Annotated in this window: 62 protein-coding genes, 1 other RNA gene and 1 riboswitch (2 of these 64 running past the window's edge); of the genes, 52 read left to right on the top strand and 11 right to left on the bottom strand. The window is 54.8% G+C overall.

The window, feature by feature from the left end:
• The 3 genes in view from CK911_RS15235 to CK911_RS15225 are tightly spaced (each overlapping or abutting the next) and all read left to right on the top strand, a layout consistent with a single transcriptional unit that may run on beyond the window.
• Positions 1 to 1,318, top strand: partial view of a type I restriction endonuclease subunit R gene (locus tag CK911_RS15235; RefSeq protein ID WP_098970975.1) — the 3' portion only. The gene continues 1,856 nt to the left of window position 1, outside the view; 1,318 of the gene's 3,174 nt are visible here — the last part of the coding sequence; its start codon lies beyond the left edge, outside the window; its stop codon occupies positions 1,316 to 1,318.
• Positions 1,315 to 1,599 carry an MGMT family protein gene (locus CK911_RS15230; RefSeq protein ID WP_098970973.1) on the top strand — a complete coding sequence of 95 codons (285 nt, stop codon included), beginning with the start codon at positions 1,315 to 1,317 and terminating at the stop codon, positions 1,597 to 1,599. The genes CK911_RS15235 and CK911_RS15230 overlap by 4 nt, the downstream gene beginning before the upstream one ends.
• A complete protein-coding gene (locus CK911_RS15225) occupies positions 1,596 to 1,820 on the top strand; it encodes a hypothetical protein (protein ID WP_157774561.1) in 225 nt (74 codons plus the stop codon). The genes CK911_RS15230 and CK911_RS15225 overlap by 4 nt, the downstream gene beginning before the upstream one ends.
• 1,415 nt (positions 1,821 to 3,235) lie before the next feature.
• On the opposite strand, the gene degS is transcribed toward CK911_RS15225, so the two are convergent.
• From degS to CK911_RS15205, 3 genes are all read right to left on the bottom strand, one after another.
• Complete coding sequence (degS, locus tag CK911_RS15215; RefSeq protein ID WP_098970967.1) at positions 3,236 to 4,378, bottom strand: outer membrane-stress sensor serine endopeptidase DegS; 1,143 nt, start codon at positions 4,376 to 4,378, stop codon at positions 3,236 to 3,238.
• A gap of 109 nt (positions 4,379 to 4,487) precedes the next feature.
• On the bottom strand, positions 4,488 to 5,849 hold the full coding sequence (locus CK911_RS15210) for a Do family serine endopeptidase (RefSeq protein ID WP_042019616.1): 1,362 nt from the start codon (positions 5,847 to 5,849) through the stop codon (positions 4,488 to 4,490).
• Between the two features lie 81 nt (positions 5,850 to 5,930).
• A complete protein-coding gene (locus CK911_RS15205; RefSeq protein WP_098970964.1) occupies positions 5,931 to 6,311 on the bottom strand; it encodes a YhcB family protein in 381 nt (126 codons plus the stop codon).
• A 140-nt stretch (positions 6,312 to 6,451) separates the two neighbouring features.
• On the opposite strand from CK911_RS15205, the gene zapE reads away from it, so the two are divergent.
• The 8 genes from zapE (at position 6,452) to CK911_RS15165 (ending at position 12,625) form a co-directional block, all read left to right on the top strand.
• Positions 6,452 to 7,546 carry a cell division protein ZapE gene (gene zapE, locus CK911_RS15200; protein WP_098970962.1) on the top strand — a complete coding sequence of 365 codons (1,095 nt, stop codon included), beginning with the start codon at positions 6,452 to 6,454 and terminating at the stop codon, positions 7,544 to 7,546.
• 266 nt (positions 7,547 to 7,812) lie between these two features.
• Positions 7,813 to 8,241, top strand: a complete 429-nt coding sequence (rplM, locus tag CK911_RS15195) for a 50S ribosomal protein L13 (protein WP_042019612.1) — start codon at positions 7,813 to 7,815, stop codon at positions 8,239 to 8,241.
• Between the two features lie 15 nt (positions 8,242 to 8,256).
• A complete protein-coding gene (gene rpsI, locus CK911_RS15190; RefSeq protein WP_042019610.1) occupies positions 8,257 to 8,649 on the top strand; it encodes a 30S ribosomal protein S9 in 393 nt (130 codons plus the stop codon).
• Between the two features lie 295 nt (positions 8,650 to 8,944).
• Positions 8,945 to 9,535 carry a ubiquinol-cytochrome c reductase iron-sulfur subunit gene (gene petA, locus CK911_RS15185; RefSeq protein ID WP_042019608.1) on the top strand — a complete coding sequence of 197 codons (591 nt, stop codon included), beginning with the start codon at positions 8,945 to 8,947 and terminating at the stop codon, positions 9,533 to 9,535.
• A 2-nt stretch (positions 9,536 to 9,537) separates the two neighbouring features.
• Positions 9,538 to 10,755, top strand: coding sequence for a cytochrome bc complex cytochrome b subunit (locus CK911_RS15180; protein WP_068978372.1), 1,218 nt, complete (start codon positions 9,538 to 9,540; stop codon positions 10,753 to 10,755).
• On the top strand, positions 10,752 to 11,486 hold the full coding sequence (locus CK911_RS15175; protein WP_098970960.1) for a cytochrome c1: 735 nt from the start codon (positions 10,752 to 10,754) through the stop codon (positions 11,484 to 11,486). Before CK911_RS15180 ends, CK911_RS15175 begins: the two co-directional genes overlap by 4 nt.
• An 87-nt stretch (positions 11,487 to 11,573) precedes the next feature.
• Positions 11,574 to 12,203 (top strand): stringent starvation protein SspA, encoded by a 630-nt coding sequence (sspA, locus tag CK911_RS15170; protein ID WP_068978373.1) that lies wholly within the window; start codon positions 11,574 to 11,576, stop codon positions 12,201 to 12,203.
• Positions 12,200 to 12,625 (top strand): ClpXP protease specificity-enhancing factor, encoded by a 426-nt coding sequence (locus CK911_RS15165; protein ID WP_042019602.1) that lies wholly within the window; start codon positions 12,200 to 12,202, stop codon positions 12,623 to 12,625. Before sspA ends, CK911_RS15165 begins: the two co-directional genes overlap by 4 nt.
• Before the next feature lie 42 nt (positions 12,626 to 12,667).
• Here CK911_RS15165 and dolP read toward each other — a convergent pair whose 3' ends face one another.
• The 4 genes from dolP to CK911_RS15145 are packed head-to-tail and all read right to left on the bottom strand — an operon-like array spanning position 12,668 to position 15,951.
• On the bottom strand, positions 12,668 to 13,246 hold the full coding sequence (gene dolP / locus CK911_RS15160; protein WP_042019599.1) for a division/outer membrane stress-associated lipid-binding lipoprotein: 579 nt from the start codon (positions 13,244 to 13,246) through the stop codon (positions 12,668 to 12,670).
• A gap of 4 nt (positions 13,247 to 13,250) precedes the next feature.
• Positions 13,251 to 13,841 (bottom strand): SIS domain-containing protein, encoded by a 591-nt coding sequence (locus CK911_RS15155; protein ID WP_042019598.1) that lies wholly within the window; start codon positions 13,839 to 13,841, stop codon positions 13,251 to 13,253.
• A 9-nt stretch (positions 13,842 to 13,850) separates the two neighbouring features.
• Positions 13,851 to 14,222 (bottom strand): YraN family protein, encoded by a 372-nt coding sequence (locus tag CK911_RS15150; RefSeq protein ID WP_042019596.1) that lies wholly within the window; start codon positions 14,220 to 14,222, stop codon positions 13,851 to 13,853.
• Positions 14,164 to 15,951 carry a penicillin-binding protein activator gene (locus tag CK911_RS15145; protein ID WP_253860333.1) on the bottom strand — a complete coding sequence of 596 codons (1,788 nt, stop codon included), beginning with the start codon at positions 15,949 to 15,951 and terminating at the stop codon, positions 14,164 to 14,166. Before CK911_RS15145 ends, CK911_RS15150 begins: the two co-directional genes overlap by 59 nt.
• A 199-nt stretch (positions 15,952 to 16,150) precedes the next feature.
• Between CK911_RS15145 and rsmI the strand changes: the two genes are divergently transcribed.
• The 16 genes from rsmI to lfiJ all read left to right on the top strand — a co-directional run bounded on the left by rsmI (position 16,151) and on the right by lfiJ (position 31,374).
• Complete coding sequence (rsmI, locus tag CK911_RS15140) at positions 16,151 to 16,984, top strand: 16S rRNA (cytidine(1402)-2'-O)-methyltransferase (RefSeq protein WP_098970952.1); 834 nt, start codon at positions 16,151 to 16,153, stop codon at positions 16,982 to 16,984.
• 167 nt (positions 16,985 to 17,151) lie between these two features.
• Positions 17,152 to 17,538, top strand: an RNA gene (rnpB, locus tag CK911_RS15135) — RNase P RNA component class A.
• A gap of 227 nt (positions 17,539 to 17,765) precedes the next feature.
• The gene (gene lfiM, locus CK911_RS15130) at positions 17,766 to 18,638 is read left to right on the top strand and encodes a lateral flagellar motor switch protein LfiM (protein ID WP_172954029.1); all 873 of its coding nucleotides are present in this window, start codon (positions 17,766 to 17,768) and stop codon (positions 18,636 to 18,638) included.
• An 8-nt stretch (positions 18,639 to 18,646) separates the two neighbouring features.
• Positions 18,647 to 19,024, top strand: coding sequence for a lateral flagellar motor switch protein LfiN (gene lfiN, locus CK911_RS15125; protein ID WP_068978376.1), 378 nt, complete (start codon positions 18,647 to 18,649; stop codon positions 19,022 to 19,024).
• Complete coding sequence (gene fliP / locus CK911_RS15120; RefSeq protein ID WP_005336248.1) at positions 19,024 to 19,758, top strand: flagellar type III secretion system pore protein FliP; 735 nt, start codon at positions 19,024 to 19,026, stop codon at positions 19,756 to 19,758. Before lfiN ends, fliP begins: the two co-directional genes overlap by 1 nt.
• 1 nt (position 19,759) lies before the next feature.
• On the top strand, positions 19,760 to 20,029 hold the full coding sequence (gene fliQ / locus CK911_RS15115) for a flagellar biosynthesis protein FliQ (protein WP_033138173.1): 270 nt from the start codon (positions 19,760 to 19,762) through the stop codon (positions 20,027 to 20,029).
• Entirely contained in the window at positions 20,026 to 20,808 is a 783-nt protein-coding gene (gene lfiR, locus CK911_RS15110) for a lateral flagellar biosynthetic protein LfiR (protein ID WP_042061500.1), read from the top strand. The genes fliQ and lfiR overlap by 4 nt, the downstream gene beginning before the upstream one ends.
• Positions 20,805 to 21,941: a flagellar biosynthesis protein FlhB gene (gene flhB, locus CK911_RS15105; RefSeq protein WP_098970950.1), complete on the top strand. Its 1,137-nt coding sequence runs from the start codon at positions 20,805 to 20,807 to the stop codon at positions 21,939 to 21,941. The genes lfiR and flhB overlap by 4 nt, the downstream gene beginning before the upstream one ends.
• Positions 21,942 to 21,944: 3 nt before the next feature.
• Positions 21,945 to 24,020 (top strand): lateral flagellar biosynthesis protein LfhA, encoded by a 2,076-nt coding sequence (lfhA, locus tag CK911_RS15100; protein WP_098970948.1) that lies wholly within the window; start codon positions 21,945 to 21,947, stop codon positions 24,018 to 24,020.
• A 190-nt stretch (positions 24,021 to 24,210) separates the two neighbouring features.
• A riboswitch (cyclic di-GMP riboswitch) is annotated at positions 24,211 to 24,298 on the top strand.
• 138 nt (positions 24,299 to 24,436) lie between these two features.
• Positions 24,437 to 25,819, top strand: coding sequence for a lateral flagellar response regulator transcription factor LafK (gene lafK / locus CK911_RS15095; protein ID WP_098970945.1), 1,383 nt, complete (start codon positions 24,437 to 24,439; stop codon positions 25,817 to 25,819).
• A 4-nt stretch (positions 25,820 to 25,823) separates the two neighbouring features.
• Complete coding sequence (gene lfiE, locus CK911_RS15090) at positions 25,824 to 26,153, top strand: lateral flagellar hook-basal body complex protein LfiE (protein ID WP_083221033.1); 330 nt, start codon at positions 25,824 to 25,826, stop codon at positions 26,151 to 26,153.
• A gap of 8 nt (positions 26,154 to 26,161) precedes the next feature.
• The gene (fliFL, locus tag CK911_RS15085; protein WP_172954028.1) at positions 26,162 to 27,907 is read left to right on the top strand and encodes a lateral flagellar M-ring protein FliFL; all 1,746 of its coding nucleotides are present in this window, start codon (positions 26,162 to 26,164) and stop codon (positions 27,905 to 27,907) included.
• A complete protein-coding gene (gene fliGL / locus CK911_RS15080; protein ID WP_098970943.1) occupies positions 27,894 to 28,922 on the top strand; it encodes a lateral flagellar motor switch protein FliGL in 1,029 nt (342 codons plus the stop codon). Before fliFL ends, fliGL begins: the two co-directional genes overlap by 14 nt.
• 12 nt (positions 28,923 to 28,934) lie before the next feature.
• A complete protein-coding gene (lfiH, locus tag CK911_RS15075; protein ID WP_098970941.1) occupies positions 28,935 to 29,627 on the top strand; it encodes a lateral flagellar assembly protein FliH in 693 nt (230 codons plus the stop codon).
• Positions 29,620 to 30,951 carry a lateral flagellar FliI-like assembly ATPase LfiI gene (lfiI, locus tag CK911_RS15070; protein WP_098970939.1) on the top strand — a complete coding sequence of 444 codons (1,332 nt, stop codon included), beginning with the start codon at positions 29,620 to 29,622 and terminating at the stop codon, positions 30,949 to 30,951. The genes lfiH and lfiI overlap by 8 nt, the downstream gene beginning before the upstream one ends.
• 9 nt (positions 30,952 to 30,960) lie before the next feature.
• Positions 30,961 to 31,374, top strand: coding sequence for a lateral flagellar protein LfiJ (gene lfiJ, locus CK911_RS15065; RefSeq protein WP_098970937.1), 414 nt, complete (start codon positions 30,961 to 30,963; stop codon positions 31,372 to 31,374).
• Positions 31,375 to 31,383: 9 nt separating this feature from the next.
• On the opposite strand, the gene CK911_RS15060 is transcribed toward lfiJ, so the two are convergent.
• The 3 genes from CK911_RS15060 to flgA all read right to left on the bottom strand — a co-directional run bounded on the left by CK911_RS15060 (position 31,384) and on the right by flgA (position 32,967).
• Complete coding sequence (locus CK911_RS15060) at positions 31,384 to 31,827, bottom strand: flagellar protein FlgN (protein WP_098970935.1); 444 nt, start codon at positions 31,825 to 31,827, stop codon at positions 31,384 to 31,386.
• Entirely contained in the window at positions 31,824 to 32,099 is a 276-nt protein-coding gene (gene flgM / locus CK911_RS15055; RefSeq protein ID WP_098970933.1) for a flagellar biosynthesis anti-sigma factor FlgM, read from the bottom strand. The genes CK911_RS15060 and flgM overlap by 4 nt, the downstream gene beginning before the upstream one ends.
• A 76-nt stretch (positions 32,100 to 32,175) precedes the next feature.
• Positions 32,176 to 32,967, bottom strand: coding sequence for a flagellar basal body P-ring formation chaperone FlgA (gene flgA / locus CK911_RS15050; RefSeq protein WP_098972708.1), 792 nt, complete (start codon positions 32,965 to 32,967; stop codon positions 32,176 to 32,178).
• A gap of 59 nt (positions 32,968 to 33,026) precedes the next feature.
• On the opposite strand from flgA, the gene lfgB reads away from it, so the two are divergent.
• From lfgB to lafU, 22 genes are all read left to right on the top strand, one after another.
• Positions 33,027 to 33,416, top strand: coding sequence for a lateral flagellar basal body rod protein LfgB (gene lfgB / locus CK911_RS15045; RefSeq protein WP_098970931.1), 390 nt, complete (start codon positions 33,027 to 33,029; stop codon positions 33,414 to 33,416).
• 2 nt (positions 33,417 to 33,418) lie between these two features.
• Positions 33,419 to 33,844: a lateral flagellar basal body rod protein FlgCL gene (gene flgCL / locus CK911_RS15040; protein ID WP_068978389.1), complete on the top strand. Its 426-nt coding sequence runs from the start codon at positions 33,419 to 33,421 to the stop codon at positions 33,842 to 33,844.
• A 3-nt stretch (positions 33,845 to 33,847) separates the two neighbouring features.
• Complete coding sequence (locus CK911_RS15035; protein ID WP_068978390.1) at positions 33,848 to 34,552, top strand: flagellar hook assembly protein FlgD; 705 nt, start codon at positions 33,848 to 33,850, stop codon at positions 34,550 to 34,552.
• Between the two features lie 17 nt (positions 34,553 to 34,569).
• A complete protein-coding gene (gene flgEL / locus CK911_RS15030) occupies positions 34,570 to 35,772 on the top strand; it encodes a lateral flagellar hook protein FlgEL (protein ID WP_098970929.1) in 1,203 nt (400 codons plus the stop codon).
• A 9-nt stretch (positions 35,773 to 35,781) separates the two neighbouring features.
• On the top strand, positions 35,782 to 36,516 hold the full coding sequence (gene lfgF, locus CK911_RS15025) for a lateral flagellar basal-body rod protein LfgF (protein WP_068978392.1): 735 nt from the start codon (positions 35,782 to 35,784) through the stop codon (positions 36,514 to 36,516).
• Between the two features lie 80 nt (positions 36,517 to 36,596).
• Positions 36,597 to 37,382: a lateral flagellar basal-body rod protein LfgG gene (gene lfgG / locus CK911_RS15020; protein ID WP_098970927.1), complete on the top strand. Its 786-nt coding sequence runs from the start codon at positions 36,597 to 36,599 to the stop codon at positions 37,380 to 37,382.
• Positions 37,382 to 38,053, top strand: a complete 672-nt coding sequence (gene flgH, locus CK911_RS15015; RefSeq protein WP_068978394.1) for a flagellar basal body L-ring protein FlgH — start codon at positions 37,382 to 37,384, stop codon at positions 38,051 to 38,053. Before lfgG ends, flgH begins: the two co-directional genes overlap by 1 nt.
• Before the next feature lie 8 nt (positions 38,054 to 38,061).
• Positions 38,062 to 39,168 carry a lateral flagellar basal body P-ring FlgIL gene (fgIL, locus tag CK911_RS15010; protein WP_068978395.1) on the top strand — a complete coding sequence of 369 codons (1,107 nt, stop codon included), beginning with the start codon at positions 38,062 to 38,064 and terminating at the stop codon, positions 39,166 to 39,168.
• 8 nt (positions 39,169 to 39,176) lie between these two features.
• Positions 39,177 to 39,575, top strand: a complete 399-nt coding sequence (locus CK911_RS15005; RefSeq protein WP_068978396.1) for a rod-binding protein — start codon at positions 39,177 to 39,179, stop codon at positions 39,573 to 39,575.
• A complete protein-coding gene (gene lfgK / locus CK911_RS15000; protein ID WP_068978397.1) occupies positions 39,575 to 40,894 on the top strand; it encodes a lateral flagellar hook-associated protein LfgK in 1,320 nt (439 codons plus the stop codon). Before CK911_RS15005 ends, lfgK begins: the two co-directional genes overlap by 1 nt.
• An 11-nt stretch (positions 40,895 to 40,905) precedes the next feature.
• A complete protein-coding gene (lfgL, locus tag CK911_RS14995; protein WP_098970925.1) occupies positions 40,906 to 41,823 on the top strand; it encodes a lateral flagellar hook-associated protein LfgL in 918 nt (305 codons plus the stop codon).
• 14 nt (positions 41,824 to 41,837) lie between these two features.
• Positions 41,838 to 42,845 (top strand): hypothetical protein, encoded by a 1,008-nt coding sequence (locus CK911_RS14990; RefSeq protein WP_253860332.1) that lies wholly within the window; start codon positions 41,838 to 41,840, stop codon positions 42,843 to 42,845.
• Positions 42,846 to 43,091: 246 nt separating this feature from the next.
• On the top strand, positions 43,092 to 44,222 hold the full coding sequence (locus tag CK911_RS21520) for a flagellin (protein WP_098970923.1): 1,131 nt from the start codon (positions 43,092 to 43,094) through the stop codon (positions 44,220 to 44,222).
• Positions 44,223 to 44,394: 172 nt separating this feature from the next.
• Entirely contained in the window at positions 44,395 to 45,459 is a 1,065-nt protein-coding gene (locus CK911_RS21515; RefSeq protein ID WP_253860331.1) for a flagellin, read from the top strand.
• Between the two features lie 123 nt (positions 45,460 to 45,582).
• A complete protein-coding gene (gene lafB / locus CK911_RS14970; RefSeq protein WP_098970921.1) occupies positions 45,583 to 46,899 on the top strand; it encodes a lateral flagellar capping protein LafB in 1,317 nt (438 codons plus the stop codon).
• A gap of 21 nt (positions 46,900 to 46,920) precedes the next feature.
• Positions 46,921 to 47,313: a lateral flagellar export chaperone LafC gene (gene lafC, locus CK911_RS14965; protein ID WP_068978402.1), complete on the top strand. Its 393-nt coding sequence runs from the start codon at positions 46,921 to 46,923 to the stop codon at positions 47,311 to 47,313.
• A gap of 119 nt (positions 47,314 to 47,432) precedes the next feature.
• Positions 47,433 to 47,771: a LafX gene (locus CK911_RS14960; RefSeq protein ID WP_098970919.1), complete on the top strand. Its 339-nt coding sequence runs from the start codon at positions 47,433 to 47,435 to the stop codon at positions 47,769 to 47,771.
• Positions 47,762 to 48,841, top strand: coding sequence for a flagellar hook-length control protein FliK (locus CK911_RS14955; RefSeq protein ID WP_098970917.1), 1,080 nt, complete (start codon positions 47,762 to 47,764; stop codon positions 48,839 to 48,841). Before CK911_RS14960 ends, CK911_RS14955 begins: the two co-directional genes overlap by 10 nt.
• Positions 48,842 to 48,900: 59 nt before the next feature.
• Positions 48,901 to 49,335 carry a lateral flagellar basal body-associated protein LafF gene (gene lafF, locus CK911_RS14950; RefSeq protein WP_275066030.1) on the top strand — a complete coding sequence of 145 codons (435 nt, stop codon included), beginning with the start codon at positions 48,901 to 48,903 and terminating at the stop codon, positions 49,333 to 49,335.
• A gap of 7 nt (positions 49,336 to 49,342) precedes the next feature.
• Positions 49,343 to 50,059: a lateral flagellar system RNA polymerase sigma factor LafS gene (lafS, locus tag CK911_RS14945; protein ID WP_068978406.1), complete on the top strand. Its 717-nt coding sequence runs from the start codon at positions 49,343 to 49,345 to the stop codon at positions 50,057 to 50,059.
• Positions 50,060 to 50,109: 50 nt separating this feature from the next.
• Positions 50,110 to 50,967: a lateral flagellar motor stator protein LafT gene (lafT, locus tag CK911_RS14940; RefSeq protein ID WP_068978407.1), complete on the top strand. Its 858-nt coding sequence runs from the start codon at positions 50,110 to 50,112 to the stop codon at positions 50,965 to 50,967.
• A complete protein-coding gene (gene lafU, locus CK911_RS14935; RefSeq protein ID WP_068978408.1) occupies positions 50,967 to 51,914 on the top strand; it encodes a lateral flagellar motor protein LafU in 948 nt (315 codons plus the stop codon). Before lafT ends, lafU begins: the two co-directional genes overlap by 1 nt.
• 380 nt (positions 51,915 to 52,294) lie before the next feature.
• Here lafU and CK911_RS14925 read toward each other — a convergent pair whose 3' ends face one another.
• Positions 52,295 to 53,302: a lytic transglycosylase domain-containing protein gene (locus tag CK911_RS14925; RefSeq protein WP_253860330.1), complete on the bottom strand. Its 1,008-nt coding sequence runs from the start codon at positions 53,300 to 53,302 to the stop codon at positions 52,295 to 52,297.
• Positions 53,303 to 53,946: 644 nt separating this feature from the next.
• Between CK911_RS14925 and mraZ the strand changes: the two genes are divergently transcribed.
• The 3 genes in view from mraZ to ftsL are tightly spaced (at most 3 nt apart) and all read left to right on the top strand, a layout consistent with a single transcriptional unit that may run on beyond the window.
• Positions 53,947 to 54,405, top strand: a complete 459-nt coding sequence (gene mraZ, locus CK911_RS14915) for a division/cell wall cluster transcriptional repressor MraZ (protein ID WP_042058663.1) — start codon at positions 53,947 to 53,949, stop codon at positions 54,403 to 54,405.
• Positions 54,406 to 55,344 (top strand): 16S rRNA (cytosine(1402)-N(4))-methyltransferase RsmH, encoded by a 939-nt coding sequence (rsmH, locus tag CK911_RS14910; RefSeq protein WP_098970911.1) that lies wholly within the window; start codon positions 54,406 to 54,408, stop codon positions 55,342 to 55,344.
• Between the two features lie 3 nt (positions 55,345 to 55,347).
• Positions 55,348 to 55,428, top strand: the beginning of a protein-coding gene (ftsL, locus tag CK911_RS14905; protein WP_042019590.1) for a cell division protein FtsL. 234 nt of this gene lie beyond the right edge of the window; only the first 81 of its 315 coding nucleotides appear in the window; its start codon is at positions 55,348 to 55,350; its stop codon lies beyond the right edge, outside the window.

Below are 55,428 nucleotides of genomic sequence, written 5' to 3'. Positions count from 1 at the left end.
GTTCGACAAGTATGTAACAGAGCAAGGCTATGGTGCTATTCGTGCCATGGTGGCGTTCTCTGGCGACATCGAAGAGGAAGGGCAGAGCTTTAACGAGCGGAACATGAACCCCGAGCTTAATGGGCGGGATATGCGTAAGGCATTCGATACCCAGGACTATCAGGTGATGCTGGTGGCCAACAAGTTTCAGACCGGTTTCGATCAGCCCAAGCTGTGTGCCATGTATGTGGACAAGAAGCTGACAGGAGTGGATTGCATCCAGACCCTTTCTCGCCTCAACCGCACCTATCCCGGTAAGGAGAGCACCTTTGTGCTCGATTTTGTGAATGATCCGCAGGATGTGCTGGAGGAGTTCCAAAAATATTTTGAGACAGCCACCCTCGATACCGTATCCGATCCCAATCTGGTCTATGACCTGTTCCACAAGCTGAAAGCGACGGGTATCTTTACCTGGAGCGAGGTGGAGGCGTTTAGTGATGCCTATTTCGATCCCAAGCGTGGGGCCGAAGCCTTGCCCGGTTATATCAAACCGGCTGTCGAACGGTTCACCAAACGTTACAAGCTGGCCAGTGAAGCTGTGAGGGAGTGTCGCCAGATGCTCAAACGCATCGAGCGGGAAGGCGGGTCTGCGACTGATAAGGTAAATGCCGAACGGCGGGTCAAAGAAGCGACCGAAGCCCGGGGCGAGCTCGATCTCTTCAAGAAAGATCTCAATAGCTATGTGCGGTTCTATGAGTTTGTCTCCCAGATCACCGCCTTTGATGACGAATCATTGGAACGGCTCTGCGTGTTCGCCCGCCACCTGCTGCCGATGTTGCGTCAGGAGGTACTGGAGGAGGACGAGATTGACCTCTCCCAAGTGTTGCTGAGCCATTACAACCTCAAGGCCAAGCGAACTCAGGATCTCAAGCTCAAAGCTGATGCAAGCGGCAATGGCTTGCAGGGCATCTCGGCGCTTGGCAGTGCTAAAGCAAAAGAGGAGAAGAAAGACTTCCTCTCTCACATTCTGGAGCAATTGAACGATCTGTTCGGTACAGAGGTGACGGATGGGGACAAGCTGGATTGGCTACAGGGAATGGCCAGCAAGATTGCGGAAAACCAGCCCTTGATGGATCAGGTGCGAAATAACCCCCGCGACGCCATCATGCTGGGTGACTATCCCAAGGCGGTTGATGCGGCCGTGATCGAGCGGATGGATATCCAGAATGGCATGTCGCTGGACTACCTCTCTCGCCCCGAAGCGGCCAATATCATCCAGGGTTTGATCTTGGATCTGCTGTTCAAGGGATTTGGTAAGCCATTGCAAGGGAAGCTATGAGTAGCGTGAACTGGAAAGACCTGTTGGCCCACCTCAAGGTGGTGGTGCCAGCAGGCAGCGTGACCAGCTATAAGGTGCTCTCGCGGCATTTTTATGGCCATGACCATGGTACTCAAGCTATTGCCTCCATGCTGAAGGCTGCCGTGGCAGCAGATGTTCGTCATGCGATTTGGACCAACCGAGTAGTAGGGGCTGATGGGAGCGTCGTTGATGTAAACGGACAGGCGGAGCAGCTGAAGGAAGAAGGTTGGCTGTTGCCACTCAAAGAGGTGAGAGAGTGATGGGACAAGATGGCTTTCGCTTACCAAACCGAATCCATGATATCGGCTCGTTAGTGGTTCAGACCAAGCAATGGAGCTCAAAACCTTCGGTTGAAGATCTCTGGATGGCCTATCTTCTTGCGCGCATTCCTGAAGAGCGAACGAATGATGAAATTCAGGCTCTCCAGTCATGGTTCTATCAAGAGGTTGAGGAGCAGGGGTATGAGCTCCTACTAATTTAGTAAGAAATAGGGTCAGCCTCCGAAGAGATTGAACCCATTTTTATGTCTAGTGGAACCCGCCTGAGGCGGGTTTTTTTATGCGTGCAGAGCCCCATCACCAGTGTCATTGGGTTGGTGCGAACAGCGTCACCATGATCAATCGGGTGGGGTGTTCAATTATGGCGCCGCGAACGTGAGCATCTCCTTGATGTGCACACAGTGTTTGGTCGTGATGGGAAAATATCCGGGATGGCTGAAAGGAAACCAGCGAGAACTCGCTAATTCGATATGCCCGTCAGCATGGCGCAAATGGTCTTAAGGAGATACTGCATGCTTGAACTACTCAAAACTCTCGCTACCAACTCCCTCGCTACGAATCTTGGCTTCATGGCGGCTGTATTGGCGTTAGGTTTCTTGCTGTTGGTCGCTACTTGGTAATGAGTGGGGCCGCTGGCCCCACTTTCCCACTATCAAGATGGTTTATCCATTCTCGGGCAGGCTTACTTTTTTGTGGATTTGCTTGGCTTTAACGACGGGGTATTTCCCGGAGTATCTTTATTATCACGACGACGTTGATCTGGTTTCCCTGTCGATTGAGCGATTGGTTTCGGACCAGGTTTAAGACCCATAACAGTTCTCCTTTAACTGTTCAGAGGACGACCCTCTAACATGGAGATGTGGGCTGTAATCAGAATTATCAAGAGTGATTGTAGGATTAATGTGCGTAAGGGGAGATGCGCTAAGTTGTAGTTCCATTTTGCTACCTGCTACCTGCTACCTGCTACCTGCTACCTGCTACCTGCAATCTGTCACCATGCAACATGGTCCATGTTTTAGCGGGTATGTCTCTTGCCGCACACAATCTAGGCCCGATAAAAACCATTAAACACCCAACCTTGTTACTGCTGGTGGATGCCAGATGGCGTCCATGTCGTGATCGTGTGGGCATATGACTGTGGTGGGTAAAAATGTGCAAAGTGTGCAAACCCGCCTCACTCACAGCAAACTGGAAATAACTCAAACCCTCTTGATTCAAGGCTTTACGAGTCGTACTATCCTTGTGAAACCGCAGTTTCGGGATTCAAAATCCGCCGATGAATAATCGTGTCGGTTCGAGTCCGACCCCGGGCACCATCAAATTTAATGACAAAAGGCCATCCTAGCGGATGGCCTTTTGTTTTTCTGTGCCGCCTGTGGCGGCAGGTTTCTCGATGAGCAGGTTGGCATGGGTGTATGGAGATGGTATTCACCTGACGGTGGTCTACATCTCCCTTTTGTTCAAATTCCAGTCCCAGCAGTGGTGCTGCCGGGTCCGGGTAATGATTGATGCACTGTGTGCACTGTGTGCACTGTGTGCGGTGTTGCAGGGGATGAGGGAGAGGCAAAATGACCAAGGGCGGTAGCCCGCCCTGGTGAGGGTGAGTGGAGCGGTAATATCAGCTGGCGGTCGCCCCACTCGGGGCTGTTTTATTTTGTAGCTTTTGCTGATAGCGCAGGTCTTCTTCTATGGTGACCACGACCTCCAGTGGCTTGCCGGAGCGGAATACCGAGATAGTCAGTTTGGTGCCAGGGCGGCTTTCGACAATCTTGTCCATGGCACTGCGCACGCCGTTGATGGCTTCTCCATCGATCTTGAGCAGCACGTCCCCTCGCTGCAGACCACCTTTGGCCGCCGGGCCGTTGGGATCCAGACTCTCAACCACCAGACCGCGCAGGTCGCCGAGGTTCATCATCCGCGCGACGATGGGATTGATCTCGACGCTGGAGACCCCGAGATAACCGCGGATCACCCGGCCGTTGGCGATCAGTTCATCCATGATCCGTTTCGCCAGCCTGTAGGGGATAGCGAAGCTGATGCCATAGCTCTCCTGATTACCGTTGAGGTGATAGGTGGCGGTGTTGATACCCACCAGATCGCCACGGCCGTTGACCAGGGCCCCGCCCGAGTTCCCCTCGTTGATGGCCGCATCGGTCTGCAGCAGATCCTGACGGCCATTGCTGTCTGGGCCCATGCTGGAGAGGCCGGTACGGCCGGTGGCGCTGATGATGCCCTGGGTAATGGTCTGGCCGACGTTATAGGGATTACCGATGGCGAGCACCACATCTCCTACCTCGGGAAGCCGTTCCGGGTCTTGCGGGATCACCGGCAGGTTATCTGACTCGATATAGAGCACCGCGAGATCGGTGAGCTGATCGGTGCCGACCAGTTCGGCGCTGAACACCCGGCCATCTTGCAGTGCCACTATGACCTGATCGGCATCGGCAATGACGTGGTAGTTGGTCAGCACATAGCCGCGCTGGTTCATGATGACACCGGACCCCAGCCCCTGTGGGCGCAGCTCTCCCTGATTACCCTGATTACCCTGATTGGGCGCAAAGCTGCGAGTATAGATGTTAACGACGGCTGGACCTGCCCGATGGGCGGCGTACGAGAAGCTTAACTCACGGGCATTGGTGATGATGCCGGGCAGTTGGGCACCACCGCGAAAATGGGGGAACAGCAGCAACAGCAGCGCAGCGACGGTCAAACCAAAACCGACAGACTTGCCCAAGTAACTGACTAAAGGGGGGATTTTCATTTGATTCTCATCCGGACAGGCAGCGGGCAGAGAATAACACTATCGATGGATAAAAATCACCCGCGGCGAAGGCCGCGGGTGATGGAGGGGTTGGCGAACAACCAGCGCGCTAGCGGATCACCAGATAGAGCGAGGAGTCGCCACGCTGGATGTTCAGCGCCAGCACGTCGGGCTTGTTCTTCAGCGCCTTGGTCAGATCGCCCAGAGCGTTGATGCGCAAGCGGTTCACTCCGATGATGATATCGCCTTTCTGCAAGCCGGAGGCGGCGGCAGGTGAGCGGGGATCAATATCTGTCACCGCAACGCCGGAGACCGGGTCAGTGGTGGTGCTGAGCTTGGCCCCTTCCAGTGCCGGGTGGAGCGCGCTGGCGCGCACTTCGGTGTCATCGGCCTGTTTCAGGGTCACCTTGACACTCTGTGGCTTGCCGTCGCGGATCAGGCCAAGCTCGACCTGCTTGCCAGCGCCCATGGTGGCGATCTTGGCACGCAACTCCCCGAAGGAGCGAACCGCTTTACCATCGATGCTGATGATGATGTCACCCGCCTTGATCCCGGCTTTATCTGCCGATGATCCGGGCATGACCTGATTAACGAAGGCGCCATCTTTCTTGTTGTAGCCGAAGGTTTTAGCGATGTCGGAGGTCAACTCGGTGCCGGTAATGCCCAGCTGGCCACGTCGTACTTCGCCGAACTTGACGATCTGCTCGGTGAGATCCCGCACCATATTGGACGGGATGGCAAAGCCGATACCGATGTTGCCACCATTCGGACCTAGGATCGCGGTGTTGATACCGATCAGCTCGCCACGCAGGTTGAGCAGGGCTCCGCCCGAGTTGCCGGAGTTGATGGCCGCATCGGTCTGGATGAAGTTCTCCAGATTTTCGATGTTGAGGCCGCTACGGCCCAGTGCGCTGACGATCCCCGAGGTCACGGTCTGACCCAGACCAAAGGGATTGCCGATCGCCAGGGCATAGTCACCGACCCGCAGTTCGTCTGAGTCGGCAAACTTGATCTGCACCAGATCCTCGGCCTTGATTTGCAGCAGGGCGATATCGGACTGCTTGTCTTCGCCGATCTTCTTGGCCGCATATTCACGACCATCCTTGAGGTTTACCTTGATCTCGTCCGCCTCGTGAACCACGTGGGCGTTAGTGATCACATAACCTTTCTTGGCATCGACGATGACACCTGAGCCCAGCGCCTGGAATGGCTGCTCGCTCACCTGCTCATCGGGCATGTTGGGGCCAAAGAAGAATTTGAACTGTTCTGGCAGGCGTTGGCGGGTAATTTTTTTACCAGAGACCGAGATATTGACCACCGCCGGAGTGACCTGTTCGAGAACCGGCGCCAGGCTTGGCATCTCCTGATTTGAACCTAACAGGGAAGGCAGAGCAGCCTGTGCAGGAGCCGCAGACATGGCGATACCGACACTGAGGGCTAGCACACTGAGCAAGGAAAGAGGTTTACGCATATGAAAAACAGCTCCCAGAAAAAGTTGCGTTGCAATCGTCAAGGTCAGACCACGGGAGTAGTCGATTAGTTCCTCGAGGAACTAGTTTGGTTGTTTGAGCAGCCCAGAAGAGGCGCCCGCATAGTCACGGGGCGGAATACTCGGCTCGTCGACCACTTTTGCTGGAGTTTCCTCTACCAGCGACTCACGAAATAGCGGTTCCTGTGCTTTGGCCAGGAATTTGCTCTGCTCTGCCATGTGGCGATAGAGGCTCTGATATTGCTCGGCAAGTTGCTCCATCAGCGCAGCGCTATCGGCGAAGTGGGTGTTGATTTGGCCCTGGTAACTTTCGAGCTCCTTGTGGGCCTTTTTCAGCTCCTGTTCCAGGCGACCGGCATCACGGCTACGCACCGAAAAACGGCCGAGAACGATACCGATAATCAAGGCCGCGACAGCCAGCAGGATCCCAGTTAACAGACTCATAGATGCTCCTTGTTACAGCTAAAACAGTATGGGTTTATGCGGTTGGCAAAACCGCCATGCCTTGATGGCACTATACCGTGCGTCCTGAGGCCGTGATACCATTTTGTCCTCTATTCAGGGACTTGGAGAGGCGTTCAGGGATGACACCGCAGGAAAAATACCAGCAGGATCTGCTGCGCCCCGGCCTTGTGGCCGACCCCGCGCAGGGGATGGCGATCAGCAGGCTGGAGCGACTGTATCAGGATTTGCAGCGGAGCCCGACTCCGACCAGATCCCGGGGGCTGTTTGGCTGGTTGCAAAAGCCCACGCCACCGGAGCCTGTCCTTGGTATCTATATGTGGGGTGGAGTGGGCAGAGGCAAGACCTGGCTGATGGATACTTTTTTCGACAGCTTGCCGGGGACGCGCAAGATGCGCAGCCATTTCCACCGTTTCATGCACCGGATCCATGATGAACTTCAAGGGTTGAGCGGCCAACCTGATCCACTCAAACTGGTCGCCAGCAAGCTTGCCAGCGAGACAGACATCATCTGTTTCGACGAATTTTTTGTCTCCGATATCACCGATGCCATGTTGCTTGGCACCCTTTTTCAGGAGCTGTTTGGCCACGGTGTGGTGCTGGTTGCCACGTCAAATATTCCGCCGCAGGATCTCTATCGCAACGGGCTGCAGCGAGCCCGTTTTCTGCCGGCGATCGTGCTTATCGAGCGCCATTGCGAGATACTTAACGTGGATGGTGGCGTCGATTATCGCTTGCGCACGCTGGAGCAAGCAGAGATTTACCACTGTCCGTTGGATGTGCGGGCGAAAAGCAATCTTGATCACTATTTTCAGCAATTAACCGGTGGAAACGAAGCCCGCGAGGGGGGCGTTGAGATCAATCATCGTCAGTTGACGTCACTGGGGATGGGGGAAGGGGTGATCTACATGGAGTTCGAGCAACTTTGTTGTACTCCCCGTTCCCAGAACGACTATATCGAACTGGCCAGACTGTTTCATACCGTCCTGCTGGCCAATGTGCAGCCAATGGGAAATGGCACGGATGACGCGGCCCGCCGCTTTATTGCTATGGTCGACGAGTTCTACGAACGGCACGTTAAACTCATCATATCGGCGGCGGTTCCCATGACAGAACTCTATGGTGAAGGGCTACTGAATTTCGAATTCAAACGCTGTCTTTCGCGGCTTCAGGAAATGCAATCGCACGAATACCTTGCCAGAGAGCACCTTCCTTAGTCACAATACCGCGCCTGCCAGTCGGATGGGCATCTGCGGCAGGTAGGGCTGGGCGAGATTTGCTAGTGTCATGGCAGTGAAATTAGCAGGTGATATTTAAGGCAACTTCACTTATAATCGCCCGGCCCACGTTACAGCTGTCGATAAGACAGCGACACTTTAAGCTTTACTTGTATTCGAAGGGGTACAGGTAGGCCATCGTTTGTTGTTTGTGGGAGAGCCCCCATAAGCAATTGGGTCTGTAACAGGTAATTGGGTTTAACTTAATGAAAACTTTCGTTGCCAAGCCAGAAACCGTAAAACGTGACTGGTACATTGTGGACGCAGAGGGTAAAACTCTGGGTCGTATCGCAACCGAGATCGCTTCTCGTCTGCGTGGTAAGCACAAAGCTGAATATACTCCGCACGTTGACACCGGTGATTACATCATCGTTGTAAACGCTGAGAAGGTACATGTAACCGGTAAGAAATTTACCGATAAAATCTACCATTCTCACTCCGGTTTCCCGGGTGGTATCAAGTCAATCAGCTTCGACAAGCTGATCAAGCGTAAGCCGGAAATGGTAATCGAAGCTGCTATCAAAGGTATGCTGCCGAAGGGTCCTCTGGGCCGTGCCATGTTCCGTAAACTGAAAGTTTACGCAGGCGCCGAGCATGCTCATGCTGCTCAGCAACCTCAAGTACTGGATATCTAATCGGGAACTGGCAACATGGCAGAAAATCAATACTACGGTACCGGCCGTCGCAAAAGCTCCACTGCTCGCGTATTTATCAAAGCGGGTAGCGGTAAAATCATCATCAACCAGCGCTCCCTGGAGCAATACTTTGGCCGTCCGACTGCCCGCATGGTAGTTCGTCAGCCGCTGGAACTGGTTGAGATGACCGAGAAACTGGATCTGTACATCACCGTTAACGGTGGTGGCATCTCTGGTCAAGCTGGTGCGATCCGCCACGGTATTACTCGTGCTCTGATGCAGTACGACGAAACCCTGCGTGCCGAACTGCGTAAAGCTGGCTTTGTTACTCGTGATGCCCGTAAGGTTGAGCGTAAGAAAGTTGGTCTGCACAAAGCTCGTAAGCGTCCGCAGTACTCCAAGCGTTAATTCGCTGCTGGTACTCGCTCTTTCGAGTGTCAAAAAAGCCTGGCAATTGCCAGGCTTTTTTTATTGGTAAAATTACCGACATCAATGCTAACCACGCGTCACAAAAGACAAAAATTTGTTTCTTTATTGTTTTCATTGCCCACCTCTCTTTCTTGTCAACTTGTTATATTTTCTTTAAAATTTACCCTGTTTTCTGTGGCGATTGTAAATCCAGCTTCCGCCGCTGTTGTCACAGGAAAAATGGGGAACAGGGACACTATAAGAATGTGCGGAGTCCACATGGGAGAGTTTTTGGATGAGCAATGCGCCAGTTGATACCGGTCGCCGCAGATTTCTTACCTGGTCAACGGTTGCCGTTGGCGGGGTGGGAGCTGCGTTTACCGCAGTGCCGTTTATTAAATCATGGAATCCGAGTGCCAAGGCCAAAGCAGCCGGTGCGCCGGTTGAAGTCGATATCAGCAAGTTGGAACCGGGTCAGCTCATCCGTGTCGAGTGGCGAGGCAAGCCTGTCTGGGTGGTGAAACGCACCAAACAGACGCTAGATGCCTTGGCTGCGCATGATGACAAGCTGCGGGATCCCTCATCTGAAGAGCCACAGCAGCCTGACTATGCCCATAACGGCTACCGATCCATCAAGCCCGAAATTTTTGTCGCTGTGGGTATTTGCACTCATCTGGGGTGTTCACCCTCGTATTTGCCGGATAACTTTGGCGAGCAGGTACAGGGAGTCACATCCGGCTTTTTCTGCCCGTGCCACGGCTCCAAATTCGACATGGCTGGTCGTGTGTTCCAGGGGGTGCCTGCACCATTGAACCTGGTCATTCCACCGTACCAATATCTTAGCGACACCACCATTCTGGTCGGTGCCGATGGCAAGGAGGCCTGACCATGTTGAGTAAACTGATGGGCTGGATCGACTACCGCTTCCCGCTCACTGCCATGTACAACGACCACATGGCCAAGTACCCGGCACCGAAAAACCTGAACTTCTGGTACTTTTTTGGCTCTCTGGCGATGTTGGTGCTGGTCAACCAGATCATCACCGGCATCTGGCTGACCATGAACTACAACCCCTCCGCCGAAGGCGCATTTGCTTCGGTTGAGTACATCATGCGGGATGTGGAGTACGGTTGGCTGTTGCGGTATATGCACTCCACCGGTGCTTCTGCCTTCTTTGTTGTGGTTTACATGCACATGTTTCGCGGCATGATTTATGGCTCATATCAGAAGCCTCGTGAACTGCTGTGGATCTTCGGCATGCTGATCTTCCTGGTGCTGATGGCGGAAGCCTTCATGGGCTATCTGCTGCCCTGGGGGCAAATGTCCTTCTGGGGCGCCCAGGTCATCATCTCGCTGTTTGGTGCCATTCCGGTCATCGGTGACGATCTGACCCTGTGGATCCGTGGTGACTATGTCATTTCTGGTGCGACCCTGAACCGCTTCTTTGCGCTGCACGTCATCGCGTTGCCGCTGGTGTTGGTGATGCTGGTTGCCATGCATATTCTGGCGTTGCATGAGGTGGGTTCCAACAACCCGGATGGCATCGACATCAAGAAGCATAAGGATGAAAAAGGCTGGCCGTTGGATGCGGTGGCATTCCACCCTTACTTCACGGTGAAGGACATGATTGGCGTGGCAGGTTTCCTGTTCTTGTTCTGTGCCGTTATCTTCTTCAAGCCGGATATGTGGGGCTACTTCCTCGAGAAGCCTAACTTTGAAGTGGCCAATGGGCTGAAGACTCCAGCACACATTGCACCAGTGTGGTACTTCACGCCGTTCTACGCCATTTTGCGGGCGGTACCGGACAAATTGCTGGGTGTCGTCATGATGGGACTTTCCATCGTGGTGCTGTTTTTGCTGCCTTGGCTGGATCGCTGCAAGGTGCGTTCGGTGCGTTATCGCAGCAAGCTGCACAAGCTGAACATCGCCCAGTTTGTTGTTTGCTTCGTGATTCTGGGGATCCTTGGGGTGCTGCCGTCGACGCCGATGCTGACGCTGATTGCCCAAATTTGTACCTTGGGTTATTTCGGGTTCTTTGTCCTGCTGTTCTTCTATAGCAAGAACGAAAGCACCAAGCCGCTGCCGGAGAGGGTTACATTCAAATGAAAAGAATCATATTTGCAGTACTGACCCTGCTGCCGTCACTGGTGTTTGCCAATACAGGGGCAGTGCATCTGGACAAGGCTGAGTACGACTTGAGTGATAAGGCCTCCTTGCAGCGTGGTGTGACAACCTTCATGAACTACTGCGCTGGTTGCCACTCGACGCAGTATCAGCGCTACAACCGGGTTGCAGAGGATCTGGGTATTCCTGAAGAGTTGATGAGGGAAAATCTTGTTTTCACCGGCGCTAAAATCGGTGAATTAATGAAGATCTCCATGCCAGAGAAGGATGCTGCCAAGTGGTTCGGTGCACCACCTCCCGACCTGACGCTGGTTGCCCGTGTGCGTGGTGCAGACTGGATCTATACCTATCTGCGTTCGTTTTATGTGGATCCGACCCGCCCATTCGGGGTGAATAACGTGGTGTTCCCGTCCGTGGGCATGCCCCATGTGCTGGAGCCGCTGCAGGGAACCCCCCGTGCCGAGTTCGCCACTCACACGGTCGACGGAGTGGAAACCCAGCAGGTTGTCAGTATCAAATCTGACGGTAATGGCGAAATGAATGATGAAGAGTATGATAAGACGGTGCTGGATCTGGTAAACTTCTTGGTCTACTCGGCTGAACCGGTACAACAGGAGCGTGAACGCATGGGCTTCTGGGTACTTGGCTTCATCGTAATCTTCTTCATCTTCACTGTGCTGTTGAAGAAGGAATTCTGGCGCGACGTTCACTAAGCGACCAGAAGTGGGTAATATAATGCACGGCAATGAAGACCAAGATGCTTCATTGCCGTTTCTGCTTTTTAATGACGGGAGGGTTCAATGGCTGTAGCTGCCAATAAGCGTTCGGTAATGACGCTGTTTTCCGGTGCCAACGATATGTTCAGCCATCAGGTGCGTATTGTCCTGGCGGAGAAGGGTGTTAGCGTGGATATCTGCCAGGTTGACCCAGCCAACCTGCCGGATGAGCTGGCCGAGCTGAACCCGTACAACACTGTACCAACCCTGGTGGATCGTGAGCTTGCTCTTTATACCTCGCGCATCATCATGGAGTATCTGGACGAACGCTTCCCGCATCCGCCCCTGATGCCGGTTTATCCGGTTGCCCGTGGCAACAGCCGTCTGATGATGCATCGTATCGAGCTGGACTGGTACTCCCTGGCTGACAAGGTCATGGCCGGAACTGATGCAGACGCTGCACGCAACGAACTGCGTGATAATCTGCTGGCCATCGCCCCGATCTTTGGCGAAATGCCTTATTTCATGAGCGAAGAGTTCGGTCTGGTTGATTGCTACATGGCGCCGCTGTTGTGGCGTTTGCCGAGTCTGGGTATTGACCTCACCGGTCGTGGTGCCAAAGAGCTGAAGGCTTACATGGTTCGTTTGTTCGAACGTGAATCCTTCCAGGCATCCCTGACCGAAGCTGAACGCGAGATCCGTTCTGGCGTATGAGTAGCGAGCCAACAATGACCCCGAGCCGCCCCTATCTATTGCGGGCGTTCTTTGACTGGTTGCTGGACAATGACCTGACCCCCCATCTGGTGGTCAACGTCAACCTGCCCCATGTGATGGTGCCGATGCAGTTTGCCCAAGATGGGCAGATTGTGCTGAATATCGCGCCTCGTGCCGTGATGCAGTTCCACATGGACAATGATGCCATCAGCTTCAGCGCCCGTTTTGGTGGAGTATCCCAGCAGGTTTATATCCCGATGGCGGCTGTGTTGGCCATTCATGCCCGGGAGAACGGCGTTGGCACTATGTTCCCGCCCGAACCTGGTTATGATATTTGGCTGGAGCAGGCCGAAGCTCCAGTGGAGCCAGAGCCCGAACCGCCGCGTCCAAGCGGTCGTCCGACCCTGACAGTGATCAAATAAAAAACGCAGCCGATGGGCTGCGTTTTTTTATGCCGGTTTGGCTCAGTTCTGGGCGAACTCGAATGCCTTGATGACGCGTTTCACACCATCAACGTGGCGGGCAATCTCTACCGCTTGCTCCCCTTCCTGCCGGGTCACCAGGCCAATCAGGAATACTTCACTGTTTTCAGTAACGACTTTGACCTTGGCGCTGTCAAAATTTTTGGTACCGAACATGTCGGCTTTTACCTTGGAGGTGATCCAGGAGTCATTGCTACGGGTGGTCAGGCTGGCCGGTTGCCCGAGCCGCAGCTCGTTGTAGACATGCCGTACCCCTTCGATACGACCGACAATTTTGCCTGCTTCCAGTTTGTAAACGTCAGAAGGTGTCTGGCCAACCAGCAGGACACGGCCATTGTTGCTGTAGACGCTGATCTTGCTAGTGGCGCTCATGGGCTTGTTGTCGGCCAGCTGGTTGGCGGCTTTCAACTCTATGGTCTGGTCATCCCACTGGGCACTCATGGTGCGACGATCGCCGGAAACCTTGGCGGTCCCCGCGGCACCGCCGACTACCACGGCGGCGCAGCCTTGCAGCAGCAACGAGCCAGCGACGATGCCAAGGATGAGGATCTGCTTGTTCATTGGTTCAATCTTCCTGTTGCGGGAAAAGTGTCTGGTCGATGAGATCACAGAGACAGTGCAGGGTCAACAGGTTCACTTCCAGAATGCGAGGCCGACGGGCGGAAGGGACGCGGATCTCCACATCGTTGGGCCCCAGCAGGCCGGCCATCTCGCCACCGTCACCACCGCTCAGCACCACTATGGTCATGTCGCGGGAGAGAGCGGCCTCTGCGGCTTTGATCAGGCTACGGCTGTGGCCAGAGGTGGTGATCACAACCAGAATATCGCCAGGTTGGCCCAGTGCGCGGATCTGCTTGGCATAGACCTCTTCAAAACCGTGATCGGTGGCGATGGCACTGATGGTGGCCATATCGGCGGTCAGCGCCATGCCGGGCAGGGAAGGGCGCTGGGTTTCGTAGCAGTTGACCAGCTCCGAGATAAACAGCTGTGCCAGTGCGGCAGAAGGACCGTTACCGCATGCCAGCACCTTGTGGCCATTGAGCAGGCAGATGGTGATCATCTGGGCTGCCGTATGGATGGCATCCGGCAGCGCCTCGGCGGCAGCTATCTTGGTCTGGATGCTTTCGGTGTAGTTTTCTTTAATGCGGTCAGTCATAGGGTCCTCTTAAAATGCGTTCTGGATCCAGTCTGGCTGGTCACCCTCGAACGCGATCACATCGAATCGGCAGGCCTGATGAGCCTCGTTGATGGCATGTTGCTTTAAATAGTGGCGCGCTGCCAGCACGATCTTGCGCTGCTTTGCGCGGGTGACCGAGCTGGCGGCTCCGCCATGGCTGCTGTTGGCCCGGTAGCGCACCTCAACAAACACCAGGGTCTGGCCCTGGTGCATGATGAGGTCTATCTCACCGCCACGACAGCGATAGTTGCGAGCTACCGGTTGCAGGCCGCGGGCTTGCAACCAGCGTTCAGCCACTAGCTCAAAGTGCTGTCCCTTGGGTGTCGCTGAGGGGAACAGGCTCTGCAATTGCTGGCGCATCCGTTTCCATAGCTCCTTCACTGGATGGCTCCTCCAGTTGCTGAACAGCGTTCTCATCGACCAGCTTGCCATTCTGGTAAGTGCCCCAGCTCAGCATCCGTAAGATATTGCCCTGAGCGTCCACGCTCAGCTGACCGCTCATGCCAGCCTGTTGCATGCCACTGACCTTGCGCATCTGTTGCAGGTTTTCTGCCAGACTCACGGCATCGTAACCCATGGCAAACAGACGCAGCAGGTCACCCTGGATCTGTGGCCACAGTAGCGCAATCTGTTCGCGCTGGGTTTCATAACCACCAAGCAGCAGCGGCATGTCACCGATCCGCATGCCGTTCAGCTCGGATGCGACTTCGGTGGCGGCGCTGTCGTAGCCACGGGAGCTGCTGTAGATGGGCAGGCTGCCCATCGGATTGACCGAGACATCCACGTAGGGCTTGATCATCCGGGTTTCCAGGCTGTTGGCCACCACATAAACGGCATCTATGCTGCGCGGTGCGGCATCAGAGAGTTGCACCACCTCGCCAGCACGGGCAGTTGAGCGGCCGCTCAGGGCGTTCTTGACCATCCCCTGCACTTCATTGCGGGCGCCAAAGGTGGCAACAACCGGCTTATCCTGGCTCAGGGTCGCCCAGCTCTGCTCGAAAGCCTTGATGCTGCCGTAGCCGATCCGCCCCTGGGCGGCAATCAGCAATGGCTTGCGGTAGCCTTGAGCGTAGAGGTACTGGGCGGCCTGCGCAGCATCGGCTGCGGCTGAGAGGGAGAAGTAGTAAGTGGTGTCGTTGACGATCGGCTTGTCCAGCTCGTTGAGCGCCAGTACCGGCACGGTCGGATTGGCCTGAAGCAGTGCCTCGACCCGATCTTTGAGCAGCGGGCCGATAATCATGTCTGCCCCTTCCTGGATCGCCTGCTTGTAAAGATCGCCGATCGCCTTGCTCTGGGTGTCGTAGAAGTTCAGGGTGAATTGCCCCTGATTCTCCTTGTAAGACATCAGCATGCCGTTGCGAATGGCGGATCCTTGCGGTTCCAGGTTACCGGAGAGTGGCAGCAGCACTGCAATCTGCTGCACCGAGGTACTGGCAGTGGTAGCCAGATCGCCCAATCCTGCTGGCATATCCTTCTGGGCCGGATGGTTGGGGAAGTCACGCTTCCAGCCTGCCAGCTGACGGGCCAGCAGGTTTGGCTGGGCGCCAAACTCATTGACCAGTGCTGCCAGTCGCAGCCAGCCAGTGGTCACGTCAGGTGCCTGGGCCTCTTCCAGCGCTTGCAGGGTGGAGGGGGTCATGCTTTTCAGCAACGACCAGATCTGCTGATGGTTGGTCGCCTGCTCGCTCTGATTGAGATAGGGCTCCAGTGCAATCAACGACTTGGCTGCGCCAAACTTGTTGTTGATGTCGAGCTGCAGCACCACGCGCTGGCGATACCAATCCTTCTGGGTATCGGCATCCAGCACTACCTCGGGTTTGCCTTCCAGCAGGATCAACGCCTGATTGGCGTGGCCCTGTGCCAGCAACAGATGGGCTTGCAGCAGTTGCAGCTGCGCCTTCTGGGCGGGCTCCTTGGCCTGCTTTTGCAATTGCTGGAACAGTGCCGAGGCCGGTTTGGCCTGGCCCAGCGCCAGATAACTGCGGGCCGCCAGCATCTGCCAGGTAAAGGCTTCGGCCGGCTTGGCCGGGTCCACCTGCTCAAGATACCACTGGGCATTCTTGGTCAGATTGGAGAACGCAGAGGGCATGCCTGACTGCCCTGACGGTTGATTGGGCTCCGACGCACAGGCGGCGAGCAGTACTGCCGCGAGTATGATGCCGAAGAGTCGTGATACACTTAGCTGCTTTGTAACCCGGTTCAAGTTCATTCCCCGACCAGTGTTGAAGTTAGCCATAGTGTAAACGGGCCAATATGGCGACACAATTGTCGGGACACTCGGAGATCCCATGAGTGACATCCCAACCCTGTATATAGTCCCCACTCCGATCGGCAATTTGGCGGATATCACCCAGCGTGCATTAAACATTTTACGCAGTGTTGATCTGGTGGCCGCTGAAGATACCCGACATACCGGTATCCTGCTCAGCCACTACCAAATCTCGGTGCCGACCTTCGCTCTGCACGACCACAACGAGCAGCAGAAGGCCGATGTGCTGATCGGCCGGATCAAAGAGGGCAAGAGTGTTGCGCTGGTCTCCGATGCCGGCACCCCGCTCATCAGCGATCCCGGTTACCACTTGGTCACCCGCTGTCGCGAGGCTGGGGTCAAGGTCGTGCCGCTGCCCGGCCCTTGCGCTGCCATTACCGCCCTGAGCGCGGCCGGTCTGCCCACCGATCGTTTTGCCTTCGAAGGCTTCTTGCCCGCCAAGAGCAAGGGACGCGACGATCGTCTGCAAGCCGTTATCGAAGATACCCGTTCGCTGGTGTTCTACGAATCGCCGCGTCGGGTGCAGGATACCGTTGAAGCGATTGCGCGCATTCTCGGCGAACGTCAGGTGGTGGTGTGCCGCGAACTGACCAAAACCTTTGAGTCGATCCACGGCCTGCCCGCCTCCGAAATGCTGATCTGGCTCGGTGAGGATGATAACCGTTGTCGCGGCGAGATCGTGTTGGTGGTGGCTGGGGCCAATAAGCATGAAGAGGACCTCCCTGCCGAGGCGATCCGTACCCTGGGACTGTTGGTGACCGAATTGCCGCTGAAAAAAGCTGCCGCCCTGACCGCCGAGATCCACGGTGTGAAGAAGAATGCCCTCTACAAATACGGCCTTGAGCACTATTAAGTCGTGTGATCGTGCCTGCTGGCTGCTTTCTAACCGATGCAAACCAGCGTGCCAGCAAACTTTGGCTGCCAAGTCAGGGTTGAGGTGCGATAGAAGCACGATAAATCGCTGTAAACAGGAATTGCCGGTTTACCCCACCCGCATCGCAAGGCTATAATCCGCGCCTCGGAGTTGGCTGGGCAATCGCTGCTTCGTCGTTGTGTCCCTCGGGACAGACGGGCGGAGGGGAGGAAAGTCCGGGCTTCATAGGGCAGGGTGCCAGGTAACGCCTGGGGGGCGTGAGCCCACGACCAGTGCAACAGAGAGCAAACCGCCGATGGCCCGCAAGGGATCAGGTAAGGGTGAAAGGGTGCGGTAAGAGCGCACCGCGCGACTGGTAACAGTTCGTGGCACGGTAAACTCCACCCGAAGCAAGACCAAATAGGCCCCTATTGGCGCGGCCCGCGTTGGGGGCGGGTAGGTTGCTTGAGCCAGTGAGTGATTGCTGGCCTAGAGGAATGATTGCTACCCGGGGCAACCCGGTACAGAACCCGGCTTACAGGCCAACTCCGACCTCATTCCGCGTGAACCATCACGTTAAAATCCCGGTGCCTAACGGCACCGGGATTTTTATTATTCACGCCGAGATGCACCGCATGGCGGCTTTCTGGAATTTGTAATAAAGTTCTAACCCTTTTTGGTCGATATAGGTCGGCTGGACTGTCTGTATCTATCACACTGCTGGCCTGATGAGCGACCCTGTGGCAGTAAGGCGAGATGAAATGGTTAAGGTGGATTATTAATGTCATCAAGCAGCGCAATGCTCACACCTTCCCGGCTGCTTAGCGCAGAACGGGGCAGAACCCTGCCTCATTATGATCTGTTGGGTATAGAGCGGGTTAACCACGCCCGCTTGAAACAGGTCAATGGCCAGTTGAGCACATTTTCCCTGCAGGCTGCGAGTTGTATGGCCCAGCTGTTCAACAGCGCGGAGTGCGAACTGAATTATGGCGAGTTCGCCTTTTCCGGTCCGGCAGAGACTGCCGACGCCCATATTTGGGTAGAGGCGAGAAGTCCGCTTGAACCACAGCGCGCCGTCTATTTCTCGATCGCACCTCTGGTTATCTATCGCCTGGCGGTTCTCTTTTTCGGTGGCACCTTGCAGCAAAAAGAGGAACCCGTTCAGTCAGGCAAAGGACTGACCGATACTGAACAGCGGCTGTTATTGCGGCTTTGCCAGTATCAGGTTGATATCTGGTGTGCGTGTCTGGGGTTGGGGGATTTGAAGTGGCAGTTGCATGTCGTGCCGCGGGATTCCATCACCCACCGCCAGCTCTGGACCACGCAGGCAACCCTGCAGGCAGGTAATTGCACGCACCACTGGCAGATGTGGCTGCTTCCTCCTGAGGAGTCCATTTCTCCGGTCAGTCATTCATTGCCGGAAGGTCAGCTGGAACAGGCTCTGACTCATGTCCCGGTACGTCTGCGGGTGGTGATGGGACAGTTGTCCATGACGCTGGCGGATCTTGAGTGTCTCAAGGTGGGTGATGTGTTGTCACTGGACTTGCCTGAAGTGGTGCCAGCATTGATTGGCAGCCGTCCCTGCTTTAGTGGACGAATCGCAGAACACAAAGGCAGCCTGGTCTATCAGGTTGCGACGGTTGTAGAGGAGTAAATCGAATCATGAGCGAGCACAATATGAATGATCCACTGGATCTGGATGGACTGGATCAACTGTTTGGTGACGGCATCAGCATGCCCAGCGCAGCAGACTACATGGCGCCAACCAGTAGTAGCAAACAGCGGGATCTCTCCTTCTTTCGCCAGATCCCGGTCAAGGTAACGCTGGAAGTGGCCAGCACCGAAGTTCCTCTCGGCGATTTGATGCGAGTGGAAGAGGGGGCTGTGATTGAGCTGGACAAGCTGGCGGGTGAACCGCTGGATGTGCGGGTGAATGGCCGTCTTCTGGCCAAGGGCGAAGTTGTCGTCGTGAATGGCAAATACGGTCTGCGCCTGGTCGATGTGATCGATACCAACCTGCTGGGTGGCATGGACGACTGATGCGTTATCTGCTGCTGACGCTGCTGTTATTTTCGCTGCCCGGCTGGGGCGCGGACATGACCCTGTTCTCGGTATCGCCAGGCGCTTCAGGGGGCGAGGACTACAACATCAAGTTGCAGATCCTCTTCTTCATGACCCTGCTGGGTCTGCTTCCGACCTTGTTACTGATGATGACCAGTTTTACCCGGATCATCATAGTACTGGCCATATTGAGACAGGCACTTGGCTTGCAGCAGAGTCCTCCCAACCGGGTGTTGATCGGCATCAGTCTGATCCTGACTGTGGTGATTATGCGTCCGGTCTGGACGGACATGTATCAGAATGCATTTGTCCCTTATGACCAGAATGAAATAACCCTGTCAGAGGGGATCGCCAAGGCAGAAAAACCCCTGCGCAAATTCATGCTGGCCCAGACCCGTGAACCGGATCTGGAGCAGATGCTGCGTATCTCTGGCGAACCAACAACGGTTGCCAAGGAGGATGTGCCTTTCGGGGTGCTGTTGCCCGCGTTTGTTTTGAGTGAGTTGAATACCGCATTTCAGATTGGCTTTATGCTGTTTATCCCCTTTCTGGTGATCGATTTGGTGGTTGCCAGCGTCTTGATGGCGATGGGGATGATGATGCTCTCCCCGCTGATCATCTCGTTACCCTTCAAACTGATGGTGTTTGTGCTGGTCGATGGCTGGTCGATGACCGTCGGCACGCTGGCCGCCAGCTTTGGTGGGGGAGGCTGATATGACTCCTGAGCAGAGCGTTGCCCTGGTTGGTGGCGCGGTCAATCTGGTGGTGACCATGGTTTCGGTGCTGATTGTACCGGGCCTGATTGTGGGATTGGTTGTCAGTATTTTTCAGGCGGCCACCCAGATCCAGGAACAGACGCTCAGTTTTCTTCCCCGTTTTATCGTGACCTTGATGACCCTTATCTTTACGGGTAACTGGCTGTTGTCGCAGATCACCACCTTGTTCCAGGATCTTTTCCTTAAAATCCCCGGGCTCATCGGATGAATTCGCTGCTGTCCCTCAGTGCTGCTGACCTGACTGCATGGCTGGGACAGTGGTGGTGGCCGTTTATCCGGATCGGTATGGCATTCTGGGTGATGCCGGTTTTTGGGGATACCCGGGTGCCTGCGCAAGTCCGCCTGATGCTGGCGTTTATTATCAGTCTGCTGCTCGCCCCCATGATGAAAGATATGCCGGTTGTCGATCCTTTCAGTGCCGGTGCGCTGGTTCTGGCGGTCGAGCAGCTGTTATTTGGTTTGTTGTTCGGTCTGTGTGTCCAGCTGCTCTACATGGTGATGTCTACGGCAGGGCAGATCCTCTCCATGCAGATGGGGCTTGCGATGGCGGTGATGAATGATCCGGTCAATGGGGATTCTGCCCCCATCATCAGTCAGGTAATGACGGTTTTTTGTGCCTTGCTCTTCTTGGGGCTTAATGGCCATCTGGTGGTGCTCGACATCCTGGTGCAGAGTTTGCGTAGCTGGCCGCCGGGTTCATCTCTGGATCTGCTCGATATGAAGGGCGTGATCGGGTTGTTTGGCTGGTCTATCGGTGCCGCCCTGTTGCTGACGCTGCCTGCCGTTGTCGCCATGCTGATGGTTAACCTTACCTTTGGGGTGATGAACCGGACCGCCCCTTCGCTCAATATCTTCTCCCTCGGTTTTCCCATGACCCTGTTGCTCGGGTTGCTCACCATGGCGCTCTCCATCAGTGGCGTGCCCTCCCGTTATCTGGATTTGGTGACCCATGTACTTGAACAACTGCGAGGGTTGACCCCGGCATGAGTCAGAACAGCGCGCAGGACAAAACCGAAGAGGCCTCCAGTCAGAAACGTCAGAAAGCGAGGGATGAGGGGCAGATCGCCCGCTCAAAAGAGCTCAGTTCTGCCGGTTTGCTGCTGCTTGGCGGATTGGTGATGCAGTGGATGGTGCCGGGGTTTGGCCAGTTCTTTGCCGAGTTGATGAAGCGCCCGCAGCGTTTTGACTGGCAAGGTGCCCGTGATCCGCAAATGATGATCCATTGGTTGGGTGAAGCGCTGATAAACATGCTGTGGGTGCTGCTGCCCCTGTTTGGCTTTTTGGCACTGATGCTGGTGTTGCTCAGCATTGTGCCGGGCGGCATGGTACTGACCTGGAAAAAGCTGCTGCCCAGTGGCGAGAAGATGAACCCTTTGAAGGGGCTGGGGCGCATGTTCTCCAAGAACAGCCTGATGGAGTTGCTGAAGTCACTGCTCAAGGTGACGCTGATCGGCGGCACGCTGGCGTTGATGCTAAATCATCAATGGCCTTCTTTGTTGATGATGAACCGGATGCCCCCTCAGGCGGCCCTCGAACAGGCGCTACGGATCCTCTCCCAGGCATTTATTCTGCTGGGGAGCGTGCAGATGCTGATTGCCGTGCTGGATGTGCCCTATCAGCGCTGGTCGCTCAACAAGCAGCTCAGGATGACCAAGCAAGAGGTCAAGGATGAGCACAAGAACAGCGAAGGGCGTCCCGAGATCAAGGCCCGGATCCGCCAAGTGCAAGGAATGCTTGCCCGCGCGCGTATCGAGCAGCGGGTACCGCAGGCAGATGTGATCATCGTTAACCCGACCCATTATGCGGTGGCCATAAAATATGATGCGGCTCGTGCCAATGCCCCTTTCGTGATTGCCAAAGGGGTCGACAGCATGGCTGAGCGGATCCGTCAGGTTGCCAAGCAGCATGACAAGATGGTGATGAGCTTGCCCGAGTTGACGCGAGCCATCTATCACTCGACCAAGGTGGATCAGGAAGTCCCCGCAGGGCTGTACACGGCAGTTGCCTATGTATTGAACCATGTATTGCAGTTAAGGGCGTATGAGGCAGGCAAGGGGAGGAAACCGACTCCTCTTGCCCCGTTATATGTACCGCCCGAGTTACGTCAACCTGAGAGGTAAGTTTTGAACTGGCGTGTATTAACCCAATCCTATACCGCAATTCCGCTGATGTTATTGGCCATTCTGGCCATGATGATCCTGCCTCTGCCCGGTTGGCTGCTGGATGCGCTCTTTACCTTCAACATCGTGTTGGCGGTACTGGTGTTGCTGGTATCTGTCTCGGCCCGCAGACCACTCGATTTTTCCGTATTCCCTACCGTGTTGCTGGTTGCCACCTTGATGCGTCTGTCGCTGAACGTGGCCTCAACCCGGGTGGTGTTGTTGCACGGTCACGAAGGGCATGAAGCGGCCGGTAAGGTCATTCAGGCATTCGGTGAAGTGGTGATCGGTGGCAACTATGTCGTCGGTCTGGTGGTCTTCGTGATCCTGATGATCATCAACTTTGTGGTGATCACCAAGGGTGGCGAGCGGATTTCGGAAGTATCTGCCCGCTTCACACTGGATGCCATGCCGGGCAAGCAGATGGCCATCGATGCCGATCTGAATGCCGGCACCATGGATCAGCATCAGGCAAGAGCCCGCCGTGAGGAGATCGCGCGCGAAGCAGACTTCTATGGTGCGATGGATGGTGCCTCCAAGTTTGTTCGTGGTGATGCGATTGCTGGCCTGCTGGTGTTGATCATCAACCTGGTGGGTGGGTTGGCCATTGGCATCTTCCAGCATGCTTTGCCCGTCGCCGATGCCTTCCAGCGCTATGCGCTGCTGACCATTGGTGATGGTCTGGTTGCCCAGATCCCGTCCCTGCTGATGTCGACTGCCGCTGCGATTATCGTGACTCGGGTCAGCGATGAGGGGGAGATGGCTGATCAGGTTGGCCAACAGATTCTTGCTTCCCCCCGGGTTATCTATACCTCGGCAATTATCATGTTGATATTGGGTCTGGTGCCAGGCATGCCCATGTTCGCATTCCTCAGTTTTGCTGCTGTGCTGGCTTGGACTGGCTGGAGTGTCAGCAAGCGCGCCGTCAATGTGCCGGATCTGGATGCGGCGCAAGAGCTGACTCGTCAAATGATCCAGCCTGAACAGCAGGCACTGGAGTGGCAGGACTTGCTGCCGGTTGATACGGTTGCCATCGAGCTTGGTTATCGTCTGGTACCATTGGCTGAAACGGATAAAGGGGCGGAATTGCTTGCTCGGGTGCGCGGGATCCGCAAAACCCTCTCTGAGCAGTATGGCTTTCTGCTCCCCGAGATCCGCGTGCGCGACAATCTGCAGTTACAACCGGATCAGTACCGGATCAAGTTGTCCGGTGTCGCGTTGGCGATGGGGAATGTGGATTGTCAGCGCTTGATGGCGATCAGCAGTGGTGAGACTTATGGTGCGCTCGATGGCGAGTTGACCCAGGACCCTGCCTACGGTATGAGTGCGGTCTGGATCTCACCGGAGCACAAGGCCAAGGCGCTTAATCTCGGCTACTCGGTGGTGGACTCTGCCACAGTGATTGCCACTCATGCCAGCAAGCTGTTGCGTGAACAACTTGATGCGCTGTTTGGTCATGATGAAGTGGGCAAGCTGGGCCAATACCTGGCCAGTCAGTCACCCCGGCTGGCTGAAGAGCTTAATCTGGCGCTGACCCAGATGCAGCAATTGAGAGTTTTTCGTCAATTGCTAAAGGAACAGGTCAGCCTGACCGATATACGTACCATTGCTACGACACTGCTGGATGCGAGTGAGCTGACCAAAGATCCGGTCTTGCTGGCCTCTGATGTGCGCTGCGCCTTGAAGCGCCAGATTGTGCGACAGGCCATTGGCAATCGCGATGTGCTGGCCACGTTTACCCTGGATGATCGACTTGAGCAGACATTGCTGGCCGCGATGAACCAGTCACAGCAGCAGGGCAAGATCCAGCTGGACAGCTTCCCTGTTGATCCGCAACTGCTGGCCCAATTGCAGCAGAATATGCCGTTGGTGAAGGAGCAGCTGCAGCAGTTGGGACATGCCCCCGTGTTAGTTGTTATGCCTCAACTGAGGCCGTTAATGGCCCGTTATGCCCGATCATTTGCAAAGGGTCTCAAAGTGCTTTCTTACAATGAAATACCTGAAGAGTTACGGGTGGAGGTAATTGGTACACTTGGTTAATTGCTGTTGGATAAATATCCTGAAGGGAAGTGTTTTTTCCGCACTCCTGCTTGAATTACCGTATGAATACTATATGATGTGACTAAAATTGACGCAGTGCTACGTCAACTAAAAATAATCATTATAACAATAAGTGTGTATTCAACGACCAAGCGAACAATATGGTCGTGCCGTCCAGACATGGACAATCACATGATAAGGGCAAACTGAACTGAAAAGTCAGGACGCAAAGCCTCCGGTCTAACAGCGGGAAAGCTAATGACAGCGGGGTTACCAAGGTGTATCTAGACATCTCCTTGTTACCACATCGATATAATGTCGCACTGTTGATGCAGTGCGATCTTGTATGGCGTTCTTGTCTCTGACTCTTCATCTTTATTGATTGTTCTATCCACAGTCGCAGGTGTCAGATTCCTATGCTTTCGGGATTACCGATAAATACAACAAACGGGTTGTGTAGTCATAGCATTACCCCACACATATTATTGATACGACCCACATTAACCGCTGAAAATATTATCAAAACACGCCTCTCGGAAGAGGGGTATCGTGTATCTAGTGTTAATTCTGTTAAACAATCAAAAGGCATTATTGCTGGCAATGATGTTAATTTGATCTTGCTCGATATGGATGCCATGACCGAGCTTGGGCCGCGTATTCTACGCGAGTTTGAGGGGCTAGACTGCGTCATCATGGTCAATGAGCATCAGGCTGCGATTGCTGCGGAAGCCATGTGTGCCGGGGCTATCGACTATATTGTCAAACCCTTCGGCACTCAGCAATTGCTTGATGCGGTGCGCGGTGCTTTACGCCTTCGTCAGGCGATCCCCAATCTGATAGCCGTTTCTCCCATGAGCCTGCAGGTATTGCAACTGGCTCGGCGAGCGGCCAAAACATCTGCCACCATTCTCATCGGTGGTGAGTCCGGTACCGGTAAAGAGCGGTTGGCCCGTTATATTCACGAAATGTCAGTCAGGTCTGAAAAGCCGTTCGTGGCAATTAATTGTGCGGCCATTCCGGAGGCAATGCTTGAGTCGATTCTTTTCGGCCACAATAAAGGTGCGTTCACTGGTGCTACCTCTGCACAGCCTGGCAAGTTTGAATTGGCACAGGGTGGTACCCTGTTGCTGGATGAAATATCTGAACTGCCTTTGAACCTGCAAGCCAAGTTATTACGGGTGTTGCAGGAGAAAGAAGTGGAGCGCCTTGGCAGTAATCAAACGATTGCGCTGGATGTTCGAATTATTGCTGCCAGTAATAAAGATTTGCGGACTTTGGTTGCTGATGGGCTGTTCCGTGAAGACCTTTTTTATCGCCTTGATGTTTTGCCAATGAGCTGGCCCGCCCTGCGTGAACGTCCTGACGATATTATTCCTCTGGCTAACTACTTTATTGAGCGTTATGCACCTCAGCAGGGATACAGCTTGAGTCAGCAGGCCTGCCAGTTGCTGCTGTCTTATGAGTGGCCAGGTAATGTGCGGGAGCTTGATAATGTTATACAACGTTCGTTAATTATGGCGCGTGGTTTGCATATACAGTCAGTCGATTTGATGCTGCCAAATTGTATTCTTGTCCAAGAAACAGCCGCATCAGACATGTGGCATGCTCCTGAGGGGTTAAGTGAAACCCGTCGGAATGCCGAGTTCCAATTTGTATTAGAGACCTTGCGCCGCTTTCGTGGCCATCGTACCCGCACAGCCGATGCACTGGGCATGACGACCCGGGCGCTGCGCTACAAGCTTGCGGCGATGCGTGAGCAAGGCATTGATATTGAACAGCAGATTCAAGCAGAGGGATAACATAGTGAAGATTCAAATGATGTCATCACAGGTGACACTACTGCAACAAATGCAGGAGATGCAGCGTGTCGCCAGTCAGACTCCTTCTATCGAATCCAATAGTGATGTATCGGGAGCATCGTTTTCAGATGCGATGCACGATGTGGTAGGGCGTGTCAATGAACAGCAAAATATTGCCTCAAAGTTGATGGCATCGGTCGATGCCGGACAGAGTGATGATCTGGTTGGCGCCATGGTGGCGAGTCAAAAAGCTGGCCTGAGTTTTTCAGCCTTGATGCAGGTGCGCAACAAGCTGATGACCGGTTTTGACGACATCATGCGCATGCCACTTTGAGGTAACTGATGACTGAACTTGTAACATCCCCTGAGGGGACTGCCTCCGATTCGTTCAAGATCAAACTTCAAGAGGGGCTGCGTAACTGGCGTACTCTTTCCCGTGACAACAAATCGATCCTGACCATTGCCCTGCTAGCTGCGATTGTCGCTGGTACCATTGTGGTGATCCTGTGGACCTCCAGCAAAAACTATGTCCCCCTATATGGTAAACAGGAGCTATACGATACCGCCAACATCATGGAGATGCTGGAGAAGGAACAGGTGCCTTTCCGTTTGGAAAAAAGCACCGGTCAGGTGTTGGTTCCTGAAAACCAGTTGGCTCATGTCCGGATGGCGCTTGCTGCACGAGGGGTTCGTGCGGCTATGCCGTCTGGCCTGGAAGGTTTGGACAACGTAACCGGATTGGGCACCAGCGAATTTATGGAAGGGGCGCGTTATCGTCATGCCCTGGAAGGTGAACTGGCCCGAACTATCATAGCGCTTGATGCTGTGCGTAGTGCCCGTGTTCATCTGGCTATACCGAAGCGCACGCTGTTCGTGGGGCGAGATGAGGAAAAACCCAGCGCGTCAGTGATGCTCGATGTGCAACCGGGCCAATCCATCGAAGCAGGCCAGGTCGAGGCGATCGCCAATCTGGTGGCTGGCAGTATCTCCGGAATGAAACCCGGTGCCGTGACTGTGGTGGATCAATCAGGCCAACTGCTCAGCGCAGAATTGGGCGATAAGGTTGGTTTTGGCAAACAGAGTGTCCAGCAGATGGAGTATGTCCGCAAGCTGGAGCAATACATCCGTCAACGCGCCAGTGACATGCTCTACCCCATGTTGGGCAGTACCAATTTCAAGGTGCAGATTGCGGCTGACGTGAACTTCAATGCTGTCGAAGAGACCCAACAGCAGCTCGATCCGCAAGGTGTGGTGACTCATGAGTCCAACAAATCGGACAAAACCGTCGATGCGTTGGCGATGGGCATTCCCGGGGCGCTTTCCAACCGTCCGCCAGAAACCTCAGCGAAAGAGGATAAAGCCGATACCGCCAAAGGTAATGCTGCGCAGCCACAACCACAGAATGATACACGTACTGAGCGTCAGGAAGTCAGCAAGCAGTACGAAAACAGCCGCACTATAGTGCATACCACTTATCAGCAGGGGCGTCTGGAGCGGATCAACGTATCCATTCTACTTAACCAACAGATCGCTCCTGAAGGTGGCTGGAGTGCCGATCAACTGGAACAGATCCGTCAGATGGTGGAGCGTGCAGTCGGTTTCGATGAGTCTCGTGGTGATCAGATCAGTCTGCAGGCCTTTGATTTCAATGGTGCAGTACCAGTGACGGCTCCCGAATCCGGCTGGTGGGAAACCCCGTACTGGCAAGACTCCTTGCGTTATCTGGTCGGCGGTTTGCTTGGCCTGACGCTGGTATTCTTCGGTATTCGCCCGTTGGTGAAACATCTGGTCCGTACCCAGCAACAGCCGGATATGGAAGTCAATCTGGCAGATGAAGAGCTGGAGCCCACCGTCGGATTGTCCATGCGTAGTGATGATCCCCAACTATCGGCCGCGTTGTCCAATGGCTTGATCCACGCAGACAACAAGATAGAACCTCAGTTCTCTTCACTGGATATGGAGTCACTGCCAGAGCCGGGATCTGAACTTGAGGTGCAACTCCAGCATTTGCAGTTGCTGGTTGAAAAAGATACCGCCCGTGTGGCGGAGGTTGTCAGAGCGTGGGTGAGTGGCAATGAACAGCGTTAACTTGAATCAGAGTGCCGTCGATATCGATATCGACAACCTTGAAAAGGCCGCCATCTTGTTGCTGAGCATGGGGACCGAGTCTGCTGCCAAGGTAATGCAGAAGCTCTCCCGTGACGAGGTGCAGCGTTTGATCTCCAAGATGGCGGCTCTGTCTGGCGTCAGCGCTATCGAAGCGAAGTGGACATTGCAGCAGTTCTTCAACCAATACCGAGAGCAGAGCGGGATTGGCAGTGCCTCACGGGAGTATCTGGAACAGACGCTGGATCTGGCGTTGGGTCAACGGCTCTCCCGTAGTTTGCTCGACAGCTTGTACGGCGATGTGATGAGTCAGGATATCCAGCGCCTGCAGTGGGTGCCTGCCGATGTACTGGCCCGTTTCTTCCGCAACGAGCATCCCCAGATGCAGGCTGTGCTCTTGGCATTCCTTCCGCCCCAGACTGCGTCCGCCGTGCTCGATGCGTTGCCCGGTTCGGTTCATGACGATTTGCTGGTGCGCGTCGCAAGTCTCAGCAGTGTCAGCGAACATGTGCTGGGTGAGCTCAGGCTGACGCTGGATCGCTGTCTGGCTTACGTGGCAGATCAATCCGGTGCCAAGGTAAATGGGGTGCGGCAGGTGGCCGATATCCTCAACCGCTATCAGGGTGACAAGGAGCAGATGCTCTCGCTGCTGCGTGAGCATGATGGTGACATGGCTCTGGAGATCGAGAAGAACATGTTCGACTTCATGGCGCTGCGCCGTCAGAGCGACGACACCCTGCAACGGTTGGTGCAGGAGCTGCCCAGCGAATTGCTGGCACTGGCCCTCAAGAACACCGAGACCACTTTCCGCAAAGTTATTCTGGGTGCCATGCCGAAGCGGATGGCTCAGGCGCTGGACGATCAGATCCAGAACCAGGGCAGTGTCTCTTTGCGCAAGGTCGAGCAGGCCAGGGAAGAGGTCATGCAATTGGTCCGCGAGTTGGTGGAGCAGGGCGAGATCGAGTTCCAGCTGTTCGAAGAGCCCACCGTCAGTTAACAGGAGGCATTCATGAGTCACAATGTACGCAAATTGATGCCTGGGGCGACCCGTCTGTATCGCTTCCCTGCGCTCGGTCAGAGTGGGGAAGAGGCTCAGAGCCAACAGGAACAATTTGAATTCGGCTATCAGCAAGGGCTGGAGCAAGGTCACGACGAAGGTTATCAGGCTGGTTATCAGCAAGGGTTGACCTGCGGTCTGCAGGACGGTGAGAGCACCGGTTTGCAACAAGGGCAAACCCGCGGTTTTGCTCAGGGTCTTTCGGAGGGGCGAGCTGCCTTCGAACAGGCGATGGTGCCATTTGCCAAGCTGCAAGAGCAGTGGGAGTCGCTGAGTCGGGCCCGGATGGCCGAGCAGAAAGAGCTGATTGCCAAACTGGTGGCGCAGGTTGCCAAACGGGTCATTATGGCCGAATTCACCCTCAATCCGCAGCAGGTGATGAATCAGGTCGAGCAGGCGCTGGCTACCTTGCCGAGTGAATCGGAAGAGCTGGTGATCTACCTCAACGAGGGAGATCGGCAACGACTTGCCGAGCAGGGGGTGACTCGTTGTGAAGGGTGGCCATTGCAAGTCGATGCAGCACTCGGGGTGGGCGATGCCCGTATCGAAACTCGCGCTGCCGTCGTCGAGGTGAGCACCAGCTCCCGTTTGGCAAGTTGCATCGAACAGCTCAACAGCTCGCTGGACGTGCCGCAAGATGCATGAGGCCTTGCAGCAGGCACTGACCAGTGCGCTGGACAATCTGGATGAGTTGCCCGCGTTTCGTCGTTTTGGCCGGTTGGTGCGAGTGACCGGCCTGACTCTGGAAGTGGTCGGCTGCCAACTGGTGATGGGGCAACGTTGTCGTGTCAGTACGGCAAGTGGAACACCACTGTTGGCTGAGGTGGTCGGTTTTAACCGGGATATCTCTTACCTGATGCCGCTGCAGCCGATGAGTGGCCTCTTCGCTGGTGCTCAGGTCGAACCTATCGATGGAGAGGAGACCGTTCGACTCGGTGTTCACTTGCTGGGACGGGTACTCGATGGGTTGCTACAGCCGCTCGACGGGCAGCCGTTACCAGACGTTGGTGACAGCGTACCCCTGTTTGCTCTTCCACCAAATCCACTATTGCGAACCCCGGTACGTGAACCGCTGGATGTCGGTATCCGCGCCATTAATGGCCTGCTGACGGTTGGTAAGGGCCAGCGTTTGGGGCTGTTCGCCGGTTCGGGGGTCGGCAAGAGTATGTTGCTCGGCATGATGACCCGTAATACCGCAGCCCAGATCGTCGTGGTGGGGCTGATTGGTGAGCGGGGTCGTGAAGTGCGCGAATTCATCGAGCACAGTCTGGGCGCCGAAGGTCTGGCTCGCGCGGTGGTTATTGCTGCGCCAGCGGATCAATCTCCACTGATGCGGTTGCGAGCGGCCCAGCTATGTCACCGGATTGCCGAATATTTCCGTGAGCAGGGGCAAGATGTGCTGCTGCTGATGGATTCACTGACCCGTTATGCCCAGGCACAGCGTGAAATTGCACTGGCCATCGGTGAACCCCCCGCGACCCGGGGCTATCCGCCCTCGGTATTCAGCATGCTGACCCAGCTGGTGGAGCGAGCCGGTAACGGCACGCATCCGGATGGCAGTCTGAGTGCTTTCTACACCGTGCTGGCGGAAGGTGATGATCAGCAGGATCCGGTGGTCGATGCGGCGCGCGCCATTCTCGATGGTCATATCGTGCTGACCCGTCGTCTGGCGGAAGAGGGCCACTATCCTGCCATTGATATCGGTGCATCGGTGAGTCGGGTTATGCCACAGGTCGTGCCCGCAGAATGGCAAAAGCTGGCGGTAACCTTGCGCCAGCTATGGGGACGCTATCAGCAGGTGCGTGAGCTGCTGCCACTGGGGGGTTATCAACCCGGGGCCGATCCGCAAATGGATGACGCTGTTCAGCGTTATCCGGGGATTGCGGCATTCCTGCAGCAAGGCTTGCATGAAGAGATGGCCTTTGAACAGGTGATGGTTGGTCTCAAGCAGGTGCTGGGGCAGGGATAAGGATTCGTTATGCTGAAGTCTTATCTGGGCTTGCAACAGGAAGAGCTTGAAAATCTTGGCGCTGAGCGTCAGCGCTTGCGGGAGCTGGCGTTGCGGGAAGAGCAGCGAGCGCACAAATTGAAGGAAGTGATCTCTTCGCTGCGGCCCGGTTCCGACAAGTTTCATCCTTTGCTATGGCAAAACAAGCAACAGATGGATGGCCAGTTGCGCCTTTTGCTATCCCATCAGGTGCAGCAATCGGCGCTGGCCAGACTGGATCTGGAGCGTCATGAAGGGGAACTGGTCCGGCAGTTCGGGCGGGTCAAAGGGTTGGAGCTATTGCTGGCAAGACGTGATGATGTTGCTCGCCAGCAGCAGGAGAGGCGGGATCAGCTGCAGATGGACGAGCTGGCCAGCTTGCGTCATCTTACCCGCAAAGAGTAAGGCCGAGGGTTAATCCGCGATGCTGCTCGGGTCGCGATAACCTGAATCTTGTCCCAACAACGAGTGAATGGTCTCCATCTGGCCTGCCAGCAGGCGGCCATTGAGATCATTCTGACGCAGACACTGGTGCAGCAACTGTTCAAGCTGTTGCCATTGATTGGCCACCGTGGTGCGCAGGGGAAGTGGCAACTTGGCAATCAGGGTGGCCATCCCCTTCTCATCGGGTTTGAGTCCCAATGTCTGCAACTGCTGGCAGCGCAATTTTGCCTGTTGTGTCACCTTGGCCATCAGCGCGCTCTGCTGCTCGTTATGGACTTGCAGGCCATCGACATCATGGCTTGCCAGCAGCGCATGCTGGCGAAGCAATAATGCGGTGAGTTCGGTGTAGTGACCGTAGTCCTGCTGGATCCCGAGGATCAATGCCTTAACGGTGGCTTTGGTATCCACACTCATCGACGATGCATATCCAGAATGGCCTGACCCAGCGCATCCAGATCGATCTCCAGCTTGCCTTCACTGATGGCTTTGCGGATTTCGTTGACCTTGTCCATGTCGACATCCGGGGTTGTGGCAAGCTGGCTGCGGGCTTTGGCAACTGACTGTGCCGTGCTGCTGATCAGGGCATCAGCTTGTTGTGCTGGCTTGGAGCTTTGCTTGGTCGCCGCATCCTGCTTGCGGCCTGGCTGGTTCTGAATATAGAGCGAGTCAGTACGGGTAATTTTCATAACGTAAATTCCTGATGGTCTGTCTATGACAAGCGACCCAAGGCTTGTCAAACTTGAATCAAATAGCTGCCTGGATTCAAAAGCGGGTTTCAACTTCCCCGGTATCTGTTACCCATGCCTGTATCTCTTTGCCAGAGCTAAGATTTTTCACCCTGATCCCGTCGCCTATTCCACCATTTTCGAGGGCCTCCCCTCTGGTTGTTGCGGAGAACTCACCTTCCCCTGCACGGATAAGCACTCCCTCCCCCTGTTTGACCGCCCAGACCTTTTGTAAGTCCAGCTCACCGATGAGCTGTCCGCTTCTCAGATGCCGGTTGCTTTTATGTCCCAGCAGGGAGTGATTGCTCGGGGTAAACCCGCGCTGTATGCGGCTGACATCCAGCTCCTTTTCCACCAGGTCGCTGGCGCTGATGGATTGACCTTTTGCGATATCCCGTGCGGCAACCCAGACCGGTAACAGTAATGAGACCTCTACCCGCCCACGCACCTGCCAAGCGGGATCTGTGCACTCGATGAGATAGGGACGACGTCCCCAGGGTTGCCGATACAGGCCACCTGCCTGTAGCGATATGTTTCCGGGTGGGCAGGGGGGAAGGTGGTCGGCGGAAGGGGCAAGCCAGACGCGAAACTCCCCCGTTGTTGCAGGCCATCTCTGTTGGGCTATGTAGTCATCAAGACTCTGGCGTGCATCTTGTTCAAGCAACTGCTCAAGCAAGTCGCTTTGAGCTTGCGGTTCGCCATGAGCCGGCGAGCCTGATAGCAACCAAAGTACACCGGCTAATTTCCACACGGGAAGTCGCACTTCCTCATTCCTCGCTGTTTTGAGGTTGATGACGTGTTGTAACCGCTTGATATCAGGTCTTTTCATGATTGGCATGAGTCTTGATAAGGAAAACCCCGGTCTGAGTGAACGATAAAGGATGAAGCATGAGTATCTCATTTGACAGCGCCCTCGGCGTACACCCTTATGCCCTCGATGTCAGGGCTGAGCGGGCGCGTATTCTGGCGGGAAATCTGGCCAACGTGGATACACCGGGCTACCTGGCTCGGGACGTAGATTATAAGACGATTCTGGGGCGTGTCGCGCAGCAAGTTGCTGCCGGTAACGAGAGTCAGGCCATCAGCCAGGGCGCCATGCGTGATGATATGCGTCATCCTCTCTACCGCATTCCTTATCAGGTCTCCATGGATGGCAACACGGCAGAGCTGGGGGTTGAGCAGGGTAAGTTTGCCAACAATGCCACCGATTTTCAGACCAGTCTCACTTTCCTCAATATGAAAATTACCGGGATCGCCAAGGCGATCGAGGGCCGTTAACCATGTCGTTTAACAAGATTTATGACATCGCTGGCAGCGCTATGCGTGCACAGACCGTGCGGCTGGATACCGTGGCTTCCAACCTGGCCAACGTGGATAGTGCAGCCGCCAGTGAAGATTCTGCTTTCCGTGCCATCAAGCCGGTATTTTCCACTCTCTATCAGAAGATTCAGGATACCGATGGCCTTGGGGCCGCATCGGTACAAGTGGCTGGCATCGTACAGTCTGACCGCCAGGTTGAGAAACGGCTGGAGCCGACCAACCCGATGGCCGATCAGGATGGCTTTGTTTACTACTCCAACGTCAACGTGGTGGAAGAGATGGCCGACATGATGAGTGCCTCTCGCGGTTTTGAAACTTCGGTTGAAGTGATCAACCGCATCAACAGCATGCAGCAGGGGTTGTTGCGTCTTGGTCAGGGAGCCTAAGCCATGAGTCTGCCGCAGATCAGTAGCCTGGATACAGCGCGTGGTACAGCTCAGACCACTGCCGACCCCAAGATAGCCAGCAATAACCTTGGCGCTACTCAGGGCGCCCAGGGTAACCAGAATGGTGGCATGCAACTGCGTAACGAATTCCTGCAGATGATGGTGGCGCAGATCCAGAACCAGGATCCCACCAATCCGCTGGATGGGGCCCAGTATGTCGCTCAGCTTGCCCAGTTCAGCATGGTAGAGGGGGTTGAAGGACTGAAGACGCTTCAGCTCCAGAGCAACACCAAGATGGATACCCAGCAGGTGTTGCAGAGTACCGCCTTGGTTGACAAAGAGGTCATGGTGCCGAGCAAAACCCTCAAGCAGCAACAAGAGCACAAGATCCGCGGCCAAATCGAGCTGCAAGGTGTGGCGGAACAGGTTGATCTCAAGGTGTATGACCAGCATGGCGTATTGGTGGCCAACAAGAGCTGGGGCGAGAGCAAGGCGGGTGAGCTGAATTATGAATTGCCCCCCCTTCCTGCCGGTGAATACAGCTTTGAGGTCAAGGCGTCGACTGGGAAGACCCAGGTGGCGACCAGGAATTATGTGGCAAGCAAAGTTGATCGTGTGAGCTTGCATACAGGTGAAATAATGCTGCAGGTTGCCGGCGTGGGCGATGTCCCGCTGTTCAGTGCAATCCAGTTCGGCAAATCAGCGTAATCAAAGAGGAGCGCACTGTGTCTTTCAGTATCGGATTAAGCGGCCTGCGCGCCGTAAACCAGGAATTGAGCATTATCAGTAACAACGTGGCCAACGCCAGCACCGCTGGCTTCAAATCCAGCCGTGCCGAATTTGCGGCAATTTACGGTGGTGGTCAGGCCGGCGGTGTTGAGATGAACAACGTCTCGCAGAATTTTGATCGAAATGGTGACATGACTCGCACCGGCCGCGGGCTGGACATGGCGATTTCGGGCAGCGGTTTTTTTGTGCTGAAAGATGGCAGTGGCCAGACATCCTACACTCGCGCAGGCATGTTCCAGCGCGATAACGCTAACTACCTGACCACTGCTGGTGGGGCGCGTCTGCAGGGCTATACCACGGACGATGCTGGCAAGCTGCAATCCGGTGTGGTCGGGGATATCCAGATCAAGGCAGGCAGTCTGCCAGCCAAACCATCCGACAAGCTGGAGTTTGTTGCCAACCTCAAAGCTGATGCCAGCATCATCCCGGCGGCCGCTACTTTTGATGCCAACAAGTCGGATACCTTCAGCTATTCCCAGTCCAGCAAGGTTTATGACTCGCTAGGGACTGAACATACCGTTACCCAATATTTTGTGAAAAAAGGGGCCAATGCCTGGAATGTTCATTACAGCTTTAATGGCACGGATGTGACGCCTGCAGCCGGCACTGAAATGAAGTTCACCCCTAATGGCAAACTGGATACCGCTAACTCCACTATTCCAGCCACGTTGGCCCTGACTCCTGCGGGTGCATCGCCTATTGCGTTGCAACTGGATATGAGCCGGGTCAGCCAGTATGCCTCCGATTTCAATGCGACTCGCAACCAGTCCAACGGTTATACCGCCGGTGACTTGACCGGAGAGCGTGTCGCCGCCGATGGCAGTGTCTATGCGACATTCACCAACGGTCAGAGTCTGTTGCAGGGGCAGGTGGTGATGGCTAACTTCGCCAACCCCAATGGCCTGTTACAGGCAAACAACACCTCCTGGCAGCAATCCTTCAGCTCTGGCCAACCGGTGCTGGGTGCTCCTGGAACAGGGACACTGGGCAAACTGACCGCCGGTGCTTACGAGAGCTCCAACGTGGATCTGACAGGTGAACTGGTGAGCCTGATGACATCTCAGCGCAACTATCAGGCTAACGCCAAGACCATCAGCTCGGCTGACAAGATGAGCCAGATCCTGTTCAACTCCTTCTAAGGGTAATCCGTGGAAAAGCTTATCTACACCGCCATGTCCGGGGCACAACATACCCTGATGGCTCAGCAAATTCGGGCGAATAACCTGGCCAATGTCAATACCGCCGGTTTTCGGGCTGACTTTGAGCGGGTTTCTGCGTATGCCCTGACTGGAGATGGTTACCAGAGTCGGGTGATGGCCAGAGAAGAGATGGCAGGGACCAATTTCAAGGCTGGCGCCCTGATGCAGACCGGTCGCAAGCTGGATGTGGCGATTCGTGGCGAGGGCTTTCTTGCGGTGCAGACGCCGGATGGTAAAGAGGCCTATACCCGTGCGGGTAACCTGGAGGCGGATGCTGACGGGTTGTTGACCCTCAACGGTCGGCCGGTGCTGGGGGAAGGTGGCGAGCTGGTGCTCCCTGCTTATCGTGATATCAGTTTTGGCAAGGATGGCACCCTGAGCATCACTCCTCCGGGTGGTGGCGCTCGGCTCGATGTGGGCCGCCTGAAACTGGTCAATCCGGATCCTGCCGAACTGGTGAAAGGCCACGATGGTTTGTTCCGGATGCGCCAGGGAGAGGATGCCGAGGTCAGTGATCAGGTGGTGATGGCATCCGGCTTTCTGGAAGGGGCCAACGTTAATGCAGTGGATGAACTGGTCAGCAGCATGTCATTGACCCGTAATTTCGAACTGCAGGTCAAGCTGATGAAAGCGGCTGACGATCAGGCTCGTCAAGGGGCCAAGTTGATCTCCGGTCAGGGTTGATATTGATGGCATCGGGTCGATACCCGGTGTTTGGCCACGCCCTTGGGGACGAGGCTTGATGAACAAGGTGGAATCAAAGAATGCACGCAGCTTTATGGGTCAGTAAAACAGGTCTGTCGGCACAAGATGCCAAGATGGCCAGCATTTCCAACAACTTGGCCAACGTGAACACGGTCGGCTTCAAGCGCGATCGGGTGGCGTTTGAAGATCTCTTCTATCAGGTGCAGCGCCAGCCGGGTGCTCAGCAGGATCAGCAAAATTTGGCGCCTATCGGTATTCAGATGGGCAATGGTGTGCGTATTGTGGGCACCCAGAAGGTCTTCACCTCCGGTCAATTCCAGAACACCAACCAGGAGCTGGATATGGCGGTGGTCGGTGCCGGTTTCTTCGGGGTCGAGCGCCCGGATGGCGAGACTGCCTATACCCGAAATGGCCAATGGCATCGCAATGCCGAGGGGCAGTTGGTCAATTCTGATGGCTTGCCCATGGTGCCGCAGATCCAGATCCCCGATAACGCCACCAAGATCTCCATCGGCACCGATGGTACCGTCAGCGCCTCGCTGCCGGGTCAGCAAGATAACGTCGAGCTGGGCCGCATTACCTTGACCAACTTTGCCAATCCGGCGGGTCTTGAAGCGCTCGGTGGCAACCTTTACCGCGCGACGGGTGCTTCCGGTGAAGCGATTGAAGGTGTGCCGGGCGAGGAGGCGATGGGTGCCGTCAAGCAATTTGCGCTGGAGAGCTCCAACGTCAATGTGGTCGAGGAGATGGTCGACATGATCACTACCCAGCGGGCCTATGAGATGAATGCCAAGGTTGTCTCTGCCGCGGACCAGATGCTCAAGTTTGTCACTCAGGCTTTGTGATGATGAAGTCGATGCTGCGTTATATCTGGTTGGTACTGTTGCTGGGCGGCTGTGCCACTTATGAGCTGCAGGCGCCCGAGCCTGGCGATGAAAAGTGGGCACCTTCCCGGCCCAAGGTCGCAGCGGCTGCACAGGGAGAAGATGGTAGCCTCTATCGTGGCAACTATATGATGACCCTGTTTCAGGATCGGCGAGCTTATCGGATTGGTGACATTCTGACCGTGGTGCTGGAAGAGCGTACCCAGTCGAGCAAGAAAGCCAATACCAGCATGAGCAAGAACAGCAGCATGAATGTACCCACCCCCACTATTGGTGGTAAACAATACACCGATTTGGGGGCCTCCCTCAGTGCCGATCGGGATTTTGATGGTGGCGCAACTTCCAGTCAGCAAAATACTCTGGCTGGTTCCATCACTGTCACTGTCGCGGAAGTGATGCCCAATGGCGTACTGGGGATCCGCGGTGAGAAGTGGATCCGCCTCAATCAGGGGGATGAGTACATCCGGTTGGGCGGCATGGTACGGGTCGAGGATATTGACCAGAGCAACCGTATCTCGTCCCAGCGCATCGCCGATGCCCGCATTACCTATGCCGGTCGCGGTGCCCTCGCCGACAGCAACCAGATGGGGTGGCTGGGCCGCTTCTTTAGCTCGGCGTTTGCGCCATTTTGAGGATTCACATGAACAGATGGTTTATCGCCCTGCTGTGTCTCTGCCTGCCCTGGGTTAGTCAGGCCGCAGCACCGACCAAGCGAGCCTTGCTGGATATTGCCGATGTGCAGGGGCTGAGAACCAACCAGCTGGTTGGCTATGGTCTGGTGGTTGGTCTCTCTGGTACCGGTGACAAGAGCCAGGTCAAATTTACCGGTCAATCGATGGCCAACATGCTCAAGCAGTTTGGCGTGCAGTTGCCTGACGATCTCGATCCCAAGCTCAAGAACGTGGCGGCCGTCTCAGTCCAGGCCACACTGCCCGCGCTGGCAGGCAAAGGGCAGTTGCTTGACGTTACCGTGACCTCTATCGGTGATGCCAAGAGCCTGCGTGGCGGTTCGTTGCTGCTGACACCCCTGCGTGGTATCGACGGTGAAGTCTATGCCGTGGCGCAGGGCAATCTGGTTGTCGCCGGGGTGAAGGCGGAAGGGCAATCCGGATCATCGGTCACTATCAACGTGCCGACGGCCGGGATTATCCCCAACGGCGCCACCATTGAGCGAGAGGTGGTGAGCAATTTTGCCGAAAAGCCGGAAGTGACCCTCAATTTGCACCAACCCAACTTCAAGACCGCGCGCAATGTTGAGCGAGCGATCAATCACCAGTTGGGGCCGGTCGCCAGAGCGGTAAGCGCAGGCCGTATCCAGATTGCAGCGCCCAGAGATGAGAGCCAGCGTATCGCTTTTATGGCCCTGCTGGAGGATATCAAGGTCGATCCGGGCCAGGAGCGACCGAAAGTGGTCTTCAACAGTCGAACCGGTACCGTGGTGATGGGGCAGGGAGTCAAAGTGCACAAGGCTGCCGTTAGCCACGGTAGCCTGACGGTGACGATTGGCGAGAGCCAAACCGTCAGTCAGCCCAATGCCTTCTCCAATGGGCAGACCACCACGACGCCCAATTCCAAGATCCAGGTCGATCGGGAACGGAACAATATGTTTGTCTGGCCGGATGGCACCTCTTTGGAAGTGATCGTCAAGGCTGTCAACTCTCTCGGGGCAACGCCCGATGATGTCATGGCCATCTTGCAAGCGCTCAATGAGGCTGGTGCCCTTGAGGGTGAGCTGGTGGTTATTTAAGGACTCTCATGACCAGAATTAGCTCGGATCCTGGTTTTTATCAGGATCTCAATGAATTGCAGCAAATCAAAAACAACCCGGATCAGCGTGCGGCACTGGATGCGGCAGCTGGTCAGTTTGAAGTCAGCTTTCTGCAAACCGTGCTCAAGCATATGCGATCGGCTACCGATGCTCTGCAGGATGAAGATGACAAGATCATCAAGGGGCAATCCCTTTATCGCGACATGTATGACAGCCAACTGGCGATGAGCATGGTCAAGCGGGGCGGTATCGGACTGCGGGAGCAGATGGTCAACCAGCTGGCCCCTTCATTAAAGAATCCGGACGTGGCGGTCGCTTCAGAACAGCAGACCCTGGCTGCATTCAGCCAGCCTCTCAACTCGGCAAAAATGAAGAAGGTTGACTGATGTCACTGCTCAATATCGGCGCCAGCGGATTAAATGCAGCCCAGATTGCATTGAACCTGACCGCCCAGAATATCGCGAACGTCAATACCATCGGGTATAGCCGCCAGGAAGCCATGATGGGCAGTCTGTCCGGTTTCGGGCGATTGGATAATGGTGCTGGTGTCGAGGTGACAGGGGTGCGCAGGGTAACGGATGACTATCTTGTTACCCAGCATTGGCGTAGCCGTTCGGCCACCGGTTCTTCCTATGCTTTTCATCAATACATCAATACTACCGAGCAATTGCTGGGCAGTGAGTCCATGAATATTGCGAAAGGGCTAGACAGCTTTTTTGCCTCACTCAGCGCGGCGCTAGATAGCCCGGAAACTCCGGCACAACGCAGCCAGATCGTCAGCTCGGCTGGGGCGCTCGCCAACCGGTTTACCCAGCTTGACGAGAGCATGGTGACCCAGGAGAAGCAGATCGATGATCAGCTGAACAGCACTGTTTCCCAAGTTAACAGCTACTTGACACAGCTTGCTGAGCTGAACGTACAAATTGGCGATCAGACTGCCAAAGCGGTCAATACCGCGGCGCTGGAAGACAGTCGCGAACAGGTTGTGCGCGAGCTTTCAACCTATATGGAGGTGAGGGTAAATCGTCAAAGCGATGGCTCTTTTGCCCTCAGCCTGCCGCAAGGACAGCCGTTGGTTCTGGGTAGCAGCAGCAGCACCCTGACTCTTGCTGGCGATAAACTCAGCCTCGCATTTGGTGGCCAGACGTTTGAAGTGCCCAAATTGCACGGTGGTTCATTGGCTGGCGTAATGGATTATCGCGCTACCGTGCTGCGTCCGTTACGCAGTGAGCTGGATCAGATAGCCAAAAAGCTGGCTGATGACTTCAATGCCAAGCAAGCGACCGGACTTGATCTGAATGGTGCGGCGGGCAAGCCGCTGTTCTCTTACGACCCTCTTAACCCCTCTGGTTCGCTGCGAGTTGCCGCTGGTTTTTCCGGTAGCGATCTTGCCTTTGCCCAGGCAGGGGGTGGCAAGGGGGACAACCGCAACTTGCAGGATCTGCTGACCATCAAAGATAGCCAGTACAACGCATTCAGTGCGTTGCTGGGCAAGATGGCGGTACAGAGTGGTCAGGCCAAGGCGACCATGCAGGCCGATGCTAATATGGAAAAACAGATGGCGGCCAAGCTGAGTAGTGTTAGCGGTGTAAACACTGATGAGGAAGGGGTGAAGATCATGGCGTATACCAAGGCGTATCAGGCAAACGCCAAGGTGATCAGTACCTCCGAGCAGCTCTTCAACTCCATTCTGAACATGTTCTGAGAGTAATAACCATGCGGATAAGTACCAATCAAATCCAGCTCAGCATGCTCGACAATTTGCAACATGGTTTCGGGGATTATGCCCGGCTGGATCGCCAGATTTCGACTCAAAAACGCATTCTTCAGCCATCAGATGATCCTGTGGCTAGTGTGCAGCTATTGGGGTTGCAGAAAGAGCAAGCTGCGATGGCGCAGTATCAGAAGAATATTGCCAATGCCAAGAGCCAGCTCTCCCAAGGGGAGTTGCAGCTCGATACCATGACCAACATGTTGATGCGGTTGCGTGAGTTGACCCAGACGGCGGCTACTGGCTCCCTGTCGGATGTTGATCGCAAGGCGGTCGCCAGCGAAGTTGTCATTATCAAGGATGGTCTGCTGGATTTGGCCAATGCGCGTAACGAAAGCGGCTCCAGCCTGTTTAGCGGTAGCAAGGTGGATCAGACGGCGCTTGTCAAGGTGACGGACCCGGCGGCGGCTGATTTCGGTAGTTACACGTACAAGGGTGATGCTCTGATTCGGGAAGTCGGCATTGCCAAAGGCGTAACAATTGGCTTGAACCAGACTGCCGATAAGCTGTTTCTGCAGCCGGACGATTTTTTCAAGCGACTCGATAGCATGGTGACGGCAATTAATGCCGCGGCACCTGATGCTGCCGATCAAGCCCGGGCTATGCTCGGTCGCAGTCAGGCGCTGCAAGATAATATCAGTCAGGCGGTGAGCACTATTGGCGCCCGGATCAATCTGCTCGATCAGATTGATGAGAGTCATGCCGAGAAAGGTGTCTATAGCAAGGAAGTCAGTAACCAGATAGAGTCGCTGGATTATGCCGAGGCGGCGACCCGACAGGCCCACGTCCTGATGGCATTACAGGTGCAGCAACAAGCTTTTGCCAAGGTTAATGGCCTGAGCTTGTTCAACTACATGCCGTAACGAGCGAAGGAGTCATGATGCAGGTCCAGCAAACCCGTCTTGGAAGCGTTGCAGAGCCGCAGGCAAAGCCCAAGTTGCAAGGCCGGCAGACCTCGCAGGCTCATCCCCAGGTTGCCAAAAAACAAGGCGAACGCCACCCCAATATCATCCGGATGGATAGATGGGCACTGGTCGGTGCTGCCCAGCAGCGCATTGCTCATGCTCAGGCAGGGGAGCAGGCGCTTAATCAGGTCTGGGGCGAACTGAAGCGGCTGGAGCGGCAATTGGGCCAGCGAGAGCTGGCTACCAATGATGTGGCTAATCGCTTGAAAATGCTGGAAGAGAAGGTGACTCAACCAAGAGGCCCCTTAACCTCCGAGCTCAAGCCCAGACTCCTTGCGTCATCCCAGGAGATGCGCACCCAGTTCACAGCCGAACATCTGGACCTGCTCAGTGCCAAAAATAGCACCGAACGGCTGGTTTTCTCCTTTCCCCAGAGCAACAGTGCAGTGGAAGTGACACTTCCGGCTGGTGCCCGGGATGGAGAAGTCGTTGCCAGACTCGATCAGGTGCTGCGCAAAGAACATATCCAGGCGAGGTTAAATGAACTGGGCAAGCTGGAGTTGTCCGTCGCTGACCCCCATCGCCGTAAACTGGAAGAGCCCGTACTGGTTCGTGGTGAAGGGATCCGTATCCCCGCCGGCAACCCGATCCCGGTGCAATTCAAGCCCAAATCCGGACAGCTAACCCGCATGGCCGAGGGGATCACCAAGGGTGAGATCCGTCAGGAACAACAGCGACTGAAACGCGTGCTGGGGGAGATCGAACACTCGGTGCGCGAACTGAAGCAGTTTCGCCAGAAGATGGTGTTGCAGCTGGACAAGGTCAAGGCGCGTAGCCAGAGCTTGCAGCAAGATGAGTTGGCACAACTGCAATCTTCGCTCTCTGCACGGTTGTCGCAAGGGGGGTATATGGGAACCATGTCTGGTTTGCTTGCACAGGCCAACGTCACCCGTCAGGGAGTGGTCGCCTTATTGACCTGATCACGTTTAGAGTGTTCGATACTAGGAAACCGCCCGACTTGTCTCGCGCGGTTTTTTTATTGGTAATCTGGTCAGTGGGCGGTGCGTCTGGGTGGGAGTGAGGCGAATTGTTTGCTGGGTGAGTGACAGTGCAGAAATAACCATCAGCAACAGAAAAAAGATTTAATTTTCACGTGGCTATGGTCGTTTTCTAGGGGGGTCTACCCAAGCGCTGCCAGCGGCAGCATCCATTTCGAGGAAACGAAAATGAGTCTGTCAATTCACACCAACTTCGCCAACATGGTGACCCAAAACCAACTGACCTCTACCAACAAAATGGCCAGCACTGCCATGCAGCGTCTGGGTACTGGTCTGCGCATCAACTCTGCCGCTGACGATGCAGCCGGTCTGCAGATTGCCACCCGTCTGCAATCCCAGTCCAACAGCCAGAAAGTCGGTATGCGTAACGCCCAGGATGCCATCTCCATGATGCAGACTGCGGAAGGCGCCATGGACGAGATGACCAATATCGTTCAGCGCATGAAGGATCTGGCCACCCAGGCCGCCAACGGCACCAGCAGCGACAAAGATATCGCCGCCATGAACGCTGAATTTGGCGAGCTGACCAAAGAGCTGCAGAACATCGCTGGTAATACTACCTTCGGTGGCGAAAATCTGCTGGACAAGACCGGTGGCAAATTTGCCAAGGGTGAGGTGACCTTCCAGATCGGCGGTTCCGACACCGAGCGCCTTGGTCTAGATATTGGTGATGCGCTGAAGAAAGTTGTTGGTGGTACAACACTATCTGCTGCAGACCAAGCTCTTGTTAAAGCAGTGGATGATTACAAAACTGATGCTACAGCCGGTTCCGCAGCTAAGAAGCTGGCTGATGCCAAGCAGACTGTTGCTGATAAGCAGAAGATTGTTGATGATAAAGAAAAAGCTTTGGCTGGTAGTGCGACCCAAGCGGAAAAAGATGCAATCGTTACTGCGCAGAATGCAGTAGATCCTCTCCAAAAAGCCTTCGATGATGGCCTTAAACCTTTGACTAAAGCTGCCGCCAAAGTCGGTAGCGGTTTGGATTCCCAGGTTTTGGCCAATGGCATTACCGATCAAGAAAGTGCTCAGGTTGCGATGGGCAAGATGGAAGAGTTTATGCAGGATATCACCAGCGTCCGCTCCTCTCTGGGTGCCAATATCAACCGCCTGGAGCACACCGTTAACAACCTCTCCAATATGAAAGAGAACACCGATATCGCCAAGGGCCGCATCATGGATGCCGACTTCGCTACCGAAAGCACCAACATGACCAAGAACCAGATGTTGATGCAGGCGGGCATGTCTGTACTGACCAAGTCCAACGAAATGACCGGCATGGTCACCGGGCTGTTGCGCTAATCCCCCCCCCCGGAAAAGGCCATCGCAACGATGGCCTTTTTTACAACCGTGATCTGCTCGTTCAGCCAGCGCCAAATAGCGCGCGTATTTAATATTTTTTCGCGCTTGGTCGCTCTCTTGTGGGGTCACGTTAAAAGCTGCCAGTGGCAGCATCTATTTCGAGGAAACGAAAATGAGTCTGTCTATTCACACCAACTTCGCCAACATGGTCACCCAAAACCAGCTGACCTCCACCAACAAGTTGGCCAGCACCGCCATGCAGCGTTTGGGTACCGGTCTGCGCATCAACTCTGCCGCTGACGATGCCGCCGGTCTGCAGATTGCTACCCGTCTGCAATCCCAGTCCAACAGCCAGAAAGTGGGCATGCGCAACGCCCAGGATGCCATCTCCATGATGCAGACTGCCGAAGGCGCCATGGACGAGATGACCAATATCGTTCAGCGTATGAAGGATCTGGCTACCCAGGCCGCCAACGGTACCAGCAGCGACAAAGATATCTCCGCCATGAACGCCGAATTTGGCGAGCTGACCAAAGAGCTGAAGAACATCGCTGGCAACACCACCTTCGGTGGCGAAAACCTGCTGGACAAGACCGGCGGTAAATTTGCCAAGGGTGAAGTGACCTTCCAGATTGGTGGCTCCGACACCGAGCGCCTTAATCTGGATATCGGCGATGCGCTGAAGAAAGTGGTGGGCGGTGCCCCTGTGAGCGCTGCAGATAAAACCAAACTGGATGCGATCAAAACCTACAAAGATGACTCTGCTGGTGCAGCTAAAACGTTGAAAGACGCGAAAGTTGCAGCAGCAGGTGCTCCCGGTGATGCAACTAAAGCTGCTGACCTTGTGGCTGCACAAACAGCATATGACACTGGTCTGAAAGCAGTAACCAAAGATGCGATTGATGCTGGTACTGGCCTTGATGCGGGCATTTTGGAAAACGGTCTGACCGATCAGAAGTCTGCTCAGGTTGCGATGGGCAAGATGGAAGCGTTTATGCAGGATATCACCAGCGTCCGCTCCTCCTTGGGTGCCAATATTAACCGCCTGGAGCACACCGTAAACAACCTTTCCAACATGAAAGAGAACACCGATATCGCCAAGGGTCGCATCATGGATGCCGACTTCGCTACCGAAAGCACCAACATGACCAAGAACCAGATGTTGATGCAGGCGGGCATGTCTGTACTGACCAAGTCCAATGAAATGACCGGCATGGTCACCGGGCTGTTGCGTTAATAGATGATGGGCTGCCACCGCGACAGGTGGCAGCCTGTTTTATCGTTAGCCTGCCGGTTGGAAAGGCGAGAGCTGGTTTTTCCAACATGCAGGTGTTGCAGTATTTTTTTTAGGAGCTGATATATGCAGGTCGATCCCGCCTCTATTGCGATGCAAATGGTGGCCAATGAACGCAAAAATATGGACAAGTTGCTGAAAGGGCAGATGGCCACGGTCAAAGCGCAGCAAAGTTCACTGGCTTCTATCGACTCAAAGCTATCCAGTTTCCAAACCCTGCTGAAGGATTTAAACAAGCCTGCGTCACTGCAAGCACAGAAAGCCAGCCTTTCTCAGGAAGGCATCATGACGGTGACCAGCAATGGCAAGGCAACGCCGGGCCAGTACAATTTTCAGGTCAATCAGTTGGCCCAGTCGCATCAGTTCGGGGTGCAACTAGCGGATGAAAAAGCACCATTGCCAACCACCGGAAAAGTGTCGTTTACCGTAGATGGCAAGGCGTTCGCTATCGATTTGGCTACCTTGCCTGCGGGGTCGACAGCTCAGAGCCTGGTTTCTGCCATCAATGACGCGACGGATAATCCGGGGGTTAAGGCCAGCCTGATCCGCACGGATGGCAAGGTTAACCTGGTGCTGACCAGTAAAGATAGCGGGGCTGCCAAGGTGTTTACCCCTGTCTATGATGGCGACCCGGCGTCAGATTTCGGCAAGGCTTTTCTCGCCGGAAAGGTGATTACCCCAGGTCAGGACTCCATCATCAAGATGGGGGTGGGTACTAATGCGCTGGAGATCAAGTCGCCGACCAACAAGATTGAAAACGTGGTGGAAGGGCTAACGCTGGATCTCACCAAGGTGCAAAAGGCAACGGATGGCCCGATGCAGGTGACAGTGGGTTATGACAACGAAGCAGTGACGGGCTCCCTGAAAAAGTTTGTTGATAGCTACAACGAACTGCTGGAGCTGCTGAATAAGGAAACATCCACCGACCCCAAGAAAAAAGGGGTGCTGGCGTCAGATACGACGGTTCGTAGCCTGAAAGGAACGCTTGCCAATGGGGTGCGAAACCTGCCAGCAGGGATGACCCTGAGCCAGCTTGGTATCAAGACTGAAAAGTCAGGCAAGCTGGTCTTCAGCGAGACGGATTTCAAGAAGTCCATCGAGAAAGAGCCTGAGCTGTTGGGTAAGGCTCTGATGGGGGATAACGGTTTGCTCAAGCGGATGAGCAAGGTGCTTGATCCTTTCTCCAAGACTAATGGTGTGATGGCCACCCACAAGAGCACGCTGGAAGCCAATCAAAAGCGACTTGATGGTAAAATGGAGGCATTGGATAAACGCATGGAGTCTGTTTACAAGCGTTATCTCAATCAATTCAATACTATGAATCAGATGACACAGACCATGGAATCGTTTAGCAATTCCTTGGCCCAGATGTCTAAATCTTGAACCATCAACAGCGAGTGACCCATGTTTGAATCCGAAGATGGCTATGATGCCTATCGATTTGCCGCCACTGAAGCAAAGGCTGCCAGTGCTGATCCATACCAGCTTGTATTGATGCTGATGGATGGCCTGCTGGATGAGATGGCTCGTGCGGAAGGGCATATTCTGGCAAAGCAGTTTGAGCGTAAGGGATTGGCCATCAACAAGTGCATGCAGATCCTGGGTGGGCTGGACAGTGCTCTGGACATGGACAAAGGCGGCGATCTGGCGGTTAACTTGCATCGCCTCTACGACTACTGTGGCCAGAAGTTATTTGAAATCAGCGTCTCCAACAATATCGAAGGGTTTGCTGAGGTGCGTAAAATTCTGCAAGAGCTGAAAGAGGGTTGGGAAGCCATGGCGCACCACCCTCGTTAATACGGAAGTTCCGCTTCCTTCTCCAGAGCTATTACCCTCCATCAAGACCTTGAAATTTAATAAATATAGATCTGGCCCACTCTTTGCTTGTGGGCTAGTTCATCTTTTGGGGGCTTGCCATGTCAGTTATTGATCCCGCTTTGCGTGAAGCGGATGTGCAGACTCGCCAGCGTCAGCTATTGGGGTTGGGAACGCTGTTGCTACAACAGGCACAGGCTGGGCAGTGGGATGCCGTCCGGTTGACCGATAGTCGTTTCGCGCAATTTGTCTCTCAAGTGAGCCAAAACACCGAACTATGGACGGCATTGCGACCGGCGATTGAGCGGGTGCAAGTGCAGTATCAACAGGCTTTTCAGCTATGCGAACAGGAGACCGCAATTCGTAAACAGGAGTGGCAACAACTGTCTGCCATTCGTGAAGGGTTGACGGCATATGGTGAGGTGCAGGAATGGGATTAATTCAATTCGCCGGTTTTGAGGCGCTTCATACCCACGATGCCGCTGCGCTTAATCGTCTGTCAGGGCAGTCTGGCAGTGAAGGGGAACTTTATCAGCCGCTGGATGAGACGCTTGAGCCACTGGTGACGCTGCCACTCCCCGAGCTTGCCGCTGACGACAGAACCATCGATGAGGATAAGGCAGAGGCTCCTTCGCAAGAAGATGCTGCCGTTGAGCAACTCCAGGCATTTACCCTCACTCCGCCCGTTCTTTCCAGGGCTGAAGAGACTGGATATCAAGGCTTTATGCTGAACCGTGCCGCTGTGACCACGGCAAGCAGTGAGAGCGGTTCAAAAATGGTTGTAGAGGGGAAGTTATCACCAGCTCTTCGCATGCTGATGGGGACGTCTATGTCAGCGGGAGAACCGCCTGCCGCCAGTAGCACTGAGTCGGTAGCTCCTGCATTTGCCCAGATGCTCTCCAGTTTGCTGGCCAAATCAAGTGGTCAAAGCGCAGAGGTGCTGGGGCGATTCAGTTTGTCTGCGGTGGCCAGTATTGATCCAGGCGCTCCACTCGACGCCAAAGTGGGGGAGAGCTCGTTGCCAGATACCCGTCATCTGCTTGCTGGTCAACTGTCACCTCAGGTGTCCCGGACTGCGGAGTATCAGTGGGCCCCTGCCCGCCTGTCTGACAATCAGACTCAGTGGGGGCAGCAATTGGTGGATTTGTTGCGTGACAAGGTCGAGTTGCAGGTCAATCAACAGGTGAAACAGGCTCATATCCGGCTGGACCCGCCAGAGTTGGGGCGGCTGGAGTTGACCGTCAAGCTCGATGGTGACCGACTCAATGTCCAGTTGAACGTGACCAACCCGGCAGTACGTGATGCATTGATCCAGTCAATGGAGCGTTTGCGCATGAGCCTGGCTCCCCATCATGCCGGTGGGGTGGAGGTCAATGTGGGGCAGGGAGGGGAGCAGCGACAGCAAGATCGGTGGCAGCAGGAGAAGATTCTGGCTGGCCGTCGTCAGTGGCAGGATGAGCCGGATTCCCAATGGGCGACAGTGCACGACTGGCTCAATACCCTGGTCTGATTTTTAACCCGTAATAGCGAGAGTGGTTGTACATTATGCGGCGTGTCATGAAGTGGTTGATGGTTGTCGTCATTGCCCTGTGCCTGCTGGTTTTGCTGGCATATGGGGCCTGGTTGAAACGAGATGTGATTGAGGTTTGGTTGGGATTGGCAGAGCCAAAGCCAGAGTTGAGCAGTACTCCGCTATTCAAGCCGATGGAACGCTTTGTCATCAGTCTGGAAGGGGGGGAACAATCCCATTATCTGGTACTGGAGTTGGCACTGGTGACCTACAACCCGGCACAGGTTGCCAAGCTGGATGAGCTGACACCCCTGATCCGTAACGCCATGGTGCAGTATTTTAGCCACCGCTCCCATGATGACGTAAAAGTTGAGCTGCAGAATATCTCCAAACTGCAGACATCTCTGCGCGATAAGCTGGTAACCACTGTGCAGGGATATGGTTATAAACCCTATCTGGATGAAGTGCTCATCACTAAGGTACTGGTACAGTAATTACCATATGACTGATTCTGCTTGGGATTCTCAACAAGAGTTCGCTGATACGCCGCCAATTCCCCGTATGGGTGAGCAGGCTGTTATTACTCGTTATTTGCCCCTGGTTAAACGTGCTGCATGTCACCTGCGTAGTCAGGTCAGTGCCTGTTTTGATCAGGAGGATATGGAGCAGGTAGGCATGATGGGGCTGCTGGAGGCCTGGCGCCGATATGACAGCGAGCCCGATGCCCAGTTCGAAAGTTACGCCTTCAAACGGGTTCGTGGCGCCATGCTCGATGAGTTGCGCCGCCTGGATTGGCGACCACGCCAGTTGCGACAGCAGGTACATGGCCATAATCAGGTGCAGCGTGAACTGCACAACCGGCTTGGTCGCGCGCCCTCAGAACAAGAACTTGCCGCAGCACTCGATTGCTCGGTGGAAGAGGTGCGCCAGCTGTCCTATGCCAGCCAGGCTGAAGCACTGCAGAGTCTGGAAGAGTGGCTGGAGAATGGTGGCAAGGCGCCGACCACCGAGTCTGATGATGTTGATCTGGCAATGACCATCAGCAAGGTGCTGGCCACTCTGGATAAGCGTGAACAGTTGCTGCTCTCTCTGTATTACCAGCAAGAGCTCAACATGAAAGAGATAGCACTGGTGCTTGGATTAACCGAGTCCCGGGTTTGTCAGCTGCACAAGCAGTGTGTGCTTCAGCTAAAGCAACGATTGGTCGACTCCATATAGTAGTGCTTCACCCTCATTGGTGAGTCTTCTTGTATTGTGCGGGAGCATTCATGCAAAAACAGATTGGCATCGGCGTCATTTTTATATGTGTGCTGGGCGGTTTCATGATGGCTGGCGGACGGTTAATTGCCTTATGGCAGCCCTCCGAGTTGATCATCATTATTGGTGCTGCAGTGGGTTCCATGTTTCTGGGCAACTCGAAAGAGGTGATGCACGAAATGTGGGTGCAGGTGAAAATGTGTTTCAAGCCCAACAAAGAAGAGAACGAGGTCTATCGCGAGCTGTTGACCCTGATGCATCAACTGCTTGAAGAGACGCGCAACAAGGGGATGAAAGCGCTCGATGAGCATATCGAGAATCCCCAGCAGAGCTCGGTCTTTCTCATGTATCCCCAGATCTCAGAAGATCCCCAACTGCTTGGTTTCATTATCGATAACCTGCGCCTGCTCGGGATGGGCAAGATCACCCCCCATGAACTGGATACCGTGCTGGAGCAGGAGATCATGGCCATTGAAGAGGACATGCTCAAACCGGCCCATGCATTGCACAAAACCGGTGAGGCCTGTCCGGGCTTCGGTATTCTGGCTGCGGTGATGGGGATTATCATCACCATGCAGCAGCTGGATGGCCCCCTTAGCAATATCGGTGTCCATGTGGCAGCTGCGCTGGTTGGGACCTTTATCGGCATTTTCCTCTGCTACTGCTTGTTGGAGCCGATCAGCAACGCTATGGAGGAGATGGTCAAGCGCCGTATCGGTCTGTTGATGTGCATCAAGTCGATCCTGATTGCCCAGTTGCGTGGCAAGACACCACTGCTTGCTGTCGACTCCGGACGCAAGATCCTGGAGCCGGATGTCAAACCCAGCTTCCTTGAACTGGAAGATTGGGTGAACAACAGGGCGATGTAATGCGTAATCACGAACAGATTATCGTCAAGCGCCAGCAGCGTCGTAATAATGGTCCCAAAGGTGGCGGCGCTTGGAAAGTTGCCTTTGCTGACTTCACCCTGGCCATGATGGCTTTTTTCATGGTGTTGTGGATCTTGGCTGTCTCCAATCAGGAGGAGCGGGAAATCGTTGCTAGTCGTCTGCGCGACTACAGCATCATGGACAATGAAACGAATCCCTTTGACATCCGAAACAGCCCTTATCCCGTCGATTTGGGCGGCAATCCCTCTGTTCTAGATGAGCTCAACCCCAAATTTGATCAGCAAGGGCAGATGATGCCCAAGCATATGGATCGCCTTCAGAGCATCTTCTCTGATGGACCCGGCGGAGGATATGAAAATCTGCTGGTCGGCAAGCTCGAAGGTGAGGCTCAGATGAAGCAGCTTGCCGGATTTATCAATGATCTGGCGAAACAAATGCAGGCGAACAACAACCTTGAAATACAGATTGTTCCCCAAGGGTTGCGGGTTCTGATCCGTGATGATGCCGACCGAGAAATGTATAGCCGCGGCAGTGCGCGTATTACCCCCTTTTTCCGTCATCTGCTGATGGCGTTGGCACCGATATTCCAGCGCATAGAAAATCGGGTCATGATTTCGGGCCATACCGACAGCACCCCGTTTGCCGGAGACAACTACAGCAACTGGGAACTCTCGTCAGACCGTGCCATGATGGCTAGGCGGGTGCTGCAGGCGGGTGGCATGCCACCTGAACGGGTCGGGCAGGTTGTCGCGATGGCGGATACCATGCTGGACGATACCCAGAATCCCCAGGGCAGCAGTAATCGGCGCATTGAATTGCTGATCATGACCACTCAGGCTGAAACCAATCTGGAGCAACTTTTCAGCTCCCAAACGCAAGCGGCAGCCACCCATGCCAAGGAGATGATTTCCCATGGACAACCCTGAGATCGAGTTTCCGGTGCATACCTCGCACAATGATCCACGTCGAAAGGTACCGCGCTGGTATCTGCATGATGGTACAACTCCGCTTGAGTCACAAAGCTGTGGAATCGCTGCACGTATGCTGATTTCAGGTGTGTTGTTTGACAAAAGCATTGGCCGTGCCGTGATCAAGGATATTGGTCCGGGAGGGGTGGGTTTTCTTGCTCCAGCTCGCTTTATGTTACCGAACACGGTGACACTTTCTCTGTCGCGACAGACAGTGTTGGAGTGTCACATCACGCATCGTCGAGTTATAGGTCAGCACCTTTGCTTTTATGGTGCTCGCTGGTCTGATCCGCAAGAGGTTGATTTAGGACCAATATTGAGTCAGTGGCGCCACTGTTTCATGGTACCGCAATCAGCGGTCGCTTCTGCTCCATCCCAAGCGGATCAGGCAAGCGTTCCAGCCTGATCTCGCCCCGGCTCATATCAAGCCCTCTGGCTGCTTTGAGTAACAGGGGGTCGTGCAGATTGTCCAGTGAGACCGCTTTGACAATAGCGGTCGCCCCCTTCTTCTGGCTGGCGGTGGGAGCCTTGCCCTTGCTGTAGACGATCGGGCAATTGGTTATCCCTGGCGCGGTAGGGAGTTGCCAAGCCGGATTCCAGCGGCTGGCCTCATTCATTGATACGCCCTTCGCCTGAGCCCACGCGGGCAGGGAACAGCCATCTGGATGACGAAAAATTTGCAAATCACTGCCGCTTTGCCACGGCGGAAGCTGAAACTGATAGCTATCAGCCATATCGAGTAGCCTTGCAAGCGCGACAAAGCGCGCCACATAAAAGCGGGTTTCAGTCGGAAGCTCCAGTTCCCATACATTGCGTGTCCCCGCTTTCAAAACTGCATTGAGTACCCGTCCTTCTCCCGCGTTATAGGCGGCCAAAGCAAGCAACCAGTCATTGCCAAAGAAGCGATAAAGCCATGCCAGATAGGAAAGGGCTGCCTCTGTCGCTAATGGCAGTGAATAGCGGCCATCAAATTCGCTTGTGATAGGCACGGCAAATCGGGTGGCGGTATCGGGCATTAGCTGCCAAGGGCCCGCCGCGCCAGCAGAAGAGACCACATCCAGCCGGTAACTGCTTTCCAGCAAAGGAACAAAGGCAAGCAAAGGAGGCAGTTTGCGTTCGTGAACCTGCTCCGCGACCCAGCGAATAACGGGTTGTGTCTCCGCGAGGCGTTGCTGCAGATAAGGACGTTGCTTAAGCAAGAATTGCTGCTGTTGGCTGACCAAATCGGCACCTTTTCCCTGAATCGGGATAGGGAAACCTGCTTGCCAGTGATAATTGTGATAAGCATGGCAAGATGTTGATATCATTAACATCCCGCTCAGTAGCAAAAAAATGAGTCTGGTCATGGGGCAATTGTTGAGCAAGGATCGCGCAATAATAAAAACATGATATATCTCAACAGTTTTTTGAATTTAAGGTCGTCTGATCATGTGTAATCCAGGACGTAGCAAGCATGATAACACGAGTAAAAAAGAGCCCAAATTCGGGTAAAGCGATTCAGAAGTTTTTGCTGTATCTGATACTCGCCAATTTCATTCTGATGGGCTTGTACATTGGTTACGCCCAAGAGCTGACATTTGCCACCAATATTCTGCTGACATCCCTGCTGATTATTTACAATTTGTTGCTCTGTCAGCTGGTTTCTCTGCGTGCGCGCCGTTCGAAAGATGGTTACATCATCTATCCAGTGATATGTGTTAGTATCTTGCTATGTGCAGTGGTATTGTTCCGTTTCATAATATTGCCTAGATAGTGACCGCCTACCACCCCGCAGTTAATTAATCGTTTGCTGTTTTTTCAGCAATAACTCTTGGAAAATCAACCCACTCAACCAGCAGTGTCCACATGCTGCGTCAATATGTTCTCTCTGTCCCATCTCCTTGCTTGAAAAGCCCCTTCCACGTCCTTAAACTTCATGGTGGGGAAAAGTGGATCAAAGTGGTTTTTAGAGGGGCAATCAGCTCGCTCACTCACCTTCAGGGACTGCAATTTGTTGCGTGGCGCTCATGCCATCAGCCTGGACAGTAAAGGGCGGCTGGCTATTCCGACCAAATTCCGTGATTGGCTGCGCTCTGAGCGCGACGGCCAGCTGGTCTGCACCATCGATATTGCCCATCCCTGTCTGCTGCTTTATCCCCTGAACGAATGGGAAGAGGTTGAGCGCAAGCTCAAAACCCTCTCCAGCATGAATCCGCAAGAGCGCCGTTTGCAGCGGCTGTTGCTGGGGCATGCAACCGAATGCGAGCTGGATGGCAATGGCCGTCTGCTGCTCAGCCAGCCACTGCGTAACCATGCGGGGTTGGACAAGAAAATCATGTTGGTGGGCCAGCTCAACAAGTTTGAGCTGTGGGATGAAGCCCGCTGGCAACAACAGGTCAATGACGACATCTTGGGTCTGCCCGGGGACGATTGGGCAAGCTCACCACGACTACAGGATTTCTCTTTATAAATGACCCAAGCCGCTGAACACATCACAGTGCTGTTGCACGAAGCCGTCGCAGGTCTGGACATCAAGCCGGACGGCGTTTACGTCGATGGTACTTTTGGCCGTGGTGGTCATTCTCGTCTGATCCTGCAGCACCTTGGCCCCAATGGCCGGTTGATCGCCATCGACCGCGATCCGCAGGCGATTGCCGAGGCGGCCAAGATCCAGGATCCCCGTTTCGAAATCGTCCATGGTCCCTTCTCCGGTATCGCCTCTTATCTTGATGAGCGTGGTTTGCTGGGCAAGGTGGATGGCTTTTTGCTGGATTTGGGGGTCTCGTCTCCCCAGCTGGACGATGCCGAGCGCGGATTCAGCTTTATGAAAGATGGCCCGCTCGATATGCGGATGGACCCCACCTCAGGCCAAAGTGCTGCCCAGTGGCTGGCCAAGGCTGATGTGGATGACATCGCCTGGGTGCTGAAGACCTTCGGTGAGGAGCGCTTTGCCAAGAAGATCGCCCGCGCCATCGTCCACGATCGCGTGACCGAACCTTATGTGCGTACCCGTCAGCTGGCGGAGATGATTGCCCGGGTCAACCCGAGCAAGGAAAAAGGCAAGCATGCTGCAACCCGCAGCTTCCAGGCCATCCGCATCTATATCAACAGCGAGCTGGACGAGATTGAAACTGCGCTTAACGGTGCGCTGGAGGTGCTGGCACCCCAGGGGCGTCTGTCGGTGATCAGCTTCCACTCATTGGAAGATCGGCTGGTGAAGCACTTCATCCGCAAGCATGAAAAAGGGCCGGAAGTGCCTTACGGTATTCCGTTGACCGAGGCCCAGCTGGCTGGCGGTCGCAAATTGAAGTCGGTGGGTAAGGCCCTCAAGCCATCTGATTTTGAAGTTTCTGAAAATAGCCGCTCGCGCAGCTCGGTGCTGCGGGTTGCCGAACGGCTGGCGGAGTAAGCGATGAGCGAGGTGCGTGTTCATCTGGCCAAGGAGATCCTCCGTGATCTCTGGCGCCACAAGCTGCAGATTTTGCTGTCAGTG

The sequence above is a fragment of the Aeromonas sp. CU5 genome (genome assembly GCF_002586745.1).
Lineage (GTDB): Bacteria > Pseudomonadota > Gammaproteobacteria > Enterobacterales > Aeromonadaceae > Aeromonas > Aeromonas sobria.
This window is presented reverse-complemented; position numbering and strand designations above follow the sequence as displayed.

Bases quoted from the DNA above. Each gene is read 5' to 3' on its own strand.
- lfiI (WP_098970939.1), top strand. From the start codon at position 29,620: ATGCATGAGGCCTTGCAGCAGGCACTGACCAGTGCGCTGGACAATCTG.
- rsmH (WP_098970911.1), top strand. From the start codon at position 54,406: ATGACCCAAGCCGCTGAACACATCACAGTGCTGTTGCACGAAGCCGTC.
- CK911_RS15175 (WP_098970960.1), top strand. From the start codon at position 10,752: ATGAAAAGAATCATATTTGCAGTACTGACCCTGCTGCCGTCACTGGTG.
- lfgK (WP_068978397.1), top strand. From the start codon at position 39,575: ATGTCACTGCTCAATATCGGCGCCAGCGGATTAAATGCAGCCCAGATT.
- fliP (WP_005336248.1), top strand. From the start codon at position 19,024: ATGCGTTATCTGCTGCTGACGCTGCTGTTATTTTCGCTGCCCGGCTGG.
- CK911_RS15165 (WP_042019602.1), top strand. From the start codon at position 12,200: ATGAGTAGCGAGCCAACAATGACCCCGAGCCGCCCCTATCTATTGCGG.
- lfiJ (WP_098970937.1), top strand. From the start codon at position 30,961: ATGCTGAAGTCTTATCTGGGCTTGCAACAGGAAGAGCTTGAAAATCTT.
- CK911_RS14955 (WP_098970917.1), top strand. From the start codon at position 47,762: ATGGGATTAATTCAATTCGCCGGTTTTGAGGCGCTTCATACCCACGAT.
- fliFL (WP_172954028.1), top strand. From the start codon at position 26,162: ATGACTGAACTTGTAACATCCCCTGAGGGGACTGCCTCCGATTCGTTC.
- CK911_RS15210 (WP_042019616.1), bottom strand. From the start codon at position 5,849: ATGCGTAAACCTCTTTCCTTGCTCAGTGTGCTAGCCCTCAGTGTCGGT.
- CK911_RS14960 (WP_098970919.1), top strand. From the start codon at position 47,433: ATGTCAGTTATTGATCCCGCTTTGCGTGAAGCGGATGTGCAGACTCGC.
- CK911_RS15150 (WP_042019596.1), bottom strand. From the start codon at position 14,222: ATGCGCCAGCAATTGCAGAGCCTGTTCCCCTCAGCGACACCCAAGGGA.
- CK911_RS15180 (WP_068978372.1), top strand. From the start codon at position 9,538: ATGTTGAGTAAACTGATGGGCTGGATCGACTACCGCTTCCCGCTCACT.
- lafF (WP_275066030.1), top strand. From the start codon at position 48,901: ATGGTTGTCGTCATTGCCCTGTGCCTGCTGGTTTTGCTGGCATATGGG.
- CK911_RS15060 (WP_098970935.1), bottom strand. From the start codon at position 31,827: ATGAGTGTGGATACCAAAGCCACCGTTAAGGCATTGATCCTCGGGATC.
- flgH (WP_068978394.1), top strand. From the start codon at position 37,382: ATGATGAAGTCGATGCTGCGTTATATCTGGTTGGTACTGTTGCTGGGC.
- CK911_RS14990 (WP_253860332.1), top strand. From the start codon at position 41,838: ATGATGCAGGTCCAGCAAACCCGTCTTGGAAGCGTTGCAGAGCCGCAG.
- CK911_RS15205 (WP_098970964.1), bottom strand. From the start codon at position 6,311: ATGAGTCTGTTAACTGGGATCCTGCTGGCTGTCGCGGCCTTGATTATC.
- CK911_RS15005 (WP_068978396.1), top strand. From the start codon at position 39,177: ATGACCAGAATTAGCTCGGATCCTGGTTTTTATCAGGATCTCAATGAA.
- fgIL (WP_068978395.1), top strand. From the start codon at position 38,062: ATGAACAGATGGTTTATCGCCCTGCTGTGTCTCTGCCTGCCCTGGGTT.
- lfiR (WP_042061500.1), top strand. From the start codon at position 20,026: ATGAATTCGCTGCTGTCCCTCAGTGCTGCTGACCTGACTGCATGGCTG.
- petA (WP_042019608.1), top strand. From the start codon at position 8,945: ATGAGCAATGCGCCAGTTGATACCGGTCGCCGCAGATTTCTTACCTGG.
- CK911_RS21515 (WP_253860331.1), top strand. From the start codon at position 44,395: ATGAGTCTGTCTATTCACACCAACTTCGCCAACATGGTCACCCAAAAC.
- CK911_RS15145 (WP_253860333.1), bottom strand. From the start codon at position 15,951: ATGCCCTCTGCGTTCTCCAATCTGACCAAGAATGCCCAGTGGTATCTT.
- CK911_RS15230 (WP_098970973.1), top strand. From the start codon at position 1,315: ATGAGTAGCGTGAACTGGAAAGACCTGTTGGCCCACCTCAAGGTGGTG.
- flgM (WP_098970933.1), bottom strand. From the start codon at position 32,099: ATGAAAATTACCCGTACTGACTCGCTCTATATTCAGAACCAGCCAGGC.
- lafB (WP_098970921.1), top strand. From the start codon at position 45,583: ATGCAGGTCGATCCCGCCTCTATTGCGATGCAAATGGTGGCCAATGAA.
- lafU (WP_068978408.1), top strand. From the start codon at position 50,967: ATGCGTAATCACGAACAGATTATCGTCAAGCGCCAGCAGCGTCGTAAT.
- degS (WP_098970967.1), bottom strand. From the start codon at position 4,378: ATGAAAATCCCCCCTTTAGTCAGTTACTTGGGCAAGTCTGTCGGTTTT.
- lafK (WP_098970945.1), top strand. From the start codon at position 24,437: ATGCTTTCGGGATTACCGATAAATACAACAAACGGGTTGTGTAGTCAT.
- lfiH (WP_098970941.1), top strand. From the start codon at position 28,935: ATGAGTCACAATGTACGCAAATTGATGCCTGGGGCGACCCGTCTGTAT.
- lfgL (WP_098970925.1), top strand. From the start codon at position 40,906: ATGCGGATAAGTACCAATCAAATCCAGCTCAGCATGCTCGACAATTTG.
- flgA (WP_098972708.1), bottom strand. From the start codon at position 32,967: ATGAAAAGACCTGATATCAAGCGGTTACAACACGTCATCAACCTCAAA.
- CK911_RS14925 (WP_253860330.1), bottom strand. From the start codon at position 53,302: ATGACCAGACTCATTTTTTTGCTACTGAGCGGGATGTTAATGATATCA.
- sspA (WP_068978373.1), top strand. From the start codon at position 11,574: ATGGCTGTAGCTGCCAATAAGCGTTCGGTAATGACGCTGTTTTCCGGT.
- lfgB (WP_098970931.1), top strand. From the start codon at position 33,027: ATGAGTATCTCATTTGACAGCGCCCTCGGCGTACACCCTTATGCCCTC.
- fliGL (WP_098970943.1), top strand. From the start codon at position 27,894: ATGAACAGCGTTAACTTGAATCAGAGTGCCGTCGATATCGATATCGAC.
- rplM (WP_042019612.1), top strand. From the start codon at position 7,813: ATGAAAACTTTCGTTGCCAAGCCAGAAACCGTAAAACGTGACTGGTAC.
- zapE (WP_098970962.1), top strand. From the start codon at position 6,452: ATGACACCGCAGGAAAAATACCAGCAGGATCTGCTGCGCCCCGGCCTT.
- CK911_RS21520 (WP_098970923.1), top strand. From the start codon at position 43,092: ATGAGTCTGTCAATTCACACCAACTTCGCCAACATGGTGACCCAAAAC.
- lafS (WP_068978406.1), top strand. From the start codon at position 49,343: ATGACTGATTCTGCTTGGGATTCTCAACAAGAGTTCGCTGATACGCCG.
- CK911_RS15155 (WP_042019598.1), bottom strand. From the start codon at position 13,841: ATGACTGACCGCATTAAAGAAAACTACACCGAAAGCATCCAGACCAAG.
- lfiN (WP_068978376.1), top strand. From the start codon at position 18,647: ATGAGCGAGCACAATATGAATGATCCACTGGATCTGGATGGACTGGAT.
- lfiM (WP_172954029.1), top strand. From the start codon at position 17,766: ATGTCATCAAGCAGCGCAATGCTCACACCTTCCCGGCTGCTTAGCGCA.
- rpsI (WP_042019610.1), top strand. From the start codon at position 8,257: ATGGCAGAAAATCAATACTACGGTACCGGCCGTCGCAAAAGCTCCACT.
- flgCL (WP_068978389.1), top strand. From the start codon at position 33,419: ATGTCGTTTAACAAGATTTATGACATCGCTGGCAGCGCTATGCGTGCA.
- lfgG (WP_098970927.1), top strand. From the start codon at position 36,597: ATGCACGCAGCTTTATGGGTCAGTAAAACAGGTCTGTCGGCACAAGAT.
- rsmI (WP_098970952.1), top strand. From the start codon at position 16,151: ATGAGTGACATCCCAACCCTGTATATAGTCCCCACTCCGATCGGCAAT.
- dolP (WP_042019599.1), bottom strand. From the start codon at position 13,246: ATGAACAAGCAGATCCTCATCCTTGGCATCGTCGCTGGCTCGTTGCTG.
- flhB (WP_098970950.1), top strand. From the start codon at position 20,805: ATGAGTCAGAACAGCGCGCAGGACAAAACCGAAGAGGCCTCCAGTCAG.
- lafC (WP_068978402.1), top strand. From the start codon at position 46,921: ATGTTTGAATCCGAAGATGGCTATGATGCCTATCGATTTGCCGCCACT.
- lafT (WP_068978407.1), top strand. From the start codon at position 50,110: ATGCAAAAACAGATTGGCATCGGCGTCATTTTTATATGTGTGCTGGGC.
- fliQ (WP_033138173.1), top strand. From the start codon at position 19,760: ATGACTCCTGAGCAGAGCGTTGCCCTGGTTGGTGGCGCGGTCAATCTG.
- CK911_RS15035 (WP_068978390.1), top strand. From the start codon at position 33,848: ATGAGTCTGCCGCAGATCAGTAGCCTGGATACAGCGCGTGGTACAGCT.